Raw genomic sequence first — 57,671 nt, 5'->3', positions numbered from 1 at the left:
TGGCGGCGGCGAGACCGGCCGGGCCCCCGCCGACCACGACGAGGTCGACGATCTCGTCGGCCTGCGCCTGGTAGCTCAGTCCGAGATGCTCCGCGACGAGGCCAGGGGTCGCCCGCAGCAGCGGCTCGCCCTGGATGTAGGCGACCGGCAGATCGTCGGCCGTGATCTCGTGGGTGTCGAGTGAGCCGAGGTCGCCGGGTGGCAACGCCACCGCCTTGTGCACGAGGTCGAGGCGCTCGGCGAAGCGGCGCAGCGCGAGGAAATCGTTCGACGAGCCCGTGCCGACGAACTTCAGCGTCATGGCCGCGGGGCCGGTGCGCAGCGACTCGCGTCGCGCCCACAGCGCGTGCAGGATCAGGTCGCACAGCTCGTCGTCCTCGTTCATGAGCGTGCGGAGCTGCGCGCGGTTCACCCGATGCACCCGGCCCGCCTTCGTCACCCGGGCGGACAGGAATGCGCCCTGTCCGTTGAGCAGACCGAGCTCTCCGGCGAAGGTCCGCGGGCCCATGGTCGTGATGACGACCTCTCCGACCCAGCGGAGCGCGTCGCGGACGACCTCGACCTCTCCTGACTCGATGACGATCAGGTCGTACCCCGCCTCACCGGTGCGGAAGACGTAGTCGCCGACCGCGACGTCCTCGGCTGTGCCGGCGGCGACCAGCCGCTCCCACTGCTCATCGCTCAGGGTCGGCGACATCACGGCATCCATCTCCACGGGGTCGACCTGCTCCTCCGCTGCTCCCACCTGGGCTCCTTCCGGGAGTATCGGATGCCAGTCTCGTCCGCGGCGGCGCTCCTGTCCATGCTCGATCCGCCGGTCGCGGGCGGGCCGCCCTCACGAGCGTTCGCACCGGCGAACCGGTGCCCCGACGGGCGGTAGTCTGGACGGGTGGCTGCCTCCCCCACCAACCCCTATTCCGAAGCCGGCGTCGACACCGCTGCCGGTGATCTCGCGGTCGAACTCATGAAGTCGTCGGTTCGTGCGACGCACGGTCCCGAAGTGCTCGGTGGAGTCGGCGGATTCGCCGGCCTCTTCGACGCCAGCGCTCTGCGCGACTTCCGTCGTCCGCTGCTCGCGACAAGCACCGACGGCGTCGGCACGAAGGTCGCGATCGCGCAGGCGATCGACAAGCACGACACGATCGGCCAGGACCTCGTGGGCATGGTCGTCGACGACATCGTCGTCATGGGAGCCAAGCCGCTCTTCATGACCGACTACATCGCCTGCGGCAAGGTCTTCCCCGAGCGCATCGCCGACATCGTCCGCGGCATCGCCGAGGCGTGCTCCGCGACCGGCACCGCTCTGGTCGGCGGCGAGACGGCCGAGCACCCTGGGCTCCTGGGTCCGCGCGACTACGACGTCGCCGGGGCCGCGACCGGTGTCGTCGAGGCGGATGAGATCCTCGGCGCCGAGCGCGTGCAGGACGGCGACGCCGTGCTCGCGATCGCCTCCAGCGGGCTGCACTCCAACGGCTACTCGCTCGTGCGTCACATCGTCACGAACGCCGGCATCGGCTACGGCGACAACGCCGCCGACTTCGGTATGACGTGGGGCGAGGCCCTGCTCGAGCCGACCCGCCTGTACACCCTCCCTCTCCTGCGTCTCATCGCGGCGCTCGACGGCGGAGTGCACTCCCTCAGCCACGTCACCGGCGGCGGAATCGCCGCCAATCTTGCCCGTGTGCTCCCTCAGGGCAGCTGGGCGGAGGTCGACCGCGGCACCTGGTCGCCGAGTCCCGTGTTCCGTGTGCTCAGCGACATCGCGGGCTCGACGCTGGAGTCCGCAGAGGGCACCTGGAACCTCGGGATCGGATTCCTCGCGGTCGTCGCCGCGGACAAGAAGGATGCCGCGATCGCGGCGCTCGATGCAGAGGGCATGCCCGCCTGGCAGGTCGGCACGGTCGGCTTCGGCGCCCGACCGGCGGGGGAGTTCGAGCAGGGCGCCAAGGGCGTCGACGGCGGAGCAGTGCGCCTCGTGGGCGCCTACGCGGACGGAGCGAAGTAACCACCCATGTGCGGCATCGTCGGAATGGTCGGGACGGCCCCGGTCAATCAGGACATCTACGACGCTCTCCTCCTGCTGCAGCACCGCGGTCAGGACGCGACGGGCATCGCCACGGCAGAGGCCAACGGCGTCATGCACAACGCGAAGGCGCAGGGCATGGTGCGCGAGGCGTTCCGCACCCGCGACATGCGAGGACTGCTCGGCAACGTCGGCCTCGGACACGTGCGCTACGCGACCAAGGGCACCGCGTCGAGCGAAGAGGAGATGCAGCCGTTCTACGTGAACGCGCCCTACGGCATCATCCTCATCCACAACGGCAACCTCACCAACACGCGTGAGCTCACCGCCGACATGGCGCAGCGCGATCGCCGTCACCTCAACTCCTCCAGCGACACCGAGCTGCTGCTCAACGTGCTCGCGGGAGAGCTGCAGAACACCACGTCGACCGTCGACCTCGACCCGGAGCGCGTCTTCGAGGCGGTCGCCCGCACGCACGAGCGCATCGAAGGCGCGTACGCGGTGATCGCGGTGATCGCCGGATACGGTCTGCTCGCGTTCCGCGACCCCTTCGGCATCCGTCCGCTCATCCTCGGCCGTCGTCCGTCGACCGTGGAGGGCGCTGAGGGCAAGGACGAGTGGGTCGTGGCGAGCGAGTCGCTGGTGCTCGAGAACGGCGACTACGAGGTCGTCCGCGAGGTCGAGCCCGGCGAGGCCGTGTTCATCACCAACGACGGCGAGCTGCACACCAAGCAGTGCGCGACCGACGCGACTCTCGCGCCGTGCGCGTTCGAGTACGTCTACCTCGCGCGGCCCGACTCGGTGATGAACGGCATCTCCGTCTACGAGTCGCGCCTGCGTATGGGCGAGCGTCTCGCCGACACGATCGCCAAGCACGTGCCCATGGACAAGATCGACGTCGTGATGCCGATCCCCGACTCCGCGCGGCCCGCCGCCATGGAGGTCGCCCGCAAGCTCGGGATCGAGTACCGCGAGGGCTTCTACAAGAACCGCTACGTCGGCCGCACCTTCATAATGCCGGGCCAGGCGGTGCGCAAGAAGAGCGTGCGACAGAAGCTGAACGCCATGTCGACGGAGTTCCAGGGTAAGAACGTGCTGCTCATCGACGATTCGATCGTGCGCGGCACGACGTCGAAGCAGATCATCCAGATGGCGCGGGATGCCGGGGCGACGTCGGTGACCTTCGCCTCCGCGGCGCCGCCGGTGCGGCATCCGCACGTCTACGGCATCAACATGCCGTCGCGCCACGAGCTCATCGCGCACGGCCGCACGATCCCGGAGATCGCCGAGGAGCTGGGCTGCGATCACCTGGTCTACCAGGAGGTCGACGACCTCAAGGCCGCGATCACGGAGGGGTCGGTGCTCTCCGACCTCGACATGAGCTGCTTCGACGGCCGGTACGTGACCGGCACCGTCTCCGACGAGTACCTCGCGTGGGTGGAGGGGTCGCAGACCTCGTGACGACGGCCGCTCAGCCGCTGTGGCGGGGGCGTGCTCTCGCGCTGATCGGCATCGTGCTGGTCGCGTTCTCGCTGCGCTCCGCCGTGGCATCCTTGTCGCCGGTCATCGACCACGTCGCCGAGGACTTCCCGGTGTCGTCGGTGGTCGCCGGTCTCATCGGCGCTGCACCACCCGTGTGCTTCGCGCTGTTCGGTCTGCTCACACCACTGGTCGAGCGACGTTTCGGGCTCGAACGCGTCGCCGTCGTGGCCATCGCGCTCATCGCAGCGGGCCTTCTGCTGCGCGGACTCTCCGTCGATTCGACGACGTTGCTCGGGGCCACCGTCGTGGTGTTCGCCGGCGTCGGGTCGGGTAACGTCCTGCTGCCCCCGCTCGTGAAGAAGTACTTCCCCGACCGCCTCGGCATCATGATGACCGTCTACTCGACGACGATGGCGGTGTCGACGTTCGTCCCGCCGCTGGTCGCCGTGCCGGTCGCCGACTCGGCCGGCTGGCGCGTCTCGCTCGGCATGTGGGGCGTGTTCGCAGGCATCGCGCTCGTGCCGTGGATCGTGATGATCGTGACGAGCCGCACCGAGGGGCCGGCGCTGGCGCCGCCGATCGTGAAGCCGTCGATCGAGGCGCTCGAGAACCCCGATCCGGCATCGGTGTCGACCGGCCCGATCGTCACGCGTCCGCCCAACCCGCGTGTGTTCGGGCGGCTGTGGCGGCTGCCCATGGCGTGGGCCGTCGCGCTCGTCTTCGGCACCTCGTCGACGCTCGCGTACGTCTCCTTCGCGTGGCTGCCCGCGATCCTCATCGAGGTCGGCGGGGTCAGCGCGGCGGATGCCGGCCTGCTGCTCTCGCTCTTCGGCCTCATGGGACTGCCCTGCTCGCTGATCGTGCCGCTGCTCATCGTGCGCTTCCACGCGACGCGACCCGTGTTCTTCGTCGGGATCGCAGCAGGCCTGGCGGGTCTCGCCGGTCTGTTGTTCGCGCCGACGGTCGCGCTTCCGCTGTGGGTGGTGCTCTTCGGCCTCGGACCGATCCTGTTCCCGCTGAGCCTGGTGCTGCTCAGCATCCGCGCTCGCACGCCCGAGAGCGCCGTCGCGCTCAGCGGCTTCGCGCAGAGCATCGGCTACGCCGTCGCGGCGGCCTTCCCGCTGCTGATCGGCCTGCTTCACGAGACGACCGGCGGATGGCAGGTGCCGCTCTGGCTGCTCGTCGGAGTGCTCGTCGCGGCGATCCCGGCCGGGCTCGTGGCCGGACGCCGGCGCACGATCGAAGAGGACTGGGAACGCCGCTACGGCCGCTGGTGACCGGGGATGCTGCGGCATCCCATTCGGGGGCGCTTGCTGCGGCACCCCTACCCGGACACGACGAAACCCCCGTGCGGTGCACGGGGGGTACGACGAGACGAGAGGGCGGTCAGGCCTTCTCTAGTTCGTCCTCGTCTTCATCGGCGTACTCGTCTGCCCACTTGTCGACGTACTCGTCTTCCGAGTCGCTCGGGTGACCGAGCTCTCGTTCGAGTGCCGAGTAGTTGACGGACGGACTGAATGACTTCAGTTCGCGGGCGATTTTGGTGTGCTTCGCCTTCTGACGGCCACGGCCCATGCCAGAGACCCCCTCACGAGTTGAGCTGCGGGCTAGCTGGGGCCCGATGCATTCACGACACCGGCTCGAGGCCGGTAAGAGTAGCATTCAGAATAGCACGCGGGTAGACCGCACTGCCTGATAGCAAGGCTGGCGAAGGGAGCGATCTCGATGACCGACAATACCTCTTCTCCCTCGGACGAGGCCGTCCAGAACGCGACACTGCAGAAGGCGGTGATCGTCGGCATCCAGCCGGGGCAGAGTCCTCGCGTGATCCAGGAGGCATCGCGTTTCGCGCGACTGCTGCGGGTGCCGCTCGTCGTCGTGCACGTCGACGTCACGCGCTTCGTGACATACGAGGATCCGGACGGCTACGTGCACTCCGCTCCGATCGACATCAACTTCGACGCGGGCACGGCGGAGTTCGAGGCCGTGCAAGCCGAAGCGGCGAAGGCGCTCGAAGGGACGGGGCTGACCTGGACGGCCCGGCAGCTCGTGGGCGATCCGGCGCTCGCGATCAAGGCGCTCGCGAACAAGCTCGACGCGCAGCTGATCGTTGTGGGCACCCGCAAGCGCGGCATCGGAGAGTCGATCAGGGAGTTCTTCACCGGATCCGTCGCGGCGCGCCTGGCTCACCGGCAGCACCGGTCGGTGCTCGTGGTGCCGCTGGAAGAGCCGGTGCCGGACTCGCAGCCGGAGATCTGGACGGAATAGCGCAAGCGTCGACCCCCGCGGAAGGATTCCGCGGGGGTCGACGTCGAGTTCGTCAGCGAGTCAGCGCGGCGAGGGCCGTCGTTATGCCGCGGGCTGCGGCATCCAATCCGTCCTCGAGCTCTGAGACGACGGATGCCGGAAGCGTGCCGCCCCTCGCCACATGGGTGCGCAGGTCGGTGCGGACTCGGGCGCGGAACGCGTTGATCACGGCGTCCGCCCGGTGGAGCTCCTCGCGGCTGACGATGCGCTCGTCGTCACCCGCGGTGCGTGGGCGGGACTTGGATGCCGCGCGGTCGTCCTTCTCGGCGGTGGCGAAGTCGGCTCGCAGGCTCTTCATCGCCTCCTTGACGCTCTGACGCACCTCGTTGGCGATCAGCCGCACCGAGTCGGTGAGTCCCGCCTCGATCCCTGCGAGGTCGCCCTTACGCGATGAGAGCTCGGCGCGTCCGGCATCCGTGATCGCGTAGATCGTGGTCCGGCCGTCGACGGTCTTCGAGACGAGTCCCTCTTCCTCGAGCTTCGCGAGTCGAGGGTAGATCGTGCCGGCGCTCGGCGTATAGGTGCCGCCGGTGCGGTCGGTCAGGGCCTGGATGATGCCGTACCCGTGCTGCGGGGATTCGGCCAGCAGCGACAGCAGGTACAGGCGCAGGTCTCCGTGAGAGAAGACGGCGGGACTCATGCTTCCTCCCATTCGGCGTCGTTCTCGATCGATGCGGGGGTGCGGCGCAGCACCGTCACGCCGCCTGAGACGGAGTTCGCGCGCAGGTCGACGAATCGTCCGGCGAGCTCGCCCGTGGAGCCGGTGTAGTTGTTGATGCCGGAGGAGCCGCGATCGACGCCGTCGATGAGGAGTCGTCCGCTGAGCGAGCGGATGACGTAGTTGGCGGCGAGGGACTCGTCGAGCCGCACGGTGGTGCCGCCCGAGACCGAGTTGATGTTGATGGTGTTGACGTCGCCGGCAGCGTCGACGAGCGTGGAGCCCGACACGGTGTCGACGGTCGCCTTGCGCACGGTGCCGGTGACGGCGACGTCGCCCGAGACGCTGTTCGCCGTGATCGAGCCGGTCAGCCCGCGCACCTGCACATCGCCCGACACCGAGTTCACGGTGAGGTCGCCGATCAGCGTGTCGACGATGAGGTCGCCCGACACGGTGTTCAGGCGGGCGTCGTTGCGGATGCCGGAGACGAGCGCACCGGCGCTGACGACGCCGAGGGTGAGGGCGATCGAGCGCGGCACGGCGATGCTGACCTCGGCCTTGGGGCCGCCCGAGCCGAAGTTGCGGAACACCTCGAGGAAGTTGTCCCAGCCCAGCTGAGGGTGATCGATCTCGACCTCGCCGTCGTGGGACTCGATGCGGAGGTCCTTGGTAGTGACACCGTGCACCTCGATGCGGATGCCGGGTTCGTCGTGGGCGATCACGTCGACCTGCCCGCCGACCAGGCCCACCTTCAGCCGGCTGACGTTCTCGATGTCGATGACGCGTTCCTCGCCCGGGGCGATGAGCCACTTCTCGGTCATGTCTGCTTCTCCTGTGTTGAGACGGATCACGATATATCGTGTTCGACAGAGTAACACGATATATCTCGATCGTGTCAAGCCTTTTCTGGAACGCGCGCCCACATGCAGGTCGGTCGGTCGTGCTGCAGGCCCCGATCGCCCCACCGGGCCTGCATCCGTGTTCTCGGCATGCATGTCGGTCGGAACCACACGGAGCGCACCCGTCGCGCCCCAGGATTCGAAACTTGACCTTGACGTTGCGTCAACTTCTATCGTGACATCGCACGACGACCAGACGAGAGGAGCGTGAGATGGCAGGCAGGGATTGGTCCATCCAGGAGATAGCCCGGCTCGCGGGCACGACCAGCAGGACCCTGCGTCACTACGACGACATCGGTCTGCTGGCACCAACCCGCATCGCGCAGAACGGCTATCGCCACTACGACGAGGTCGCGCTCGTGCGGCTGCAGCGGATCCTGCTGCTGCGGGAGCTGGGGCTGGGGCTGCCGCAGATCGCCGAGGTGCTCGACGCCGGTTCGCGCACCACGACGGAGGCCTCGGCCCTCGAGACCCACCTCGCGCTGCTGCGCGAGGAGCAGAACAGGCTGGCGCGGCAGATCGCGTCGGTCGAGAGCACCATCACGGCATTGAGAGGAGGTGAAGAACTCATGGCAGAGAACATGTTCGACGGCTTCGACCACACGCAGTACAAGCAGGAGGTCGAGCAGCGCTGGGGCCGCCAGGCCTACGCCGACGGCGACCGCTGGTGGCGCGGGATGACGGATGCCGAGCGAGCCGACTGGCAGCAGCGCGTCTCCGATCTCGGGCGCGACTGGATCGCCGCCGCCGAGAGCGGCGTCGACCCGGCGTCCGATGAGGCGCAGGACATCGCCAGCCGCCACGTCGAGTGGCTCGCGGGCATTCCGGGCACGCCGGCGTCGGCACCCGGCGGAGACGTCAAGGCGTACGTGATCGGTCTGGGCGAGATGTACGTCGCCGACCCGCGATTCGGCGCGAACTACGCGACGTCGTCCGGCGGCACGCACGGCGCGGAGTTCGTCCGCGACGCGCTCCGCGTGTACGCCGAGGCGAACCTGTAAGACCCGCCGACACACCCCTTTGTGCACGAGCCACCCCTGTGAGGCGCGTATCCAAAGGGGTGTTTCGCGCGCAAGGGGGTGGCTCGGCGGAGGGTGACCGGGCGTAGTGTCGAGCTATGGGCCACCGTCGCGAGCGCACGAACGCGGCCCCGCTGTTCGTGGCCGCCACGATCGCGTACGCCGCGAACGCCGCGTTGGGCACTGCCGTCGCGGCGAGGGTCATCGACACCCGGGGATTCCGCTGGCTCCACCACGCGCTCTACATCGCGACGTGCATCACGACGGGCGCCGCCGTCAGCGCCGCGTTCTGGGCCAGCCCGAAGACAGCGAGCCGCCGTGCCGCGGCATCCCTCGCTCCCGCGATCGCGCCGCTCGCGGCGATCCCGTATCTCGGCACGCACACGCGCCGGCATCCCCTGGTCGCGCTCGCCGCGGCCCCCTTCGTCGTCGCGGGCCTGGTGTGCTCGCGCATCCCCTCCCACCGGAAGTGAACGCATGGAACTGCTCGATGTCATCCGCCGCCGCAAGACCACGAACGGGCCCTTCCTGCCCGACCCGGTGTCGGAGGAGCATCAGCGCATCCTGCTCGAGGCGGCGGGCCGCGCCCCCTCGCAGTTGAACAGCCAGCCGTGGCGCTTCGTCGTGATCGAGAACCGCGACACGATCGACAAGATCGCGCGCATCTCAGGGGAGAGCATGACGGAGGCGATGTCGAACGGCACGTTCTTCGAGCGCTACAAGCCGTACTTCCGCTTCAGCCAGGCCGAGATGGATGAGAAGCGCAGCGGGATGCTGTTCGACAAGCTCCCCGCGGCCCTTCGCCCGTTCACGAGCCAGGTGTTCACGAAGCGCGGGCAGAAGCTCATGAACACGTTCGGCGTGCCGAAGACCCTCGGCGAGGAGAACCACAAGCTCGTCGCCGGCTCGCCGCTGCTGCTGGGCGTCATGCTCGATCGCAGCGAGTACCGGCCGGGGCAGCTGTCGTCGTTCTACTCCGTGTTCAGCATGGGTGCTGCGATGGAGAACGTGTGGCTCACGACGGTCGAGCTCGGGATGGGAATCCAGTTCATCTCGTTCCCGATGGAGGTCCCGGGCAAGTGGGAGGAGATCATCGACCTGCTGCACGTGCCCGACGACCTCGAGCTCATGGCCGTCTACCGCCTCGGCTACCTGCCGCACGATCAGCGCCGCCCGGCGATCGACTGGTCGAGCCACCAGCGCAAGCTCGCGTCGCAGTATGTGTTCCGCGAGACCTGCGACGAGCCCCAGCAGGGCTGGGACACGCCGCCCGCGGAGGCCGCCGCCCGCGACTGACGGGTCACTCCGACGCGGTGCGGGGCAGCTTCTTCAGATCGCTCAGGGCAGGACCCTCGATGCGGGTGCCGTCAGCCGCGAAGCGCGAGGCGTGCAACGGGCAGTCCCACGTGCACTCGGCGTCGTTCCAGTCGAGCACGCCGCCGAGGTGCGGGCACACCGCGTCGACCGCTCTGGTGACGCCGTCGACCGTCGAGATGCCGACGGGAAGACCGCCGCGGTTCGCCACGACGCCCTCGCCCTCGGCGGGCTGCGGCACGGGAACGGGGGTCTTCTCGGCATCCACCCAGCCCTTGGTGGCGGCAGCCGCGACCTTGACACCCTCGACGGCGCCGCGGGCGAGGTCGGCCGGCACCGTCAGGCGGGTGCCGATCTTGGCCATCCAGCCGGGACGATCGTGCCAGCTCGCTCCGAGGATCTCCGTGGTGAGTCGCAGCGCGGCCGCCGGGGCGTTCGAGAGTCCCCACTTCGCGTAGCCGGTCGCGAAGCGGATGTGACCGAGCCCCCGCGGCATCGCCCCCACGAACGGGATCTGGTTGTGCGACTCGTAGTCCTGCGCCGACCAGCGGTGGGTCTCCTCCGCGCCGGGGAAGAACTTCTGCGTCCACTCGACGAGCTCGTCGACCGCGGCGCGCTCGCCGTCGGAGCGCCCGACCGGGTGGCCGTTGCCGCCGACGACCAACTGCGCCGTGGCTCCCGGCCCGTCGGACGCGGACACGGGTCGGATGGATCGCGTCGGCTGGTCGGTCGAGATGAAGGTGGAGTCGGGGATGCCGCCGGGCACCCGGAACGACACGCAGTACGACCGGAAAGCCCGCATCTTCGCGAAGTACAGACCGCGGTCGAGGATCGGATATCCGGTCGCGATGACGATGTGCTGCGCGAACATCGGCCCGACGGTCGTCTCGACGCGGGGCTCAGGGAGGGCGTGGGTCGCCGTGACGCGCACTCCGGTATGGAGCGTTCCGCCCGCGGACAGGAGCTCCGTCGCGAGCGCCTCTGCCACCTGCATCGGGTCGATGGTCACCTGGTCGTCGAGCGCCACAGCGCCCGCAGCGGGAAAGTCGACGTTCAGCTCGCCGCGCGTGAGCATGCGCGTCGGGAGTCCGGCCTCCTGCGCTGCGGCGTGCTGCGCGCGCACCGATTCCATTCCGTCCGGTGTCTGCGCATAGGTGTGGTCGATGCGTCGCTCGTACGGCACTCCGGCATGGTCGGCGAAGCCGGTGAGCCAGTCCATGCCCGCGCGATTGCCGTCGACGTAGGCCTGCAGCAACTCCGCGGAGTGGTGGCGGCGGATCTCGGCGAGTCGCTGCGCCTGCAGCAGCGACAGCTTGCCGGTGTTGCCGCCGGAGGCGAGTTCTCCCACCGATCCGGACTCCAGCACCGCGACGTCGAGCCCCGCGCGCGTCAGCATCACGGCGGTCGAGAGGCCGGTGAGGCCCGCGCCGACGATGATGACGTCGTGTCGAGCCCCGGGGTCGAAGGGGGTGCCTGTGGGCGGGGTGCGGTCGAGCTTCCACAGCGGCTTCATGTCATCAGTGTTCGCCCCGAGCCCGCGGGCTGCCCAGCGGGTTGACATTCGCCTGTCGCCCTGCGACGGTCCGCCCGGGGGCCGGATCGGCGCCGGGGCTAGAGTTGCCGGGTGACTCCCCGCCGCCTGCTTCTCGTGTTCGTCGGGGGCACCGTGGGCACCGCCGGCCGGCTCGCGCTCGGCCTCTGGATGCCGGATGCCGGCGGCCTCCCGCTCGCGACATTCGCCGTCAACGTCGTCGGCGCGTTCCTCATCGGCCTCCTCGCTGCCCGGATGCCGCAGACCACCGACCTGCGGGTGCTGCTCGGCACCGGGGTGCTGGGCGGCTTCACGACCTACAGCGCCTTCACGACCGGCACGGTCGAGCTCTGGTCCGCCGAGCCCGTGCTCGGCGCGGTGTACGCGGCGGGCAGCCTCGTGCTGGGACTCGCCGCCGCCGCGCTGGGGCTGCGCGTCGGGCGGCCGCTCGACTCTTCGTCTGGGCCGGAGCCGGCGCGATGACCCCCCTCTTGTTCGTGGGTGCGGCGCTCGCCGGGGGAGCGGGCGCGGTGCTGCGGTACCTTCTCGACGTGGCCGTCGGATCGATCGCGGGCCGACGGTTCCCGTGGGGGATCCTCGTGGTGAACGTGACCGGCTCGTTCGCCCTCGGCGTCGTGACGACGGCGGTGCCCGATGCGGCCTTCCTCGTCGGTGCCGGCCTCCTCGGCGGGTACACGACGTTCAGCACCGCGATGCTCGACGCCGTCGCTCTCTGGCGCGACCGCGAGCGCGCGGCATCCGTCTTCGACGCTCTCGGGATGCTGGTGCTCGGCCTCGCGGCCGCTGCGGCCGGTCTGCTGCTCGGCGCGCAGCTCTGAGACCTCTTGCGCGGCGGATCCCTCTCGGGCTACTCTCGTGCTAATCGTTTAACTGCTAAACGTTTAACAAGGACCTGCACCTGTCGAAGGAGACACCGATGCCCCGCACTTCCCGCCGCGCCCTGGGCGCCCTCGCCGCCGCCACGGCGGCCGTCGTCTCGCTCACCGCCTGCTCCTCGGGAACAGGAGGAGGCGAGTCGTCCGGAGGTGACATCACCCTCAGCTACGCGATCTGGGACGAGAATCAGAAGCCCGCGATGGAGGAGATCGCCGCGGCGTTCGAGAAGGAGAACCCGAACGTAACGATCGACATCCAGGTCACGCCGTACAAGGAGTACTTCACGAAGCTGCAGACCGCGGCGACCGGCGGCTCGGCGGCGGACGTGTTCTGGATGAACGGCCCGAACTTCCAGCTGTACGCGTCGAACGGCCAGCTCGCGCCGCTCGACGACGCCGGGGTGGACGCCGCGGACTACCCCGAGGGGCTCATCGACCTCTACACGTTCGACGGCACGCTCTACGGCGCTCCGAAGGACTTCGACACCGTCGCGCTCTGGTACAACAAGGCGCTGTTCGACGCGGCCGGCGTCGCCTACCCCGCCGCGGGCTGGACGTGGGACGACTTCACCGCTGCGGCGGCCGCCCTCACCGATCCCGCGACCGGACAGTACGGCGTCGCGGCGAGCCAGTACGGCCAGGAGAACTACTACAACTCGATCGCGCAGGCCGGCGGCGAGGTCATCTCCGCCGACGGCACGGAGTCGGGATACGGCACCCCCGAAGCGCTCGAGGGCATCGAGCTGTGGACCGACCTCATCGAGGCGGGGTCGTCGCCGACCGCCCAGCAGATGACCGACACCAACCCCGAGGACCTCTTCCTCTCGGGCAAGGTCGCGATGTTCCAGAACGGCTCCTGGGCTGCGATCGCCTACGGCGAGAACGCTGACATCTCCGACCAGGTCGATGTCGCGCCGCTGCCCGAGGGCCCGACGGGCAATCAGAGCGTGATCCACGGCGTCGGCAACGTCGCGAACGCCAAGAGCCCGCACCTCGCCGAGGCGAAGGCGTTCGCCGCATTCGCGAGCGGCGAGCAGGCCGCGACCATCCAGGCCGAGACCGGCACCGTGATCCCCGCGTTCCACGACACGCAGCAGGCCTGGGTCGACGCGCAGCCGCAGTTCGACCTGCAGGTCTACATCGACGCGCTCGACACCGCCGTGCCCTACCCCGTCTCGAAGAACACGTCTGCGTGGACGAGCATCGAGAGCGAGGTGCTGTCGCAGGTCTGGTCGGGGGCCGTCGCGCCCGAGGCCGGGCTGAAGGACCTCGCCGAGCAGATGCAGGCGGCTCTGGACGCCGAGCAGGAGTGACCCCGTGACCGTCGTCGCCTCTCGCGAGGCCGTGCCGGCCGAGCGGATGCCGGAGCCGCAGCGCCCCGGCATCCGCCGCCGTCGGCGCACCCCCGGCGCCTCGCCCTGGTGGGCGCTCGTGTTCCTCGGCCCCACCGCGCTCGGCATCGCCGTGTTCTACCTCTGGCCGACCGTGCGGACGCTCATCATCTCGTTCACGAAGTCCGGGCCGTTCGGCGGCTCGGAGTGGGTGGGCTTCGAGAACTACGCGCGCCTGTTCCAGGACCCCGAGCTGATCGGCGCGTTGCGCAACACCGCGATCTACACGGTGATCGCCCTCATCGGCATCCCGCTCGCGGTCGCGATCGCGGCGCTGCTGAACACCACCGGGCTCACGGGGCGCAGCGCCTATCGCACGCTCTACTTCATCCCCGTGGTGACGATGCCCGCGGCCATCGCGCTCGTCTGGCGCATGATCTACAACGGCGACTACGGCGTGCTCAACGCCGCGCTCGGCACCGTCGGCATCGATGGGCGCAGCTGGCTGACCGACCCGAACACCGCGCTCGTGGCGATCGCGGTCGTCGGCATCTGGGCGGGGCTCGGCACGAACATCGTGATCTTCCTCGCCGGTCTCCAGGGCATCCCCGACACGATCATGGAGGCGGCCGATCTCGACGGCGCCGGCCCGGTGCGCAAGTTCTTCTCGATCACGATCCCGCTGCTGTCGCCGTCGATCTTCTTCGTCAGCGTGATCAGCGTGATCGGCGCACTGCAGGTGTTCGACCTCGTCTACATGATGCTCGGTCGCAGCAACCCCGCCATGCCGAACACCCGCACGGTCGTCTATCTGTTCTACGAAGCGGGGTTCCTCGACAACGATCGCGGCTACGCGGCCGCCGTCGCCTTCCTGCTGCTGCTCATCATCCTCGCGCTGACGATCGTGCAGTTCCGTCTGCAGAAGAAGTGGGTGCACTATGAGTGACCTCTCCCTCGACACCCGCGCGATCGTGGGCGCCGATGCCTCCCGTCGCCGCCGTGCGGCCGGGACGCCGAAGAACCGCGGTCTGTGGATCGTGCACCTCGTGCTGATCGTGGGCGCCGTGCTGATGGTGTTCCCGTTCGTCTGGCAGCTGCTGACGTCGTTCAAGACGCTGTCCGACTCGGTGCAGGTGCCGCCGAGCCTGCTGCCGCGGGAGTGGGTGCTCACGAACTTCGCCGAGGTGTTCGACTCGATGCCGTTCGCGCAGATGTTCGCGAACTCGGTGCTGCTCACGGTCGGCCGCACGGTCGGTCAGGTCGTGCTCTGCACCATGGCCGGCTACGCGTTCGCCCGCATCCCGTTCCCCGGCCGCAACGCGCTGTTCGTCGTGTTCCTCTCGGTGCTCATGGTGCCGTCGCAGCTCTACCTGCTGCCCCAGTACGAGATCATCCAGTCGCTCGGGTGGCTCAACACGCTGCAGGCCCTGATCGTCCCCGGCATCTTCAGCGCCTTCGGCACGTTCCTCATGCGGCAGTTCTTCCTGTCGATGCCCGCAGAGCTCGAGGAGGCGGCCCGCATCGACGGCGCGAATCCGTGGCAGACCTTCTGGCGGATCATGGTTCCGCTCGCGAAGCCTGGCATCATCGCACTTGTGGTGTTCACCGTGCTGTGGTCCTGGAACGATCTGCTCTGGCCGCTGATCGTGACGACCGACCCTGCCCGGATGCCGCTGTCGGTCGGGTTGTCGCAGCTCGTCGGCATCCACGGCACCGACTACCCGGTGCTCATGGCGGGTGCGCTGCTCGCGACGCTGCCCATGCTGGTGACCTTCATGATCCTGCAGAGGCAGTTCATCCAGGGCATCGCGTTCAGCGGATCGAAGGGCTGACCCGTGGCCGAGCGCAGAACGCACGCACCGAGACGACCCACGTTGCGGATGGTGGCCGAGCGGGCCGGCGTGTCGACCGCGACCGTGTCGTACGTGTTCTCGGGCCGAGCGGGCGCCGCGTCGGGCGCCGGTGTCGCCGAGGCGACGGCCGCGAAAGTCCTGGCCGCTGCCGACGAGCTGAACTACCGTCCGAACAGCGCCGCCCGTGCGATCAGGACCGGCCGCTCCGGCATGGTGCAGCTCTCGCTGCACATGCTCAGCGACCCGTGGTCGCTCGCGGTCGCCGACGCCGTCAACGTCGAGGCGAACAAGCACGGGCTGACGACGCTGATCCTCGCCGACGGCGACTGGCACGCGGCGCTCGACCGGGTCGAGAGCGACGTGGCCTACCTCGACGGCATCGGGCTCGACGAGGATGCCGTGGGCAAGCTCGGCGACCTCGTGCGCCGGGGGCAGCGCCTCGTGGTGTTCACCGAACGACCGCTCGACCCGGACGGCTTCGACGTCGTGCGCTCCGATGCGATCCCGGGCTGCGAGATCGCCATGGACCATCTGCTGGAGCGACACACGAGGATCGGCGCCCTCACGGCGGAGAGCGCGGTGCGGCTGGCGCCGACGCAGATCACTCGGTACACGCCCTACCTCGAGCGCATGGCCGCGGCAGACCTCGACGTCGACCCCGCCTGGACGGCGACGTACGGCGACTCGCAGTCGAGCGCGTTCGAGGCCGCCGTCGGGCTGCTGTCTCGCGAGGACCGCCCGGAGGCGATCTACGCCACGACCGACTTCGCCGCGATCGCGGCGATCAACGCGGCGCACATGCTGGGTCTGCGGGTGCCTCACGACGTGGCGGTGATCGGCATCGGCAACACCCCCGACGCGCAGCGCGTCGCCCCGACGCTCACCACCGTCGGTCCGACCGACTTCTTCGCGAGTCAGGCGCGCATCATCATCGACCGCGCACTCGCTCCCGACGACGTTCCGACCCTCGCCCACGAGTTCCCGTGGTCACTCTTCCCCGGGGCGTCGACGGATCTCGACGCTCCGGCATCCCGTACGCGCTGACGCAGACGTCTCGCACACTCTCTCGACCCCAGAAGGACCATCGTGGATCTCTCCATCGGAATCATCGGCTTCGGCGCGCGCGCCACCCTCCGCGAGGAGGTGCACCGCCCCGGCGCCGGCTCGCGCATCACCGCGGTCTGCGACCCCTCGGAACGGGCGCGCGACGACGCCCGCCGCCTGCTGCCCGACGCGCTCGTCACCGACTCGCTCGACGAACTGCTCGCCTCGGGGGTGGAGGCGGTGATGGTGCTGACACCGGACGACACGCATGCCGCTCTCAGCATCCGCGCGCTCGAAGCGGGCGTCGCGGTGTTCTGCGAGAAGCCGCTCGCGATCGACCTCGCCGACGCCGACGCCATGCTGCAGACCGCGCGCCGCACCGGCAGCCGCCTCTACATCGGCCACAACATGCGGCACATGCCCGTGATCACCCTGATGCGCGGCCTGATCCAGGACGGCCGAATCGGCGACGTCAAAGCCGTCTGGGTGCGTCACTTCGTCGGACACGGCGGTGACTACTACTTCAAGGACTGGCACGCCGACCGCCGCCGCACCACCGGGCTGCTGCTGCAGAAGGGCGCACACGACATCGACATCATCCACTGGCTCGCCGGCGCTTACACCGAGCAGGTCGCCGCGATGGGCGAGCTCAGCGTCTACGGCGCGATCACCGACCGCCGGGAGCGGCCAGGCGAGCGGATGCCGGACTGGTTCAGCGTCGACAACTGGCCGCCCGCATCCCTCACCGGACTCAACCCCGTGGTCGACGTCGAGGACATCTCGATGGTGAACATGCGGCTCGCCGGCGGCATCCTCGCCTCCTACCAGCAGTGCCATTTCACGCCCGACTACTGGCGCAACTACACGGTGATCGGCACCGAGGGGCGCATCGAGAACGTCGGTGACACCGCCGGCAGCGAGGTCCGGCTGTGGAACCGTCGGCACCGCGGGGCCGCCGATGCGGATGAGACCTTCATCGTTCCGGAGGTCGTCGACGCCGGACACGAGGGTGCCGACGCCCTGCTCGTCGCGGAGTTCCTGCGGTTCGTGCGCGACGGCGGGCTGACCGAGACGTCGCCGGTCGCCGCCCGCGAGGCGGTCGCCGCCGGCATCCTCGCGACCGAGTCGCTGCGCGGTGACGGCTCGGCGATCGAGGTCCCGGAGCTGGATGCCGACCTCGTCGCGTACTTCGAGCGCGGTCAGGTGGAGGTCTCCGCCGCCTGACCGGCCGCGCCACTTTCGCCGACGCCCCTGCTCGTCGCCGACGCCCTGTCTGGTTGACGCGAATCAGAGGGGGCGTCGGTGCCCGGCAGGGGCGTCGGCACTGGAGAGGGCGGATGCCAGGGGCTCGAGCCGGGCGAACGCTCAGCTTCGACGGGCACAATGTACAGACGTACATGTACGCCCGTACAGGAGGTCTGATGAGCGAGGTCACCCGGCGCCGTCGCGACCCCGAGGCCCGCCGCCGCGAGATCGTGACCGCTGCCGCGGAGCTCATCGTCGAGATCGGCGTCGACGCGCTCACGCATCGCAAGGTCGCTGCGCGGGCGGGCGTGCCCCTCGGGGCCACCACGCAGTACTTCGCGACCCTCGACGACCTGCGCGAAGCCGCCCTCGAGGCGCTCGCCGCCGAGATCCAGGGGCGCATCGAGGAGACCAGGCAGGCCGTCGTCGCCGAAGGCGTGACCCCCGCCGGCATCGCCCGCCTGGTCCGTCAGGCGCTCGACGACGCCCACGCCGTGCACACCGATCGCGCGGTCGTCACCGCCGCCGTGCACGACCCCCGGGTGCGGGCGTTCGCGCGTCAGTGGTCCGACGAGATCGTCGGCTTCATGGAACCCGTCCACGGCCGCGACCGCGCGAGGGCGGCAGCCGTCTTCATCGACGGCGTACTCTGGCATTCGCAGATCCACGACGAGCCGCTCGACGAAGAGCTGATCCGAGACGCCCTCGCCGGGATCCTCTGTCCCGCACCGGCGTCCGCACCCGCATCCACCGCCGCAGCATCCGCCTGACCGACAGAGAGAGAATCCGTGTCGAAACTCGCCGTCCTGAGCCTGAAGAACCGCGCGCTGATCGCCCTCATCACGATCGTCGCCGCGGTGTTCGGCGGACTCGCTCTCACCAACCTCAAGCAGGAGCTCATCCCCTCGATCGAGCTGCCGAACCTCGTCGTCATGACGACCTACCCAGGCGCTTCGCCCGAGGTGGTCGAGAACGACGTGTCGACGCCGATCGAGGCGGCGATCCAGGGTGTGCCCGGGCTCGACGGGACGACCGCGACGAGCACCACCAACGCGTCGATCGTGCAGGCCACCTTCGCCTACGGCACCGATCTCGCGACGGCCGAGCAGAAGATGCAGCAGGCGATCAACCGCATCTCCTCGCAGCTGCCCGAGGACGTCACTCCGCAGGTGCTGGCGGTGTCGATCGACGACTTCCCGGTGATCCAGGTCGCGGTGACGGGCTTCGAGAACGCCGATGACGCGCAGACCCAGCTCGAGAACGTCGCGATCCCCGATCTGGAGGACGTCGACGGCGTCAACGCGGCGCAGATCATCGGCGGCGTCGGCCAGCGCATCACCATCACGCCCGACGTGGCGGCGCTCGCCGCTCGGGGCGAGAGCACGCAGGCGATCAGTGACGCACTGCAGCAGAACGGCACGCTGTTCCCCGGTGGAGACATCACCGAGAACGGTCAGACGCTCACCGTGCAGACGGGCGCGAAGATCACCTCGGTCGAGGAGATCGCGGCACTGCCCATCGTCGGCACCGACGTGACGATCGGCGACGTCGCGACCGTGGTGCAGGAGAGCGACCCGGTGTCGTCGATCTCGCGGGTCGACGGTGAGGACGCCCTGTCGATCTCGATCACGAAGCTCCCCGCGGCGAACACGGTCGAGGTGTCGCAGGGCATCATCGCCGCCCTCGACGAGATCGGCGAGGCGCTGCCGGATGCCGAGTTCACGATCATCTTCGATCAGGCGCCGTTCATCGTGCAGTCGATCGAGACGCTCGCCACCGAGGGGCTTCTCGGACTCGCGTTCGCGGTGATCGTCATCCTCGTGTTCCTGCTGTCGATCCGCTCGACGCTCGTCACGGCCATCTCGATCCCGACCAGCGTGCTGATCACCTTCATCGGTCTGCAGGCGTTCGGCTACTCGCTCAACATCCTCACCCTCGGCGCTCTGACGATCGCGATCGGACGCGTGGTCGACGACTCCATCGTCGTGATCGAGAACATCAAGCGGCACTACGTCGGCGATGCCGACAAGGGCGACGCCATCCGGCTCGCGGTGCGCGAGGTCGCGATGGCGGTCACGTCGTCGACCATCACGACCGTCGCCGTGTTCCTGCCGATCGTCTTCGTCGGCGACATGGTGGGCGAGCTGTTCCGGCCGTTCGCGATGACGGTCACGATCGCAATGGTCGCGTCGCTGCTCGTGTCGCTCACGATCGTGCCCGTGCTCGCGTACTGGTTCCTGCGCCCGGGCAAGCCGCTGCTCGACGAGAACGGCGTGCAGATCGACCCCGAGCACCCGGATGCTCCGCCGACGCCGCTGCAGCGCGCCTACCGTCCGATCCTGGGCTGGACGCTCAAGCACTCCGGCATCACCGTGATCCTCGCGGTCGTCGTGCTCGGCGCGACGCTGGCCGCCGCCCCGCTGATGAAGGTCAACTTCCTCAGCGACTCCGGCCAGAACACGATGACGGTGACGCAGGACCTCGGTCCGACCGCGAGCTTGGAGACGAAGTCCGAAGCGGCGATCGCCGTCGAGGACGCCCTGCTCGACATCGACGGCGTCGAGCACGTGCAGGCGTCGATCGGATCCAGCGGCTCGGCGCTGCGCGATGCCTTCTCGGGCGGCGCCGGCGTCACCTATTCGGTGCTCACCGACAGCGACGCCGACCAGGAGACGCTCCGCGCCGACGTGCAGGATGCGATCGAGAAGCTCACCGACGTCGGAGAGGTATCGGTCGCGGCGTCGGCCGGCCTCGGATCGAGCGACATCGAGATCACCGTCACCGCGTCGAGCAGCGACGACCTCGACGCCGCGACCTCGGCCGTGGTCGACGAGCTCGATGGTCGCGACGGGATCGGCCAGGTCACCGACAACCTCGCCGCCGCGCTGCCCTACCTCGCCGTGGTCGTCGACCGCGAGGCCGCCGCGGCCCGCGGACTATCGGAGGTCGCCGTCGGCGCGATCGTGTCGAACACGATGCGCCCGCAGCAGCTCGGCTCCGTCGAGATCGACGACGCCTCGCTCACCGTGTACCTCGCGAACGCGACCCCGCCCACGACCGCCCAGGCCCTGCGCGAGCTCACGATCCCCACCCCGACGGGCATCGTGCAGCTGCAGGACATGGCGACCGTGGAGGAGCGCAACGGCCCCACCTCGATCACCACCGAGCAGGGGCGCCGCACGTCGACGATCACCGTGCCCCCGGCATCCGACAACCTCGCGGTGGCGACCCAGTCGGTGACCGCCGCGCTCGCCGCGGTCGATCTGCCCGACGGCGCCTCCGCCGAGGTCGGCGGCGTCGCCTCGCAGCAGGCCGACTCGTTCTCGCAGCTCGGACTCGCCATGCTCGCGGCGATCCTCATCGTGTACGTCGTGATGGTCGCGACCTTCAAGTCGCTGCGCCAGCCGCTGCTGCTGCTGGTCTCGGTGCCGTTCGCGGCGACCGGTGCGATCCTGCTGCAGATCGTCACCGGCGTGCCGCTCGGGGTCGCCTCGCTCATCGGCGTGCTGATGCTCATCGGCATCGTGGTGACGAACGCGATCGTGCTCATCGATCTGGTGAACCAGTATCGCGAGAAGGGGCTGTCGACCGCCGAGGCGGTGATGGCGGGTGGCGAGAAGCGTCTGCGCCCGATCCTCATGACCGCGCTCGCGACGATCCTCGCGCTCACCCCCATGGCGCTCGGCATCACCGGTCACGGCGGCTTCATCTCGCAGCCTCTCGCGATCGTGGTGATCGGCGGCCTGCTGTCGTCGACCGTGCTCACGCTGATCGTGCTCCCGACGCTGTACAACCTCGTCGAGGGTGCGAAGGAACGGCGCCACGCTCGCAAGGGCGGCGGTACCGCCGCGACGGATGCCGCAGACGGCGCCCCGGACGGGACCGACGGCCCCGCGCTCGCCGGAGCCGCGGCATCCGGAGCGCCGTCGGCGTCGGCATCCGGCCTCCCGCATGCGCCGCAGCTCACGCGTCGCGAGCTGCGAGAGCGCGGCGAGTAGCCGGATCACCGCTGAGACCCCGTTCTGTCGACCGCAGGGCGGGGTCTCGGCGCGAACCGCGTGTCTCGGGCGTGCGTCTCAGTCGAGCGTGATGCCCCAGCGCAGGGTCCAGGTCTCGCCCGGCGCGAGGCGCCGCAGCCCCGTGCCGCTGTTGAATGCGTCGGCCGGCGCCGTCATCGGCTCCATCGCGACGGCGAGCGGGCGCCCGGGGTACTTGTCGGTCGTGAAGACCTGCACGACCTCGTAGCCATCCCCCTGCCACAGCGTGAGGCGGCGCCCGTCGGGCGCGGTGAGCGAGTGGCGCGCGAGGCCGTCGGCATCCCGGTCGAGGTCGATGAATCCCGTGTCGAGCGACACGTCGCCGAGTCGCACACCGTCCCGCACGGCGGGGTCGATCGCACGCGCGCCGACGGGCAGCATCCGGTCGTCCGTCTCGATGGCCGTGGCAGCTGAGACGCGCAGCACGAGATCCTCTTCGGCGACGTCGCCGATCGTGAGGAACGGATGCGATCCGACCGCGACCGGAGCCGCCGCCGCGGAGTGGTTGGTGATCACGTGCTCGACGTCGATGCAGTCGGCGCGCAGCGTGTAGGTGACGCTCGTCTCCAGGAGGTACGGATAGCCGGTCTGCGGCACGACCCAGGCTCGCAGGGTGGCGGCCGACGCGCCCTCGGTGATCTCATACGCGGTGAAGCGCAGCAGGCCGTGGCTGGCGTTGCCGAACTTCGGCTCGGTGATCGCGAGCTGTCGTGCGGTGCCGTCATCGTTCCACCGGCCGTCGCGCACCCGGTTGGGCCACGGCACGAGCACCACGCCCGAGCACGACGGCGTGGGAGCGCCCTCGGGATACGGCGCGATCAGATCGACCGACCCGATGCGCAGCGAGCGAAGTGAGGCGCCCACCTGCGCGATCTGCGCCGACACCTCGCCGAGCTGGAGATGGACCTGGGTGCCGGTGGGGGATGCGGTGCTCATGCCGCCATCGTAGAGCGAGGGGCGTCCTCCCAGGTGCGACCGGTACACTGGCGTGGTCGGCTTCGGGCACCCGCGTATGGACGCGGACGTTTTTGTGCAAGAAGTGTGAGCCCAGGGGCCGATGGTGAGCGTCGATCGACGTAAATCAACCATCACATGAATGGCCCCGGCCGCTGACAGTCCGGACCCGCAGTTCGATTCCTCGATCGGATGCCGGGTGCTCGCGCGTGTGCGCGGCAGCGCTGTTCTCGTGCGAGAACTCAGAAGGACACCCCATGCCCAAGAACAAGAAGCCCCGCGGCGGACGTCCCGCCGCCAACTTCGAGCCGCGCTACGGCGCGAAGAAGACCTCGTTCCACGACCGCCACGCCGGCGGCCGAGACGGCGGTCGCGACGCTCGCGACGCCCGTGGCGGACGAGCGGATGCCGGAGAGCGGCGTCCTGCAGCGGCCGGCTTCGACCGTCGCCCCGGCAGCCGCAGCCCCGGCCACCGCGGATACCGCCCCGCCGAGGAGGGCGGCGCCCCCAAGCAGCGCTGGTCGGCGCAGGAGCGCGCCGGGCGTGATGAGGCGCGCGGCCTCCGCAATCGCGCCGAGTCCGGGCGCCGCGAGGCTCCGCACCGTCGCGACGACCGCGAGCGACCCCGTTTCGACGAGCGTCCGCGCTTCGACGACCGCGCCGGCGGGCGTCGTTTCGATGACCGTCCGCGCCGGGACGACCGCGGTTCGGACCGCCCCCGGTACAGCGACCGCGACGACCGTCGCGCTCCGCGTTTCGACCGCGATGCGCGTCCGCAGCGCGACGACCGCACAGGATCCGATCGTCCTGCACGTTCGTACGACGCCGACCGGGCGCGTCGCGCCTTCGACCGCGACCGCACGCAGCGTGCGATCGAGGGTGGCCGCGACGAGCGCTCCCGTCCGTCGACCGGTGGCGCGTACCGCACCGAGCGCCCTCGCCGCGACGACCGTGCGAGCCGCGATGCGCGCCCGAGCCGCAGCGACTGGAACGCCGCGCCCAAGCCCGCATTCGAGCCGACCGAGGACGTCGTGCACGAGCGCCTCGAGGCGAAGGCCGTCCAGGCGGTCGAGGTGAACGACGTGACGTTCGCCGACCTCGGCCTCGGATCGAACATCGTCGAGACGCTCGCGAACATGGGGGCGGCCAGCCCGTTCCCGATTCAGGCAGCCAGCATCCCGGCAGTGCTCGAAGGACGCGACGTACTCGCTCGTGGCCGCACCGGCTCGGGCAAGACCATCGCGTTCGGCGCACCGCTCGTCGAGAAGGTGCTGCAGTCGCAGGCCGGCAAGCGCCGTGAGTTCGGGCGGTCACCGCGCGCGATCATCCTCGCTCCGACGCGTGAGCTCGCGCTGCAGATCGACCGCACGATCCAGCCCATCGCCCGAAGCGTCGGTCTCTTCACGACGCAGATCTACGGCGGTGTGCCGCAGGGTCGCCAGGTGGGTGCGCTGAAGAAGGGCGTCGACATCGTCATCGGCACGCCCGGCCGCGTCGAGGACCTCATCAACCAGGGCAAGCTCGATCTCTCCGACTGCCGCATCGCGGTGCTCGACGAGGCCGACCACATGTGCGAGCTCGGGTTCGTCGAGCCCGTCCAGCGCATCCTGCGCCACACGGCCGAGGGCAGCCAGAAGCTCCTGTTCTCGGCGACGCTCGACCGCGAGGTCGCCGCCCTGGTCGACGAGTTCCTGGTCGACCCGGCGGTGTACGAGGTCGCCGGGGAAGACCAGGAGTCCAGCACGATCGAGCACCGCGTGCTCGTGATCGAGCATCGTGACAAGGCCGACATCCTCACGTCGCTCGTCGACCGCGAGGGCAAGACCCTCGTGTTCGCCCGCACGCGCGCATACGCCGAGATGCTCGCCGAGCAGTTCGACGACGCCGGCATCCCGGCCGTGTCGCTGCACGGCGACCTGAACCAGGGCAAGCGCACGCGCAACCTCGAGCGCCTCACCTCGGGCCGCGTGAACGTGCTCGTCGCGACCGACGTCGCCGCCCGCGGCATCCACGTCGACGACATCGACCTGGTCGTGCAGGCCGACGCGCCGGACGAGTACAAGACGTACCTGCACCGCTCGGGCCGCACCGGCCGCGCCGGTCGCTCGGGCCGCGTCGTCACGCTCATCACGCGTCAGCGTCAGCGCCGCATGAGCGAGCTGCTGAGCCGCGCCGAGATCGAGGCGCCGTTCGAGAATGCGCGCATCGACGACGACCTGATCGAGGAGATCGCCGGACGGATGCCGTCGGCGGCCGACCTCACCAGCTGACCGTTCCGTCACGAAGGCCCCGTCTCGCGTTCGTGCGGGCGGGGCCTTTCCGTGCCCCTCGCAGGTCGTTGAGCGAGCAGCGGGCAGCGACGAGACGAAAAACGCGGTGAGGCCCTAGACCGTCAGCCGATCGAGTGTTCGTGCACGGCGGTCGTCAGGCTCGTGCCGTTGAGCGTCAGGTACAGCGTCTGCTCGGTGACGGTCATGGTCACCGCGTTGCGGCGTTCGAGCAGCGGCGCGGCCGACTCGATGAATCCCGGGTCGAAGCTGTGCACGCGCACGTCGTCGGCGCGGTGAATGCGCTTGTCGGCCCACGGCGCCATGACCTTGGCCGGATCGCGGTGAGTGTAGACGACGACGCGGTCTGCGAGACGCGTGGCGTGGTGCAGGCGTTCGGCGTCCGGCGCTCCCACCTCGATCCACGCGGTGATGCGCCCGGTGAGGTCGCGCACGACGACGGCGGGTTCCTCGGTGTCGGAGACGCTGCCGCCGAAGGCCACACCCTCGGCGTACTCGAGTCCGTGTGCGAGCAGACGGGTGAGCAGGTAGGCGTCGGTCTCGGACGGGTGCCGTGCCGCGCGGAGGGAGTGCTCCTCGTAGACTCCGCGATCCGTGTCTGCCAGTTGCACGTCGAACGTGAGGATTGTCGAGCCGATCGCCATAGTCCTCGAGCCTACGGGCTGTGACGCGGCGGGCCCGACGGACGGATGCCGATGACGACCGTCAGAACAGCATCGGCTGTGCTGGCGCCTCCGCGCTCGATCCGGTCGTCCGGAAGCCGACGGTCGTCGTCGCCCGCGCCCCACCCTGTGGCTCGTTCTGTCGCCAGATCGAGCCGACGTGGCCCTCGCCCGACCGTGAGCCCCGCTGCGGGTAGTCGTTCTCGTCGCGGCCGTCGAGCCCGTGCATCCGGATCAGCGGTCGAGCGCGCTTGGCGAGCCACTGCCGGTACCCCTTCGGCGCCTCGGCGGCGACGCCGGGGTAGAACCCCAGGTACGACGACACGAGGTCGGGCCGTGCCTCGCCGAGCCACTGCATGAACCAGGGCTTCACGCCGGGCCGCAGATGCAGTGCGCCGTAGATCACGCGCCGCGCTCCGGCATCCTTGATCCTCTTCAGGGCGGTGTCGATCGCTTCGACCGAATCGGTCATGTGCGGCATGATCGGCATCAGGAACACGGTCACCGGGAACCCCGCGTCCGACAGGGCCTTCACGGTGTCGAGTCGCGCCTGCGTCGTCGGCGCTCCGGGTTCGATCGCCTTCTGCAACTCGTCGTCGTACATCGCGATCGACATCTGCACGTCGACGGGAACGCGCTGCGCGGCCTTCACGAGCAGTGGGATGTCGCGGCGGATCAGCGTGCCCTTGGTGAGGATCGAGATCGGCGTTCCCGATTCCGCCAACGCCTCGATGATCCCCGGCATGAGCTTGTACCGGCCCTCCGCGCGCTGGTACGGGTCGGTGTTCGTGCCGAGTGCGACGGTCTCGTGCTGCCAGCTCCCCTTGCGGAGCTCGCGCCGCAGCACCTCCACGACGTTGGTCTTCACGACGATCTGCGAGTCGAAGTCCGCACCGCCATCGAGGTCGAGGTACTCGTGCGTGCCGCGGGCGAAACAGTAAACACAGGCATGACTGCATCCGCGGTACGGGTTGATCGTCCACGCGAACGGCATGCGCGATGCGCCGGGCACGTGGTTGAGCGCCGATTTCGAGAGCACCTCGTGGAACGTCATGCCGGCGAACTCGGGCGTCGTCACCGATCGCAGCATGCTCGATCGATCCTCGAGGCCAGGGAGCGCAGCGGCATCCGTCTCGCCGACCTTCTGTCCCTGCCACCGCATATCCTCATTCGAACATGATGACGAAGGAAAGGCAAGTGAGATTCGAAGAAAAAGACGAAGATCAGGCGGACGGTTCGGTCGCTCGGATCACCCCGCACTCCACGCACGACCACACCACGAAGAATCGCTCGTCGTCGAGGATCTCGAAGGCGAGCGCTCCGCCGCAGGTCGGGCAGACTCGGGGATCGACCGCGCGCGCATGCATGTGATCACCCTACGGAATCACGACGTCCACGGGCTGAGACCGATCGGATCCCGGCATGCGGCGGCCCGTCGCGCGCGGCACAATGGAGGGATGACCTCCACGTCGCAGCCTCGGCATGCGGCGCCGCGCTCCCCGATTCGCGGACCAGCACTTCCCCTCGGCCTCGCGGTGACCGCCGTCGGCATCCTGCTGTCGATCGCCGGCGCGCCCGTCGCCGACTCCGCCGAGCAGCAGGCGGTGATGCCCGAGCCGGTGGTCGTCGCCGAGGTCCCTGCCGTGCAGGTCGGCGCGACCACGGCGGCCGACCCGTGCTCGGAGCCGTCGGTGCTCGAGGCGATCGCGGTCGCCGACGACGCCGCCATCATCGCCGGGTTCGGGGGCGGGGCGAGCTTCCGCAACGCGGTCGTGGCGGGCAATGCGCCGTGCGTCGCTCTCGACGATCCGGCGCACGTGTGGGTCGTGGTGAACAAAGCGCGACCGCTGAATCCGGTCACCTTCGCGCCGACACCGCTCGCCGACATGCCCCTCGAGATGACGACACCGTCGGGTCAGGCCCGCACCGATGTGTCCGCTGCCGTGGGTGAGATGGCCGCCGCGGCGGTCGCCGAGGGCGCGGGGCAGATCGGCGCGAACAACGGGTACCGCTCGTACGACCTGCAGGTGTCGACGCATGCCTCGCACGTGCGCAACAGCGGGCAGGCGGGGGCGGATGCCGCGTCGGCGCGCGCCGGGCACAGCGAGCATCAGACCGGACTCGCGCTCGACGTCGTCGCCTGCAGCCCGCAATGCGGCGAGATCGAGGCGTTCGGTGCGACACCGCAGGGCGCCTGGGTGGCGGAGAACGCCTGGGAGTACGGCTTCATCGTGCGCTACGAGCAGGTCGGCTCCGGGGTCACCGGCTACAAGCCCGAGCCGTGGCATCTGCGCTACCTGGGGCGGGAGCTCGCGGCGGCCTACCATCACGGCGGCTACCACACGCTCGAGGAGTTCTTCGGCCTTCCGGCGGCGCCCGAGTACCCGCACTGAGCCCATTCGGGGCCGCCTGGGGGCATCCGACAATCGCGGTACCCAGTCTCACCGGAAGTGGGATGCATTCTCACAACGCCCTGTCTTCTCCCCGTCGTACCGGCATATGCTCGCCGGAGCAACGATGCACGAGACGTTCGGGAGGACGGCATGGAACGCGACATCTACGAAGAGGATCACGAGGCATTCCGCGACCTCGTCAAGGATTTCGTCAAGCGCCACGTCACGCACGAGGCGATCGAGAAGTGGGATGCTGACGGCGAGGTCGACCGCGCGACCATGCTCGCCGCCGGTGAAGCCGGCATCATCGGACTCTCGGTGCCCGAGGAGTTCGGCGGAGCGGGCATGCTGCAGGACTACCGCTTCCGCGCGATCGTCAACGAAGAGGTCATCGCCGCGGGGGCCGGGTCGCTCGCCGGCGCCTTCGGCATCCAGGACGATCTGGCCGTCCCGTACCTCGTGCACATGGGCACGCAGGCGCAGAAGGAGAAGTGGCTGCCGCGCATGGCCACCGGTGAGGTCATCGGCGCTCTCGCGATGACCGAGCCGGGTGCGGGTTCCGACCTCCGCGGCATCAAGACGACCGCGAAGAAGACCGACGGCGGCTACATCGTCAACGGCGCGAAGACCTTCATCTCCTCGGGCGCGACGGCCGACCTCGTCGTGACGTTCGTGAAGACCGGCGAGGGCAACCGGCCCGACGCGTTCAGCCTGGCGCTGATCGAGAACGGCATGGAGGGCTTCGACCACGGCAAGAAGCTGCACAAGATGGGCTTCCAGGGTCACGACACCGCCGAGTTGTCGTTCAGCGACGTGTTCGTGCCCGACGAGAACCTCATCGGCGGCGAAGAGGGCAAGGGCTTCATCCAGCTGATGATGAACCTGCCGCTCGAGCGCCTGTCGATCGGCGTCGCCGGTGCGGCGGCCGCGCAGGCGGCGCTGGACTGGACCGTCGCCTACACGAAGGACCGCGAGGCGTTCGGCGAGCGGATCATCGACTTCCAGAACAGCCGCTTCCAGATCGCCGACATGGCGACCACCGTCGACGCCCTCTGGGCCTACATCGACCGCGCGCTGCTCGCCTACTCGAAGGGCAAGCTCTCGGCGGAAGAGGCCGCGAAGGTCAAGTTCTGGGCGACGGAGCGCGAGTGGGAGGTGCTCGACGCCGGAGTGCAGCTGCACGGCGGCTACGGCTACATCACCGAGTACCCCATCGCCCGCGCGTTCCTCGATGCCCGCGTGCACCGCATCTACGGCGGCACGAACGAGATCATGCGCGAGATCGTCGGGCGTCAGATCGCCGGCAAGCGCTGACTCACGCAGAAGGGCCCCGGGTTCGCCCGGGGCCCTTCTGCGTGTACCGCTGCATACCGGTGACAGGACCCTCAGTGGGGAGATCGGTAGCAAAAGCACTGCTACCGGAGTAGTATCGTCGGCATGAGCAGCACCAAGATCAGCCTCAGTCTCAGCACAGCGGACGTGGCGTTCCTCGACTTGGAGGCGCTGAGTGGACGGTACTCCTCGCGCTCAGCGGCGGTGCAGGATGCCGTGCGATTGCTGCGGGAGAGCCGACTGGCTGACGCTTACGCCGAGGCATATGCCGAGGACTACGACGACGCCTGGGATGTGGCCGACGAGGACGGACTCGCCAGCGCATGACCGCAGAGGCGCTGCCGCTTCTGCGCCGAGGACAGATTCTGCTCGTCTCCCTCGATCCCGCGGTGGGTTCGGAGGCGAGTAAGACGCGACCGGCGGTCCTCGTGAGCAACAACACCGCCAACGGTGCGGCTGCGCGGTCGGCCCGGGCGACGGTGACCATAGTGCCGCTGACGTCGAACGTCGCTCGGGTGCGCCCATTTCAGGTGCTGCTCCCCGCGGAGGCCACCGGTCTCGAACGCGATTCGAAGGCGCAAGCGGAGCAGATCAGAACGATCTCCGTTGACCGGATCGTCCGACCCGTGGGTTGGGTGCCGGCTGAACTTGTCGCCGAGATCGACGAGGCCATGCGTCTGCACCTGGCGCTCTGAATCCCACGAGCGAGGCGGCCTGTGCGGCATCCTCCGTCCGCTACCCGAGCGGCAATCGCATCCGCTGCGTCGCGCGGAATCAGCGCGACGCGCGCGCTCCGACGCCGGCCCTACGCAGACGATCGGCGATGAGGACGCCGAGCGCCGTCGCGCCGACGCAGCTCGCGAGAGTGAGAGCGAAGAAGGCGATCTGCAGTCCGACGGTCACGCTGCCGAGATCGAACGACTGCCACGCGAGGATCGGATAGACGACGCTCACGACGACCGCACCGACGTAGTGCAGCCACGTGCCCCAGTGTCGCCAGAGCACGAAGAGGAACGGCAGTTCGGTGAACGCCGCCCACCACAGGTTCGTCGCGACGCTGCTGAAGCCGTACCCCGAGAAGGGGACGACGACGAGGCCGGCCAGCAGGCCCACGAGCAGCCCGATGAAAGGACGCCGCAGCAGCCGCAGGGCGATCACCGAGGGCAGCAGCCAGAGGCCGGCGAGGGCGACGCTCACGAAGGGCAGTCCGGCGAACAGGAGCGTCGAGACCCAGTTCGCGGGGGCGAGCAGGATGCCGCCGGCGACGCCGAGCGCCGCGCACGTGAGCAGCACAGCAGTGGGGACCCGGCGCTTGCCGAATCGCCTGCCGCGCGTCGTGTCGACGCCGGTCACGCGAGGGGCTCCGCCGCGGCATCCCGAGCCGCCTTGGACGCAGGCGACGCGGCGCCGACCTTCCAATACCCGCAGAAGCTCACGGCACTCTTCTCGACGCCGCGCTCGCCGACGAGGTGCTTGCGGACGCCCGAGGCGAGGGACTGCTCTCCTGCGGCGTACACGTGGAACGGGGCCTCCGGCAGTGCGAGGTCGTGCAGCTGTGACAGCGCGCGCGATCCCGGCGGGAATTCGTGCGGGCGTGTGAGCCAGTCGACGTCGACGCCCGCGGGGTGCGGGAAGTCGAGGGCGTCCTCATCGGAGGGGACCTCGATGATCGCCGTGCCGGTCGCGTCGGCCGGAAGCGACGCGCAGATCGACGCGATCGCCGGAAGCGCCGTCTCGTCGCCGATGAGCACGACCCGCTCCGTCCCGCGCTGCGGGTTGAAGGTCAGGCCCTCGTCGATGATGAGGACGTTCTCGCCCGCCGTGCAGGTCTCCGCCCAGCGTGACGCCGGGCCGGCCGTCCCGTCTGCCGCGGAACCGTGCAGCACGAAGTCCACGTCGATCTCCGCGCCGCCGTCGGCGGTCGCGGGTCGGTACGCACGCACCGTGTAGTTGCGCATCACGGGTCGCTCGCCGTCGGGTATGCGCAGGAACTTGAGGTACCCGAACATCTTGTTCGCCTTGGCGGGGACGCGGTCGAGTCCGGCATCCCCTCCGATCGGCAGGAACAGACGGAACCACTGGTCGAAGCCCATCGGGCGGAACTTCGCGATCTCGCCGCCGCCGAGCGTGACGCGGATCCAGTGCGGGGCGAGGCGCTCGGTGCGGAGCACGGTGAGGTGCAGGAGCTCGGACGACTCGGGCTTCACGAGCTTGCTGTATGCCATGGGTACGCCTTTCAGGGCAGCTGCCAGGGGAAGAACGCCGCGAACACCGCGGCGGAGATGACGAAGCACAGGACGACGAACACGGTGTCGCGTGCGCGGAACGGCACCAGGTGTCGTTCGGTGCGGGTCGGGTGGGCGCCGAAGGCGCGGGAATCCATCGCGAGGGCGACGCGTTCGGCGTGGCGGATGGCGCCGGCCAGCAGTGGCACGATGTACCCCCAGCCGCGGGCGATCCGGGCGAACGGGCCGCTGCCGCCGTGGTGACCGCGCACCCGATGGGCAGCGCGGATGACCGACAGCTCGTACCCGAAGCGGGGCACGAACCGGAACGCCGCGAGCGCCGTGTATCCGATGCGATAGGGAACCCGCAGCTGCTGCACGCTCGCGCGCACGAGGTCGGGGCCGGTCGTGGTGAGACCGCCGACCAGCGCGAGGGCGATGATCGCACCCAGCCGCAGTCCCGTGGCAAGGCCGATCGCGAGAGCACCCTGGCGCAGAGTCCAGGCGCCGATCTGCACGACCGCGGGCGTGTCGTCCACGAGTGAGGCATCCACCCACAGTGAGAAGCCGACGCCGATCGCGAGGATGCCGAGCGGCAGCGCTCCGAAGAGCAGCGCCGCCGAGCGGGCTGTGAGTCGTGCACCGACCGCGATCATCGCCAGCGCGAGCACCAGGAACGCGGCGGGCGTCGCGAGGTCCCGCACGAAGATCAGCAGCACCATCGCCGGGACGACGCCCGCGATCTTCGCGAGCGGATTGATCGCGTACAGGAACTGACGACGCGAGGTCTGCGCCAGGGCTGCATACGGGTCGACGATCAGGGTCATGCGATCGCCCATCCGGATGCCGCGAGCACGCGCTGCAGCGAAGGCAGCCGCAGCCCGGCGGATTCGAAGGTCTGCTCGCTGCGGAACAGGTCGGCGGTGGGGCCGGCCGCGTGGACGCGCCCGTCCTGCAGGACCAGGGTGTGCGTCGAGTGCTCGGCGACGAGGTGCAGGTCGTGCGTCACGATCAGGATCGTCGTGCCGTCGTCGCGGAGCTCGTGCAGGAGGGTGAGCAGTTCCGCGGCCCTTGCGCGGTCCTGCCCGAACGTCGGCTCGTCGAGAGCCAGCACCCCGGGTCGGGTGATGAGCGCCGTCCCGACCGAGAGACGGCGCTTCTCACCGCCGGAGAGCAGGAAGGGGTGCACGTCGGCCTTCTCCTCGAGGCCGAATCGCGCGAGCATCGACTGCACGCGCTCGGCGATCTCGGCATCCGGAACGTGCCGCAGCCGCAGCCCGTGCGCGAGCTCGTCGAACACGGTGTGGGCGATGAACTGGTGCTCGGGGTTCTGGAAGACGAAGCCGATCCGGCTCGCGAGGTCGCGGGGAGAGGCCGCGCCGGGGTCGACGCCGTCGACGATCACCTGACGCTTCGGCGGCGGCACCACACCCGCGAGCGCCTGCAGCAGGGTCGTCTTGCCCGCGCCATTGGTGCCGACGATCGCCGTGAAGGTGCCGCGTGCGATGTCGAGGTCGATCCCGTGCAGGATCTCGCTCCTGCCGCGCCGGACGGTCAGCCCGCGTGCCCGGATGATCGGCTGTTCCTCGGTCGTTGAGCGGGCGGAGTCCCTCTCGGTCGTTGAGCGAGCGGAGTCCCTCTCGGTCGTTGAGCGAGCGGAGCGAGACGAAACGCGGTGACCGTGTCCCGTCTCGTCGCCGTCCACGGCAAGGGCGACGGCGAGTTCGTCCGGCGTCAGCGGCAGCGGATCCAGCGTGGCACCGGCATCGCGCATCCTGAGCGCAGCGATCGTGGCGGCCGGAAGCCACACGCCCATCGCGACCAGCTCGTCGACATGACCGCGGATCACCTCGGCGGGCTCTCCGTCGAACGCCACGCGACCCGAGCGGTCGAGCACGATGGTCCGGGTGACGAACGACATGGCCGCGTCGAGATTGTGCTCCACGAGCAGGATCGCCCTGTCGCCGGCGGCGACGACGTCGGCGAGCGCGGCGTACACGTCGTCGATGCCCTGCGGATCGAGGTTCGCGGTGGGTTCGTCGAGCACGATGAGCGGCGATCCCATCGCCAGGGCGCAGCCGATCGCGAGGCGCTGGCGTCCGCCGCCCGACAGCCGGTCGGGGTTCTCGTCACGCCGCTCCCACAGTCCGACCCGTCGCAGCGCCGCCTCCGTCCGTGCGCGCACCTCGTCGAGCGGCAGCCGCAGGTTCTCCGGTCCGAAGGCGACCTCGTCGTACACGGTGCCGGTCACGATCTGCGCGTCGGGGTCCTGAAAAACCATCGCGACGTGAGTGCTGAGCGTCGCCGTCAGCGCCTCGGTCGTGTCGAGGCCGCCCGCGACGACCTGGCCGGTCATGGTCGCCGGCACCGCGTGGGGTATCAGACCGTTGAGGGCGAGGGTGAGCGTCGACTTGCCCGATCCCGAGGGCCCGAGCAGCAGCACGACCTCGCCGGGACGGATGTCGAAGGTCACGTCTGCGGGGGAGGGGCGCGCCGCATCGGCGTGCGTGATGGAGAGGTCGCGCACGCGGAGCAGAGGTGCGGAAGAGCGCACGGCATCCCTCGGATCGCGGATCGGTACCCCTCCAACTTAGCCGAGCCTTACCTGACTCGCGATGCCCGCTCGGTCCGGCCCCCTGACGCCGAAACCCACCACGCCCGTCGAAACCCACCGCCGCCCACGGCGCGGGTGGTGGGCCTGGGCGCGGGTGGTGGGTCTCGGCGCAGAGATGGGGATGCCGCGCGAGGTCAGCGCCGCGCGACGCCCGCCCGACTCAGCGCCGTGCCGATCGCGAGCCCGACCGCGGTCCACGCCACCGGACCGAGCACCGACACCACGAGGTACGCGATCTGCGCCCACAGCGGCAGGGCTCCGAGGTGCGCGGCGAAGAACACGACCACGGCGACGAGGATGCCGATCACACCCGCCGAGAGGAAGAACCGCCACGCGCCCCAGGCCCGGTAGCGCGTCAATGCGGCGATACCCTCCTGGATCGCGCCGAACAGCAGCGCCGTGCCGATGAAGCGCAGCGCCCACGCGGGGTTGAACGCACTCGAGATGAGCGCGGCGATCACGTGCGTCACGAGCGCGACGAGCGGCCGGCGCAGCACCTCCTGAGCGATGATGCCCGGCAGCACATGAGACCCGAGCACGAGGCCGTAGAGGTAGGGCGTGAGGATCAGAACGCCCGGTGTGATGAGGCCGGCGATGCCGCCGAGGATGCCGGTGGCGACGCCGATCGCGGCGCAGACGAGCAGCACGCGCGTCGACAGGAGAGGGGTGCGGGCCACCTCTCCAGACTACTTGCGGAGGGATGCCGCGAAGGCCGCGAGCGACCGTGGAAAACCGCGCTTCGCCGCCCCTCGGCATCCGTTCGTCGCACGGTCGGCGCCGCTGGTCGCACCGGACAGGCACCGGCACATCGCGCGTTCGCGCGGTGCCCTACCGTGGATGAACGCAATGACGCGCATCCCGAGGAGAACCCCCATGACCGCATCCTCGCCGCACAGCCGCGGCACCGCGACCACCGACGACGATCCCGTGATCGTCACCGACCCGAAGCTGCCGCCGGTCGCCCTGACCGACGAGCACCACGAGCGATCGAGCCGCTGGACCCTGCCGAAGATCCTGCTGTGGACCGCCATCGCCCTGCTCGGCGGTGTCGCCTGGGTGATGCTCGCCATCGTCCGCGGCGAGACCGTGAACGCGATCTGGTTCGTGTTCGCGGCCGTGTGCACGTACCTGATCGGTTACCGCTTCTACTCGAAGGTCATCGAGCGCTACATCACACGCCCCGACGACCGTCGGGCCACGCCCGCCGAGGTGAAGCAGGACGGCAAGGACTACGTCCCCACCGACCGCCGCGTGCTCTACGGTCACCACTTCGCGGCCATCGCCGGTGCCGGTCCGCTCGTCGGTCCGGTGCTCGCCGCGCAGATGGGCTATCTGCCCGGAACGATCTGGATCATCGTCGGCGTCGTGCTCGCCGGAGCCGTCCAGGACTACACGGTGCTTTTCTTCTCGATGCGCCGCGGTGGCCGCACGATCGGTCAGATGGCGCGTCAGGAGCTGGGAAGGATCGGCGGCACGGCCGCGATCGTGGCATCCCTTCTCATCATGCTGATCATCGTCGCGATCCTCGCCCTCGTCGTCGTGAACGCGCTCGGCGAGAGCCCGTGGGGTGTGTTCTCGGTCGCGATGACCATCCCGATCGCCCTCTTCATGGGCGTGTACCTGCGCTACCTGCGCCCGGGCAAGGTCACCGAGGTCTCGATCATCGGCTTCGTGCTGCTCATGGCCGCGATCATCGCGGGTGGCTGGGTCGCCGGCACCGAGTGGGGTCAGGCGATCTTCCACCTCGACCGCACGACGATCGCGTGGGGCATCATCATCTACGGCTTCATCGCTGCCGTGCTCCCCGTCTGGCTGCTGCTCGCTCCGCGCGACTACCTGTCGACCTTCATGAAGATCGGCGTGATCGTCATGCTCGCCGGGGCGATCGTGCTCGTGCGCCCGGAGATCTCCGTCCCCGCCGTCAGCATCTTCGGCGAGAACGGCATGGGCCCGGTGTTCGCCGGTCCGCTCTTCCCCTTCCTGTTCGTGACGATCGCCTGCGGTGCCCTGTCGGGGTTCCATGCGCTGATCGCCTCGGGCACCACTCCGAAGCTCGTCGAGAAGGAGCGGCAGACTCGCTTCATCGGCTACGGCGGCATGCTCATGGAGTCGTTCGTCGCGATCATGGCCCTCGTCGCCGCGATCTCGATCGACCAGGGCATCTACTTCGCGATGAACGCGCCGTCTGCGGCGACCGGCGGCACCGTCGAGGGAGCCGTCGCCTTCGTCAATTCCCTGGGCCTGACGGGGGTGAACCTCACGCCCGACATGCTCACCGGTACCGCCGAGGCGGTCGGCGAGGAATCGATCGTGTCGCGCACCGGCGGCGCCCCGACCCTCGCGCTCGGTCTCGCGCACATCATGCAGCAGGCCCTCGGCGGTCAGGCGCTCATGGCGTTCTGGTACCACTTCGCGATCATGTTCGAGGCGCTGTTCATCCTCACGGCCGTGGATGCCGGAACGCGCGTCGCCCGCTTCATGCTGCAGGACTCGATCGGCGCCTGGTTCCCCAGGTTCCGCGACGTCTCGTGGCGTCCCGGCGTGTGGATCTGCACCGCGATCATGGTGGCCGGTTGGGGAGCGATCCTCATCCTCGGCGTCACCGATCCGCTCGGCGGCATCAACACGTTCTTCCCGCTGTTCGGCATCGCCAACCAGCTGCTGGCCGCGATCGCGCTCGCCGTGGTGCTCGCGATCGTCGCGAAGCGCGGACGCAGCTACGTCAAGTGGCTCTGGATCATCGGACTGCCGCTCGCGTTCACGGCCGTCGTCACGATCACGGCGTCGCTGTACAAGATCCTCTCCCCGGTCCCGGCGATCGGCTACTGGGCGAACCATTTCCGCTACCGCGAGGCGCTGAGCTCGGGCGACACGTCGCTCGGGGAGCCGAAGGTGCTGGAGGCCGTCATCCGCAACACCGCGGTGCAGGGCACGCTGTCGATCATCTTCGTCACGCTCGCGATCGTCGTCATCATCGCTGCGGTCATCGCCACCGTCAAGGCGATCCGCAACGGCGGCGGCGAGAACAGTGAAGACGCGCCGGTCGCCTCGCGCCGATATGCTCCCGCAGGATTCATTCCGACCGCCGAAGAGCGCGAGCTCGAGAAGCAGTGGGAGCCGATCCTCGCCGACGAGCGCCGGGCATCGAGGCACTGATCGAGGCACGGAGATGACCGACACGATGAATCGGACGGATGCCGCGGCCACCGCCCTGCGGACGCTTCTCAGCGCCGCGGGGCGGGTGGGCCGCGGCATCCACTGGTACATGACGACGCTGATGGGCGACACCGCGTATGCGACCTACGTCGCCCATCACCGTCGCCACCACCCCGACCAGGAGCCGCTGACCGAGCGGCAGTTCTGGCGGCAGCGGATGGACGACCAGGACCGCAACCCCGGTGCCCGCTGCTGCTGACCGGCCGACGAGTTCGAGGCGCATGTTCTGCGGCCTCGAGCAACTTCTGCGGCCAGAGTCGGTCCCGCGGGCCGCAGAACTTCACGATGGCCGCAGAAGTTGACGAGCGGGAAGCGTCTCAAAGACCGGATGCCGTATGCCTAGGCTGAGGGCATGAACGACGTCGTCCTCGCCGCGGTCCTGGGCGCGGTCGGCGGCGTCGTGCTCACGGTTCTCCTGCTGCTCGCGCGGCGGCTGGCGCGAGGATCGGCCGACCTCGGCAGCGATGCCGAGCGGGCCGCGCTGCAGGCCCTGCATCAGGCGAGCCTCGCAGCGCCGCACCTGCGCGCGGGGCTGACCGGTCCCGACGTGGTCAAGGCGGCCCGGCACCTTCGGGTGCTGCTCGGCAGTGCGGCGGTGGCGATCGTCGGCGACGACGATGCGCTGTCGTTCGACGGACCGTCCGACGGGCTGGAGTCGTCGGCCGTGCGCATCGCCCAGCACGTGCGGTCCTCGGCGCGTCGACAGGTCTTCCGGTCGCCCGACGGGCACACCGACGCCCTCGAAGCGGTGGGCGCACCGATCGTCGTCGACGGGCAGGTCATCGGCGCCGTCGTGGCGTTCGCAGCCCCGGTCGGTGCAGCGCTCGTGCGAGCGGCGGAAGAGGTCGCCGACTGGTGCGCCGCGCAGGTCGAGCTCGGCAGCCTCGATGCGTCGCGCACGCAGCTGGCCGAGGCCGAGCTGCGGTCGCTGCGGGCGCAGATCTCGCCGCACTTCATCTACAACTCCCTCACCGCGATCGCGTCGTTCATCCACACCGACCCGCTACGGGCGCGCGACCTCGTGCTCGAGTTCGCCGACTTCACGCGGTACTCGTTCCGCCGGCAGGGGGAGTTCACGACGCTCGCGGAGGAGCTCGGCAGCATCCGCTCCTTCCTCGAACTGGAGCGCGCACGGTTCGGAGAGCGCTTGCGCGTGACCCTGCGGATCGCGCCGGAGACGCTGTCGACCGTCATCCCTTTCCTCTCCGTGCAGCCACTGGTCGAGAACGCCGTGCGCCACGGCGTCGAACCCGGTGAGGGCGGGGGCGAGATCCGCATCGTCTCGCGTGACGACGGCACGCACACCGAGGTCACCGTCGAGGACGATGGCGTCGGGATGGACCCGCACGCGCTCCGCGCCACACTCACGGCCGCCGACGACGGGTCGCACGTGGGCCTGCGCAACGTCGACACCCGCCTGCGTCAGCTGTACGGACCCGAGGGCGGCCTCGTCGTCGAGACGAACACCGGCGCGGGTACCCTGGTGCGCATGCGGGTGCCCAAGTCGCAGCCGCAGCACGATCCCGAAGGCGATTGACTCGATGACCGACGCAGGCACGATCGACGCCCTCGTCGCCGACGACGAGAAGCCGGCGCTCGACGAGCTGGTGCACCTGCTGCGCCTCGACCCGCGGGTCGGCGACGTGCTCACGGCGACGTCAGGTGCCGAGGCGCTGCGGATCCTGTCGCAGCACCCCGTGCGCATCGCGTTCCTCGACATCCACATGCCCGGCCTGCTCGGCACCGACCTCGCCCGATCCCTGCTCGCCCTCGCCGCGCCGCCGGCCGTCGTGTTCGTCACCGCCGACGAGGCCCGCGCGGTCGAGGCGTTCGAGCTGCGCGCGGCGGACTACCTGCTGAAGCCGGTGCGGGTCGAGCGGCTGCGGCAGGCCGTCGATCGCGTGATCGAGCTCGGCGAGGTCGCCGTGCCGGGCGACGACGAGACGCTGCCGGTGACGCTCGGCTCGACCGTGCGGTTCGTGCGGCGCAGCGAGGTGCGCTGGGTGCAGGCCCAGGGTGACTACTCGCGCCTGCACACCGCGGACGGCGGGCACCTCGTCCGCATCCCGATCTCCGAGCTCGAGACCCGGTGGGCGGATGCCGGCTTCCTCCGCATCCATCGCTCCACCCTCGTCCGCGCGGCCGCGGTGACGGAGGCGCGGCTGTGGGGGTCGGAACCGGCGGTCGTCGTGGATGCCGCGGTGCTGCCCGTAAGCAGGCGCCTTGTTGCCGGGGTGCGCGATGCCCTCCTGCGCGTCGAGGGGGCGCCGTGACCGAGACGCCGAAGCGCGTGCGCGTCACCGCCGATGCGCCGACGCGACGCCCAGCGCCGCTGACGCGCGGCATCGCCCTGCCCGGCTCGCCGGTCGACGAGGCGGATGCCGTCTTCACGCGCGCACTGATGCGCAGCCAGCTGCGGCTCGCACTCGGCACCGTCGCGGGCTTCGTGCTCGTCGTGATCGCGCTGACGCTCGCGATCGCCCTGATTCCCGAGTTCGATGAGCTCGTCGTGTGGGGGCTGCCGCTGTCGTGGCTGCTGCAGGCGTACGCGTTCTACCCGATCATCCTCGTCTTCGCGGTGCTGTACGTGCGCACGGCCGCGCGCAACGAACGCCGGTTCCGTGTGCTGCGGGACCGCGAGTGAACGCCGTCCTCGACCTCGTCGGCATCGCGCTCGTCGTGGTCGCGACGCTGCTCATCGGCGTCTACGGGCTGCGTATCTCGCGCACCACGGGCGATTTCTTCGTGGCGTCGCGCACGGTGCGCCCGGTGTGGAACGCCTCGGCGATCAGCGGGGAGTATCTCTCGGCTGGCACGTTCCTCGGACTCTCCGGACTCGTCCTGCTCGACGGCGCGCGCGGGTTCTGGTTCCCGATCGGATACGCGGCCGGCTACCTTCTGGTGCTGGTGTTCGTCGCGGCGCCGCTCCGCCGCAGCGGCGCGTACACGATCCCCGATTTCCTGGAGGCGCGGCTGGAATCGACGACCGCCCGCCGTGTCACCAGCATCGCAGTGCTCGTGATCGGCTGGCTGTACATCGTGCCGCAGCTGCACGGCGCCGGCATCACGCTGCTCGTCGTCGCCGGGCTGCCCGAGTGGGTGGGGGCGGTGCTCGTCGCGGTGCTCGTCGCGGCGGCAGTGGCGGCGGGAGGGATGCGCGCGATCACCTACGTGCAGGCGTTCCAGTACTGGCTCAAGCTCACGGCGCTGCTCGTGCCGGTGGTGTGCATCGCGTTCGCGCTGAGCGGCGGGCCGCACGATTTCGACCCCGCGTTGGTGTTCCCCGCCGAGGCCGGCCCCTCGGGGTTCGACGCGTACGAGACGGCATCCCTGCTTCTCGCCCTCCTGCTCGGGACCATGGGTCTGCCGCATGTGCTCGTGCGGTTCTACACGAGTCCGACGGGGGTGTCGGCGCGCCGAACCACCGTGATCGTCATCGGCATGGTGAGCGCGTTCTACGCCGTGTCGAGCACGATGGGTCTGCTCGCGCGCGTCGCGGCTCCCGACCTGGCGGAGCCGGGGGTGGCCGACACGGTCGTCCTGCTGCTGCCCTCCCGGGTGTTCCCGGGTCTTGCGGGGGAGCTGCTCACGGCGCTCATCGTCGCCGGCGCGTTCGCCGCGTTCCTCGCGACCTCGGCCGGGCTGGTCGTGTCGCTCGCCGGGGTCGTGAGCCAGGACGTGTTCTCCGGATCCGTGCGCTCGTTCCGTCTGTCGGCCGTGCTGTGCGCACTCGTCCCGCTCGCGGTCGCGCTTCTCACCGCGCCGGCGGGACTCGGATCGAGCGTCGGAGTCGTGTTCGTGATCGCCGCGTCGACGCTCTCTCCGGTGATCCTCCTGGGTGTGTGGTGGCGCGGCCTCACGGCCCGCGGGGCGGTCGCGGGGATGCTGTCCGGTGGCCTCGCAGCGGGCCTCGCCCTGGTGGTGCACGCCGCGATCGGCGGAGTGGGCGTCGCCGCTCCGTATCTCGCTCAGCCCGCCGCCTGGACGATCCCGCTGGCGGCCGCGGTCACGGTCGTCGTGTCGGTGCTCGACCCGCGCGGACCGTCGCCGCGCACGGCGAGGTTCCTCGCGCGCGTGCACTCGCCGGAGCGAGGCTGACGGACGCACGATCCTCGACGGACGCACAGCGATGTATTGGCCATTCGTCTAGGTTTCCTCGTCGAGCCTGGTCACCCGACCGAAGCCCGGGTTACTTTGATCGGCGGTGCGGCAACGAGGCCGCACCGTGATCATCGGAGAGACACACATGGGTCGAACACCCCTCCGGATGGCGGCGGCCACAAGCCTGGCCGCGCTGTTCGTCGCGTCGACGGCAACCGCAGGATACGCAGGCGTCGAGGAGGTGAACGCACCCACCCCGATCGAGGGGACGCCCGGTCAGTACATCGTCGTGATGAAGGCCGATCCGCTCGCCAGCTATGAGGGCGGAGTTGACGGCATCCAGGCCACGAAGCCCGCCGAAGGCGAGCAGCTCGAGCCGGAATCGCAGGAGTCCCTCCGCTACGTCGAGCACCTCGAGACCGAACAGCAGACGCTCGCCCAGGAGGTCGGGGTCACCCCCGACACGACCTATCAGGTCGTGCTCAACGGGTTCAGCGCCCAGCTCTCGGGTGAGCAGGTAGACAAGCTCCGCGCGTCGAAGGACGTCTACGGCGTTTATCCGGACTTCATCCGCCACCCGGACGCGCAGTCCTCCACCAGCTTCCTCGGGCTCGGCGACGACAAGAAGGGCAAGGGCGGCGTCTGGCAGCAGACCGGCGGCGTCGACAAGGCCGGTGAAGGCGTCGTGGTCGGCGTGATCGACACCGGCATCGCGCCCGAGCATCCGTCGTTCGAGGGCAAGAAGCTCAAGCAGCAGAAGAAGGACAAGAACCGCCACAAGGGCAGTCAGCCCTACACCGACGGCACCACCGTCTACTTCGACAAGTCCGACGGCGGGCGCTTCCAGGCCACCATGGTCGAAGGTCAGGGGTGGGACAAGAGCGACTACAACAGCAAGCTGATCGGCGCGCAGTACTTCTCCTCGGGCGCTGCCGCCGCCGGATTCGACTTCCAGTACGACTACCTCTCGCCGCGCGACGGCGACGGACACGGCTCGCACACCGCGAGCACCGCGGCCGGCAACTTCAAGGTGAAGGCGACCGTCGAGGGCGTCGATCTCGGCACCATCTCGGGTGTCGCGCCCGGCGCGAAGGTCTCCGCCTACAAGGCCTGCTACGTCGGCCCCGATCCCGCGGTCACGACCGACGACATCTGCGCCGGCAGCGACCTGATCGCCGCGATCGACCAGGCCGTCGCCGACGGCGTCGACGTCATCAACTACTCGATCGGCGGCGGCGCGGCATCCACCGTCCTCGCCCCCGAAGACATCGCGTTCTTCAATGCGGCCGCCGCCGGCGTCTTCGTCGCGACGAGCGCGGGCAACGACGGACCCGACCCGGTGACCGCCGACCACGCCTCGCCCTGGTACACGACGGTCGCGGCATCCACCATCCCGACGTGGGAGGGCACGGTGCAGTTCGACGGCTTTGCGCAGGCGGGAGCGTCGGTGAGCGTGCCGTTCGGCCAGACCGTGACCGGCCCGTCGGTGTACGCGGGCGACATACCGGCATCCGGTGCCTCCGGTGCGGATGCCGCGCTCTGCCTCCCGGGCACGCTCGACGCCGCGAAGGCGGCCGGCCACATCGTGGTCTGCGATCGAGGCAACAACGCGCGCGCCGAGAAGTCGCAGGTCGTGAAGGATGCCGGGGGCATCGGCATGGTCCTCGTCAACGTTCCGGGCGGATCCGACTCGCTCGACAACGACTTCCACGCCGTGCCGACCGTGCACCTCGCCTCCGCCTACCGCGCGGCCGTGCTCGCGTACGTGCAGGGCGGCACCGATCGTCCGATCTCGCTCGTGGGCGAGAACACGACGGGCGTCACCACGCCGGTGCCGCAGATCGCCGGATTCTCGAGCCGCGGGCCGATGCTGGCCGACGGCAGCGACATCATGAAGCCCGACATCGCCGCCCCCGGTGTGGCGATCCTCGCCGCGACGAACAACGACCCCGACGAGGCGCCGACCTTCGGCATCCTCTCCGGAACCTCGATGGCGTCGCCGCACATCGCCGGCCTCGCGGCCCTGTATCTCGGCGAGCGGCCGAACGCCAAGCCCGCCGAGATCAAGTCCGCGATGATGACCACGGCGTACGACACCGTGAACGCCGACGGATCGCCCAACCGCGACCCGTTCCAGCAGGGCGCCGGACAGGTCGACCCGAAGCGGTACTTCAACCCGGGTCTGCTGTACCTGAACGACGTCGCCGACTGGACGGCCTACCTCGAGGGCAAGGGCCTCGCCGACTTCCCGGGCGACCCGATCGACGGCAGCGACCTGAACGTCGCGTCGATCTCGATCGGATCGCTCGCGAGCGCGCAGACCGTCACCCGCACGGTGACCTCCACCGAGAAGGGCACGTTCACGGCATCCGCCGACGTGCCCGGTGTGAACGTCACGGTGTCTCCCTCCACGCTGACATTCGACCGAGCGGGCCAGACCGCGAGCTACACGGTCACGTTCGACAACGCGAGCGCGCCGGTCGAGCAGTGGGCGACCGGGTCGTTGACCTGGACGAGCAAGAAGAACACGGTGCGGTCGCCGATCGCGGTGTTCCCGGTCACGGCGGATGCTCCGGCCGAGGTGTCGGGCACGGGTGTCGACGGGTCGACCACGGTGGAGATCACGCCGGGTGTCGACGGCGACCTCGCTCTCGGTCTCTCGGGTCTCACGCCGTTCACGCTGCTGGAAGACCCCGACGGGCGTGTCACCGGTCACTCCGGCGACGAGTCCTCGGGAGACGAGAACAAGGACGTGTCGTGGATCGTCGACGTGCCGGAGGGCACGACGCTCGCCCGGTTCGACCTCGACTCGTCGGACGACGCCGGTAGCGACCTCGACCTCACCGTGTACCGGGTGGTGAGCCCCGACGACCTGCGGTACTACGAGCGGTGGCAGTCGGCCACCGGATCGGCCGATGAGCAGGTGACGGTCGCGGCTCCGACCGCGGGCACGTACCTGGTCGTGGCGAATGTGTACGCGACCTCGGCGCCGATGACGTGGGACATGACCTACGCCGCCGTGCAGCCCGAGGGTGAGGGCGCGTTCACCGCGAACCCGAACCCGGTTCCCGCCGTCCGCGGCGAGAAGACGAGCTACGACCTCAGCTGGAGCGGCCTCGAGGCCGGCACCCGCTACCTCGGGCTCGTGCAGTACGGCGACTCGGCTGTGCGGACGATCGTAACGGTCGAGTAGCGCGCGACGAGACGAAACGCGGCGAGGAGTCGTACGGACCTCACCGCGTTTCGTCTCGCTTCGCTCGCTCAACGACCGGTCGCTCAACGACCGCTCGCTCGAGGACCGGTTAGCGCGGGCGTCAGATCTTGCGACCGCGGGGCATGAGCCGCACGTCGGGCAGCGGCGGCGCGGGGATGCGCACGTCGTGGCCCTCGACGGTTCCGAAGCGGTCGGATGCGGCTTCCCAGTCGTCTCTCGCTTCGACGATCTCCTCGTGCGTGCGACCGGCGAAGTTCCACCACATGACGATGTCGCTCTCGAACGGCTCACCGCCGAGGAGGAACAACAGCGCGCCGTTCGCGCTCGACACCTCGACGGCATCCCGTTCGTCGCCGAGGTAGAGCATGTCGTTCAGCTCCATCGGATGCTGCGACACGACGGCATCCCCCTCGACGAGCATGACTCCGTGCTCCCAGCCGGTGTGCAGGGGCAACCGCACGGTGCTTCCGGCGGCGACGACGACCTCGGCACCGACGATGGGCGTGTGCACGGTGGCCGGAGAGGTGATGCCGGCGAACTCGCCCAGCACGACCGTGGCCGCGGCATCCGCTCCGTCGAGGGCGGGCAGCCGGACACCGGGAAGCTCCGTGTGCTGCTCGAACCCACCGGCGCCGTGCCGCGCGGTCTCCGGCAGCACGACCCAGAACTGCAGGGCGTCGAGTGGCACCGGATCATCGCCGACCGAGTACTCCGAGTGCGAGATGCCGTTGCCGGCGGTCATGAGATTGAGCTGGCCGCGTCGCAGGTTGACGTCGCTGCCGAGGGCGTCGCGGTGGCGGATCTCGCCGACAAGCGGCCAGGTCACGGTCTGCAGACCGATGTGCGGGTGGGGTTCGACGCGCATGCGCGTCTCGGCCGGGCCGAACCGGTCGAGGAAGCACCACGCGCCGATGGTCGGCAGGTTGCGGTGCGGCAGCAGGCGCAGCACGTTCATGCCGCGCACCCCGCCGAGCGGGACGTCGCGCGGTTCCAGGACGATGCGGCGCTCGCCGATCATCACGCCTCCGCGGCGTCGGTGCCCGCGACCGGGGCCGGCCGCTGCGGCCAGCGGATCTCGGCGCCCTCGATCTCGTGCGTGGTCAGGTACTTCGCGATGTACGGGCACAGCGGCACGATGGCGTCTCCGGTGGCCGCGGCATCCGTCAGTGCGTCCTTCGCGAGGATGCTCGCGAGACCCTGCCCCTGGAAAGCCGGGTCGATCTCGGTGTGGATGAAGCGGATCGCACCGGGGCGCAGCTGAAACTCGGCGAACCCGGCCAGGGTGTCGCCGGAGTGGATCTCGTAGCGCGAGGCGTCGTCGTTGCGGGTCACGGTGAAGTCGGTCATCGGAGGCTCCTTCGGGCGTCTGCGTCCAACCTACGCCCGCGCGGCGACACCGAGGTCGAAAGACGCGTCCCGTGGGCACCTGCTGCGGGAATCTGAGCAGAATTACGACGAGAGGTGCCACCTGAACAAGGGGTGCGCGGGATGCTGTGGACGCGGCGGCCCGGCTTGTCGGCGGGGGTCGTTACGCTGGAGGGATGCCGCAGACTCCCCGTGACCCGTACGAGGATCTGCCGTTCGCAGACGAGCCGCCCCGCGACGACTGGGAGGGTGGCTGGGAGCCGAGCGAGCCGCCGGAGCCCCTGGACTGGGAGCCCCAGGGAGCCGGGTTCGAGCCGCCGCTCGACTGGGGCCCTGGGCCCTCGACGCCCGTGGCGACGGCATCCGCCCCTCCGGTCCATCGTGCGACGCCGAGTCGTTTCGCGACCGCGCGCGAGGCGCTGCACACGGTGTTCGGCTACGAGGAGTTCCGCGGCGACCAGGCCGCGATCGTCGACCAGGTCATCGGTGGCGGGGATGCCGTCGTGCTCATGCCGACCGGCGGCGGCAAGAGCATCACGTATCAGGTGCCTGCGCTCGTGCGCGAGGGGACGGGACTCGTGATCAGCCCCCTCATCGCGCTCATGCACGACCAGGTCGACGCGCTCCGCGCGAACGGCGTGAAGGCCGCCTACCTCAACTCGACGCAGTCGATCGACGAGCGCCGCGAGGTCGAGAGGGCGTACGTGTCGGGCGAGCTCGACCTCATCTACGTGGCGCCGGAGCGCCTGTCGAGCCCTGCGACGACGGCGCTGCTGCAGCGCGGCACGCTCAGCGTCATCGCGATCGACGAGGCGCACTGCGTGTCGCAGTGGGGCCACGACTTCCGCCCCGACTACCTCGCCCTCGGTGACCTCGGCGAGCGGTTCCCCGGCGTCCCGCGCATGGCGCTCACAGCCACCGCGACCCGCGCGACCCATAAGGAGCTGACCGAGCGGCTGCACCTCGACGACGCGAAGCACTTCGTCGCGAGCTTCGACCGGCCCAACATCCAGTACCGCATCGTGCCGAAGGTCGACCCCCGCAAGCAGCTCGTCTCCTTCATCCGCGAGCAGCCCGAGGGAGCGGTCGGCATCGTCTATGCGCTCAGCCGCAAGTCCGTCGAGCAGACCGCGACGTACCTCTCGGCGCAGGGCTTCGACGCCCTGCCGTACCACGCGGGGCTGCCGCCAGAGGTCCGCGCGGCGAACCAGTCGCGCTTCCTCCGAGAGGACGGCGTCGTCATGGTCGCGACGATCGCGTTCGGCATGGGCATCGACAAGCCCGACGTGCGCTTCGTCGCGCACATCGACCTGCCGAAGTCGGTCGAGGGGTACTACCAGGAGACCGGTCGAGCAGGGCGCGACGGTCTGCCCTCGATCGCGTGGATGGCCTACGGCCTGGGCGATGTCGTGCAGCAGCGACGCCTGATCGATCAGAGCCCGGGCGACCGCACCTTCAAGATGCGCATGGGGCAGCACCTCGACGCCATGCTCGCGCTCTGCGAGACCGTGCAGTGCCGGAGGCAGAACCTGCTCGGCTACTTCGGGCAGGACTCCGAGCCGTGCGGCAACTGCGATACGTGCCTCGAGAAGGCCGACACGTTCGACGGGCTGATCCCGGCGCAGAAGATGCTCTCGACGATCGTGCGCCTCAAGCGCGAGCGCAACCAGGCGTTCGGTGCGGGCCACCTCATCGACATCCTGCGCGGAGCGTCGACCGAGCGCATCCGCCAGCAGGGCCACGAGAAGATCGCGACCTACGGCATCGGTTCCGATCTCAGCGAGCAGGACTGGCGCAGCGTGATCCGCCAGCTCCTCGCCCGCGGCATCCTCGCTGCTCAGGGGGAGTACGGCACGCTCGCCCCCGGTGCCGAGGCGCCCGGCGTGCTCAAGGGTGCGACGCCCGTGCCGCTCCGAAAGGACACGATCGGACGGCTGTCGTCGCCGACGCGCGCCCGCAAGGCGAGCGCGGCGGATGCTCTGGATGCCGGAGACCGCGGCCTCTTCGAGGCGCTCCGCGCCTGGCGTGCCGGCGTCGCTCGCGAGCAGGGCAAGCCGGCGTACGTCGTCTTCGGCGACGCCACGCTGCGGGCGCTCGCCGAGCACCGCCCGGCTTCGCTCTCCGACCTCGAGGGCATCACCGGCATCGGCGAGAAGAAGCGCGAGGCGTATGGCGAAGGTGTGCTCGCCGTGATCGCGAACGCCTGAGTCCGCCGTCCGCCGTTCTCAGTCGCGAAGCGGCAGCACGTCGTCGAGGTGCGCCCGCAGCTGAGCGGCGATGTTCACGGCATCCCGGTCGTACAGCCATTGGTACTGCAGGCCGTCCCAGAGGGCGACGAGCCAGACGGCCTCGTGCTCGGGATCGCGGTGCGCGGGCAGATCGCCGTCGAGCTGAGCAAGCCGGAAGAGTTCGGCGAAATAGTCGATCGCACGGGCGAATCGCCGGGTGAAGTACTCGTGAGCCGGATGACCCACCGGCACGGCTTCGCACGACAGCACGGCGTACACCTCGATCAGCCCCGGCTCGTCGTGAGCGTTGCCGAAAGCGCCCAGCGGTAGGTCGCGCAGCGCATCGGCAGCGCGGTCGAGGGGAATCGTGTCGGCGCGGTCCTGGATCGAGCGGTCACGCTCGGCGAGCACCGCGCTCAACAGAAGCTCCTTGGACGGGTAGTGGTGCAGAAGCGTCGACTTCGAGGCTCCGACGGCCTCGGCGATGTCGCGCAGGCTCGTGTCACCGTAGCCGTCGCGCGCGAAGAGCCGCATGGCGTCGGCGACGATCCTCGCCCGCCGCTTGCGTCCGACGGCGTAGCCGGGGTCGGCGTCCGTCGGTTCGTCGATGAGGGCACCCGTGATGCCGGGGAAAGGCGCACCGGTCGCGGCCGCCGGTGCGTCGTCGGGGTCGCGCCAGCCGGGCGGCAGCGCCCACAGCGATTCCCGCTCCTCCAGCATCGCGACGACGTCGACACGGTCGGGCAGATACTGCGACATGAGCTGCAGGCCGTCCCACCCGGCCATGTGGCGGATCGTCTCCGCGGTCGGGTCGCGATCGGCATCCATGGTCCCGTGCTGTCGGGCGTCGACGAGCACATCCCGCGTCATCGCGCGGAGCCTCTCGTATCGTCCTCGCATGCGCTCGTGCGCGGGATGCCGGGGAGTGGACGCCTCGCCCGTGAGAGCCGCGAAGAGCTCCAGATAGCCGGGCGTGCGTGCGTTGCGCGCCGCGATCTCCGCAGAGACCAGGGCGCCGGGCTCGGCATTCGCGACGATCGCGTCGAATGCCCTCTCGTTGTCGTCCTCGAACCCGGCAACCACTTCGGCGAGCACAGCGTCTTTCGAGGCGAAGTGGCCGAGGAGTCCGGGATGGCTGACGGATGCCGCGGCCGCGATGTCCCGCAGTGAAGTGGCGCGGTAGCCGTTCGCGACGAACAGCTCGCGGGCCGCGTCGACGATGCGCTGCCTGGTGGCAGCGGCGCGCGCCTGCCGGGCGCCCGTCGAAGTCGCTGTCGTCATCGCGGCCTCCTCACCCACCCATCCTCTCTCATTACCAATCGGTCGATATTCACTTACCAATCGGTCGACTTTCATGTATGGTCATCTCGACGCCGCCTCGAAGACGATCGGCGCTCCCTTGCCCGAAAGGAATCCCATGACAGAGTTGTCACCGGCCGCGAATGCGGCGGCCGTCGGAACGACCGGCTTCAAGGCTGTCGGCACGACCCCGCCGAAGACCCCGCGCGGTTACACACCCGGACTCGCCGCCGTGAACTTCGGCGTCTTCCTCGCGCTGCTGACGCCGGTCATGGTGTCGATGGCGTTCAAGATCCAGCGTCTCGACCCCACGAACACCGAGGGCAGTCTCGGCCTCGTCATGGGCGTCGGTGCCGCCTTCGCGCTGGTCGCGAATCCCCTGGTCGGCCGCCTCTCCGACCGCACGACATCGCGCTGGGGCATGCGCCGCCCATGGATCCTCGGCGGAGCGATCGTCGGCCTCGGCGGCTTCGCGATCATCGGCGTCGCGACCTCGGTGTGGGTCGTCCTGCTCGCCTGGTGCCTGGTGCAGACCGCGATGAACGCCGTGCTCGCCGCCGCCAACGCAACCCTCCCCGACCAGGTGCCGGTGTCGAGCCGAGGCAAGGTCTCGGGCGTGGTCGGCATCACGACTCCGATCGGCATCCTCGCCGGCAGCTTCCTCGTGAACTTCCTCCCCGGCGACTTCGAGCGCTTCGTCGTGCCCGGCGTGATCGCGCTCGTGCTCGTGGTGATCTTCGTCCTCACGCTCAAGGACCGCCGTCTCGCCCAGAAGCCCGCCGAGCGCTTCACGCTCGCGATGTTCTTCGGCTCGTTCGTGTTCAACCCCCGCACGCACCCGGACTTCGGCTGGACGTGGCTGACGAAGTTCTTCGTCATGTTCGGCTACGCCGGCATCGCGACCTTCCTCCCGCTGTACCTCGTGACGCGTTTCGGCCTCGACGAGCAGGCCGCGGTCAGCACGATCCTCATCGCGAACCTCGCCTCGATGGCGGCGATGGCGATCTCCTCGCCGCTGGGCGGCTTCCTCTCTGACCGCATCGGCAAGCGTCGCCCGTTCGTCGCGATCGCCGGTCTGGTGATGGTCGTCGGTCTGGTCATCCTGGCGGTCGCGCCCTCGATCGAGGTCGTGATCCTCGCCCAGGCGATCATCGGTCTCGGTGCAGGGTCGTTCCTGTCGGTCGACCTCGCGCTCGCGACCGAGGTGCTGCCGAACCCCGACGACGTCGCGAAGGACCTCGGGGTGCTCAACATCGCGAACGCACTGCCGCAATCGATCGCGCCCGCGATCGCCCCGGGGATCATCGCTCTGGGCGCCGCAACGCCGCTGGGCGGCTACCCCACCTGGTATCTGTTCGGCGCCCTCGTCGCCCTGGCGGGTGCCGTGCTCGTCTACCGCATCAAGGGAGTCAAGTGAGATGACGGACACCACGACCACCACCACGAACACAGCGATCGCGCCCACGGCGAGGCCCTGGCTCGATCGCAGCCTCACGACCGACGAGCGCGTGCAGCTGCTGCTCGATGAGATGACGATCGAGGAGAAGGCGGGACTCTTCTTCCACACGATGATCGCGATCGGCGACCTCGACGAGGAGAATCCCGTGTTCGGGATGCCGAGCGCTCGCGAGCTCGTGGCGGGCAAGCACATCACGCACTTCAACCTCTTGGGCGCTGCGCCGACCGGACGCGAGATCGCGGCCTGGCACAACGAACTGCAGCGGCTCGCGGCATCCACTCGGCTGGGCATCCCCGTGACGCTGTCGACCGATCCGCGACACTCCTTCAGCGAGAACCCGGGGGCGTCGATCCTCGCCGGTCCGTTCTCGCAGTGGCCCGAAACCCTGGGTCTCGCAGCGACTCGCGACCCTGCGCTGGTCGAGCGATTCGCCGATATCGCCCGCAGGGAATACACCGCCGTCGGGCTCCGCGTGGCACTGCACCCGCAGGTGGATCTCGCCACCGAGCCTCGCTGGGCGCGACAGACCGCGACCTTCGGAGAGGACGCGGATCTCGCCGGCATTCTCGGGGCGGCATATATCCGCGGCTTCCAGGGCCCGACGTTCGGGCGCGGCTCGGTCTCCACCATGACGAAGCACTTCCCCGGCGGCGGTCCGCAGAAAGACGGCGAGGATCCGCACTTCCCCTACGGACGCGAGCAGGTGTACCCCGGCGGGCAGTTCGAACTGCATCTGAAGCCCTTCGAGGATGCGCTCGCCGCGGGGACCAGGCAGATGATGCCGTACTACGGGATGCCCGTGGGAACCGACTACGAAGAGGTCGGCTTCGGCTTCAACAGGTCGGTGATCACCGGCCTGCTCCGGGAGCGTTTCGGATTCGATGGCCTGGTGTGCACGGACTGGGGACTCATCAGCGACGCGGAGATCTTCGGTCAGCCCTTCCCCGCTCGCGCGTGGGGTGTGGAGCACCTGTCGCCACGGGAGCGGATGCGCAAAGTGCTCGACGCCGGAGCCGACCAGTTCGGCGGTGAGGACTGCGCAGAGCTGCTGCTCGCACTGGTCGCCGAAGGGTCCGTCTCCGAGGAGCGGCTGGACGCCTCGGCTCGTCGGATTCTGCGCGAGAAGTTCGAGCTCGGACTCTTCGACGATCCGTTCGTCGACGAGGACGCTGCGGATGCCGTGGTCGGCGCCCCCGAGTTTCGCGCCGCAGGCGAGGAGGCTCAGCGCGCATCGATCACGGTGCTCACGAACGACGGCATCCTGCCGTTCCGTCGCGGTCTGAGACTCTATGTGGAGGGCATCGATGCCGCCGTGGCGGCCGCCTACGGCGAGGTGGTCGACTCGCCGGGTGACGCCGATCTCGCGATCGTGCGTCTGCAGGCGCCGTTCGAGCAGCGCGAGACGATGTTCGAGAACTTCTTCCACGCCGGCTCGCTCGAGTTCCCGGTCGAGGTGATCGACCACGTCGAGCGGATCTCCGCCGTCGTCCCGACGGTCGTCGACGTGCTTGCCGACCGACCGGCGATCCTCGAGCCGGTGACAGTTCGCGCAACGGCCGTCACCGTCAACTGGGGCGCGTCCGGAGACGCGCTGCTCGATGTGCTGAGCGGCGCGTCGCCGTCGAGGGGGCGTCTACCCTTCGACCTGCCGCGCTCGATGGCAGCGATCGAGGCGTCTCGCCCGGATGTGCCGTTCGACACCGCCGACCCGCTCTTCCGATTCGGGCACGGCCTCGTGCTCTAGCCGCTCGCGCGCACAACGAAACGCCCCGCAGGCCCGTCGCCTGCGGGGCGTTCGCCGTGCCGGCAGACGCGCCGCGCAGAACGATCGTTCCGCGTGTTGTGCAGTTTGTTGACTGAACCTTCGTTCAATTGAGCGTTCAGATCATCCGGTATATCGGCGTGAGTACAGAATGTCTTGTCGTGCGTTAATCCGGGCCTCAAAGCTGGACAAAACCTGGACATGAATCCGCTCTCACGGGAATACTGTCTCCAAAACATGCGCTCGGCCGTTGATGTCTTCGGCACCTGGGGAGGGCCCATGACGCGGAGAATCTGCATCACGGGAGAGGCGAATGGACATTTCGGAGGGGAGGGCTCTGCGGCGACGCAGGGTCATCGGCGGAGGAATCGCAGGCGGAACAGCCGCCGCGGTCATCCTCGCGAGTGCACTGGTACCGACGGCGGCGAACGCCCTCGACGGAGCGGATCCGACCGATCCGTCGGCTGCGCAGGGGCAGATCATCCAGCTGCCGGCGGACCTGCTCGGGGGGCTGGACATCGCGACGCTCGGGCACACCCTGACGAGCAATCCGTCTGCTCCGGGACCTGAGCTCGGGGGTCTCGATCTCACGGCGCTGGACGCCCTCAGCATCGACGTGGGGTCTCTCAACGTTCCGCTGCTGACTGACGGCACGACGCCCGGTCTACTGCAACTGGGCGACCTCGGCAGCGCGCAGAGCTTCAGCTCCTCGCCGACGCAGACCCAGTCGATCGCGTCGTCCGGCACGATCACGTCGGGCGGTGCCATCGACGCGGGCGCGATCGACGGCAGCGTCACCCCCGGAACCCTCGACCTCACGGGGCTCTTCGACCAGCTCGACGTCGCGGGTCTCACCGACGCGGTCCTCGACCAGGCCTCGGTCGGCATCGGCGCCCTCGCGTCCAGGGCCGAGTCGAACACCGATGCCGCGACCTCCGAGTACCGGATCGCCGACCTCGGACTCGACCTGCACAGCGACCTCGTCGGCGGTCTCTCGGCCACTCTGGGCGGAGCCATCCAGGGCACGCTCACGCCGGTCAGCAACCTGGTCGGCCCGGGCGGCGCGCTGACCGCCCTCGCCACGACCCTCGTCGGCACCGTCAATGCCATTCCCGACGTGCCGCTGGTCGCGAACTTCACGGCGACCGGAGGCACCGCGTCGATCGCCGGACTCGACACCGTCGGACAGACGGTGGTCACCGAAGTGCTCGAGGAACCGCTCGAGAACACCACCGGGTCGGTGCTCGTCGACCTGGCCGACGGCACGATCTCGGTGAACCTCGCGCAGCTGCTCGTCGAGACCGGAGCCGGCGCGGATCTCAACACGCTTCCGGCGAACACCCCCGTGCTCTCCGCGACGATGATCTCGGCCATCCAGCAGGGGATCACCTCAGCGCTCACGGGGACGCACCCCGAGAGCCTCAACGGCAAGGTCACGTCGGTGCTCTCTGCGACGTTGAACGAGCTGCAGGCGACGGTGAACGTGGGCGTCACTCTCACCAACCCGCTCACCGGCATCACGCTCACGTCCGGCACCATCACCGTCGCCGGGACGCTCGCGCAGTTCGCGGGCACCGCGACTCCGGCGCCGACGACGACCACCGACATCACTCTCGCGGGGCTCGACCTCAGTCTTCTGCTGAACCCGGTGATCGCGGCCGTGACCTCCGCGGTCGCGACGACCACCGGCCCGCTCGTGAACACGGCGCTCACCAGTGTCATCCCGTTGGTGCAGCCGGCCCTCGCCGGGCTGACCACGCCACTGCTCGCGACTCTCGACCCGGTTCTGCAGGGTGTGCTTTCGCAGATCGCGACCGTCACGATCAACGAGCAGCCGGCTACGGGTGACCTCGGCGCCGACAGCTTCACGGTCCGCGCGCTGGCGGTCGATCTGCTCCCCGGAGTCGGGGGAGGAGTGTCGCTCGACCTGGGTTCGTCGACCGTGAAGTCGGCAGTGGCCGCCGTCGCCGCGATCGACGCGGCCGACACCGTGCAAGCGGGTACCGACCTGGCTGTGACGGGCTCCGGTTATCCCGCGAGCACCGAGGTCACGGTGCAGCTCACCGCGCCCGGTGGCGCGAACGTCGGCGGACCGGAGACCGTGACCACCGATCCGACGGGCGCGTTCACGCTGGCGTACCCGGTCCCCGCGTCCGCGGAACCGGCCGCCGGCTACACGGTGACGGCGACCGCCGGAGCGGTCAGCGCCACCGACACCACGGAGGTGACAGCGGCAGCCGCCGTGGATGCGGCACCTGCGGTGCAGGCCGGCACCGACCTGGCCGTCACCGGCACCGGCTGGCCCGCGAGCTCGCAGGTGTCCGTGCAGCTGACCGCCCCTGACGAGACTCCCATCGGCGGGCCGGTGCTCGCGAACACCGACCCCACCGGGTTCTTCTCGATCGCCTATCCCGTGCCCGCCGGCACCCCCGCTGCGACCGGATACACCGTCACGGCGACGGCAGGAGCCCAGACCGCGACCGACACGACCGAGGTCACCGACGCGCCGGTGCCGACGGTGGATGCCGCGGCGACCGTACAGGCGGGTACCGACCTCGGCGTCACCGGCGCGACGTGGCCGGCGAACACGCTGGTCACCGTGCAGCTGACCGCACCCGGCGGGGCGAACGTGGGCGGCCCGGAGACCGTGACGACCGATCCGTCCGGCGGCTTCACGCTCGCATACCCGGTTCCCGCCTCCGCGGCACCGGGGACCGGGTACACGGTGACGGCGACCGCCGGTGCGGCAACCGCGACCGACACCACCGAGGTCACGGCGGCCGCGTCCGTCGATGCGGCCGATACCGCGCAGGCAGGTACCGATCTTGCCGTCACCGGCGCCGACTGGCCCGCAAGCACTCAGGTGTCCGTCCAGCTGACGGCGCCGGGCGGTGAAGCCGTCGGCGGACCGGTGCTCGTGACGACCGACCCCAGCGGTGGGTTCACGCTCGCCTACCCCGTCCCCGCGACGGCGACGCCGGGTGCCGGCTACACCGTGACGGCGACGGCCGGAGCGCAGTCCGCCACCGACACGACCGAGATCACGGCAGCGGCAGCGGTCGACGCGGGCGACACCGCGCAGGCCGGAACCGATCTTCCGGTGACGGGTACCGGCTGGCCCGCGAACTCGCAGGTCACGATTCAGCTCACCGATCCCGACGGCGTGCCCGTCGGCGGACCGGTGCTCGTGACGACCGACCCCAGCGGCGGGTTCACCGTCGGCTACCCCGTTCCCGTGACGGCCGCCCCCGGAACCGGCTACACCGTGACCGCCACGGCCGGAGCGCAGTCCGCGACCGACACGACGGAGATCACGGCGGCGGCGACGGTGGATGCCGACGCGACCGTCGAGGCGGGATCCGACCTCGGGGTGACGGGCACGAACTGGCCCGCGAACACGGAGATCTCGGTGCAGCTCACTGCCCCGGGCGGAGCAGCGATCGGAACTCCGGTGACCACGACGACGGGACCGCTCGGCGGCTTCAGCCTGTCGTACCCGGTCCCGGCCGGCACTCCGGCGGGCACGGGCTACACCGTCACCGCGACGGCGGGCGCCCAGACCGCGACCGACACCACCGAGGTCACGGCGGCTCCGGTCGTCGTCGACGCGGCCCCCACGGTCCCGGCAGGAACCAATCTGGCGGTGACCGGCAGCGGCTGGCCCGTGAACTCCGCCGTGTCGCTGCAGCTGACCGCGCCGGGCGGCGGGGCGAACGTGGGCGGTCCGGTGACCGCGACGACCGATGCGTTCGGAGCCTTCACCGCGAACTACCCCGTCCCGGCCGGCACGACCGCCGGCGCCGGATACACGCTGACCGCCACGGCCGGCGCGATCACGGCGACCGACACCACCGAGGTCACCGCGGGCGATCCGGGCGACGTGAACACGAACGCCGCGGCATCCGCATCCGCATCGGCTGACGCGACCGCAGACGGCGACCCGTCGGCACAGGCGGCGGCCGAGGCGGCCGCTCTCGCCGACGCGACATCCGCGGCATCGGCCGCGGCGACGGCTGACGCTACGGCAGCGGCCGTGGCGGCGGCGACCACCGACGCCTCCACGACGGCCTCGGCCGATTCGACCACGACCGCGAACGCGGCCGCGGCGGTCGCGGCGCAGGCGGCTGCCCAGGCCGACGCGTCCGACGACGTGAACGCGGCGGCCTCGACAGCGGCTGATGCGAACTCGGCGGCCTCGTCGGAGTCGGCGGCCACGAGCGACTCGTCCACCGATGCCTCGTCGGAGGCGTCGACGAACGCGAACGCGGCGGCCTCGGCATCCGCATCCGCGAACGCCGACGCGTCGAGCGCCGCAGTGGCGGAGACGGCGGCCCAGGCCGCGGCCTACGCCGATGCGACGGCCGAGGGTTCCGCTGCGGCCGACCCCGCGGCGGAGGCGGCATCGGAGGCGGCGGCGACAGCCACCGCATCGACCGCGGCCACCGCCGACGCGACCTCGTCGGCCAACGCCGGAGCCGCGATCGCGGCACAGGCGGCGGCACTCGCGGATGCGACGTCGAACACGGCGGCCGACACCTCGGCCACGTCGGACGCGAGCACGAGCGCGGCGGCCAACGCCAGCGCGGCGGCGATCGCGACCGCGTCGACGGACGCCTCGTCGGATGCCGTGGCCTCGGCCGACGCCTCGGCCGAGATCAACACCAACGCCTCGGCGTCGGCGGCGGCCTCGGCTCAGGCCGACGACGACAGCAATGCGGCGGCGGAGGCGGCAGCGGTGGCGGCGGCTCTGGCAGACGCCACGAGCAGCGCCTCGGCAGCGGCAGACGCCACGGCGGCGGCAGCGGCCCAGGCCGCGGCGACGACCGACGCCTCGTCGAGGCCCTCGACGACCGCGACCTCCACCGCCAACGCCTCGGCGGCTGCGGCGGCCCAGGCGGCGGCGCAGAACGACGCGACCTC

At 69.8% G+C, this 57,671-nt stretch carries 49 protein-coding genes (1 of these 49 running past the window's edge); 32 read left to right on the top strand and 17 right to left on the bottom strand.

Annotated elements, in window-relative coordinates; all coding sequences use genetic code 11:
* Positions 1-745: the 5' end (the start) of an FAD-dependent oxidoreductase gene (locus tag AUC47_RS16115; protein ID WP_256999642.1), read on the bottom strand. The gene continues 911 nt to the left of window position 1, outside the view; 745 of the gene's 1,656 nt are visible here — the first part of the coding sequence; its start codon is at positions 743-745; its stop codon lies off the left edge, out of view.
* Between the two features lie 144 nt (positions 746-889).
* Between AUC47_RS16115 and purM the strand changes: the two genes are divergently transcribed.
* Genes purM through AUC47_RS16100 form a run of 3 tightly spaced genes read left to right on the top strand, consistent with a single transcriptional unit; the run spans position 890 to position 4,782 of the window.
* Positions 890-2,005 carry a phosphoribosylformylglycinamidine cyclo-ligase gene (gene purM, locus AUC47_RS16110; RefSeq protein ID WP_096716206.1) on the top strand — a complete coding sequence of 372 codons (1,116 nt, stop codon included), beginning with the start codon at positions 890-892 and terminating at the stop codon, positions 2,003-2,005.
* 6 nt (positions 2,006-2,011) lie between these two features.
* Complete coding sequence (gene purF / locus AUC47_RS16105; RefSeq protein ID WP_096716205.1) at positions 2,012-3,484, top strand: amidophosphoribosyltransferase; 1,473 nt, start codon at positions 2,012-2,014, stop codon at positions 3,482-3,484.
* Positions 3,481-4,782 carry an MFS transporter gene (locus tag AUC47_RS16100; protein ID WP_096716230.1) on the top strand — a complete coding sequence of 434 codons (1,302 nt, stop codon included), beginning with the start codon at positions 3,481-3,483 and terminating at the stop codon, positions 4,780-4,782. The genes purF and AUC47_RS16100 overlap by 4 nt, the downstream gene beginning before the upstream one ends.
* Before the next feature lie 109 nt (positions 4,783-4,891).
* Here the strand turns inward: AUC47_RS16100 and AUC47_RS16095 are convergent, their stop codons facing one another.
* Complete coding sequence (locus AUC47_RS16095; RefSeq protein ID WP_096716204.1) at positions 4,892-5,080, bottom strand: DUF3073 domain-containing protein; 189 nt, start codon at positions 5,078-5,080, stop codon at positions 4,892-4,894.
* A gap of 150 nt (positions 5,081-5,230) precedes the next feature.
* Between AUC47_RS16095 and AUC47_RS16090 the strand changes: the two genes are divergently transcribed.
* Positions 5,231-5,773 (top strand): universal stress protein, encoded by a 543-nt coding sequence (locus AUC47_RS16090; RefSeq protein ID WP_096716203.1) that lies wholly within the window; start codon positions 5,231-5,233, stop codon positions 5,771-5,773.
* 52 nt (positions 5,774-5,825) lie between these two features.
* On the opposite strand, the gene AUC47_RS16085 is transcribed toward AUC47_RS16090, so the two are convergent.
* Both AUC47_RS16085 and AUC47_RS16080 read right to left on the bottom strand, forming a co-directional pair.
* Complete coding sequence (locus AUC47_RS16085; RefSeq protein ID WP_096716202.1) at positions 5,826-6,452, bottom strand: PadR family transcriptional regulator; 627 nt, start codon at positions 6,450-6,452, stop codon at positions 5,826-5,828.
* Entirely contained in the window at positions 6,449-7,291 is an 843-nt protein-coding gene (locus tag AUC47_RS16080; RefSeq protein ID WP_096716201.1) for a DUF4097 family beta strand repeat-containing protein, read from the bottom strand. The genes AUC47_RS16085 and AUC47_RS16080 overlap by 4 nt, the downstream gene beginning before the upstream one ends.
* Positions 7,292-7,581: 290 nt before the next feature.
* On the opposite strand from AUC47_RS16080, the gene AUC47_RS16075 reads away from it, so the two are divergent.
* The 3 genes from AUC47_RS16075 (at position 7,582) to AUC47_RS16065 (ending at position 9,684) form a co-directional block, all read left to right on the top strand.
* Complete coding sequence (locus tag AUC47_RS16075) at positions 7,582-8,370, top strand: MerR family transcriptional regulator (protein ID WP_096716200.1); 789 nt, start codon at positions 7,582-7,584, stop codon at positions 8,368-8,370.
* Positions 8,371-8,486: 116 nt separating this feature from the next.
* The gene (locus AUC47_RS16070) at positions 8,487-8,861 is read left to right on the top strand and encodes a hypothetical protein (protein ID WP_096716199.1); all 375 of its coding nucleotides are present in this window, start codon (positions 8,487-8,489) and stop codon (positions 8,859-8,861) included.
* Positions 8,862-8,865: 4 nt separating this feature from the next.
* A complete protein-coding gene (locus tag AUC47_RS16065; protein WP_096716198.1) occupies positions 8,866-9,684 on the top strand; it encodes a nitroreductase family protein in 819 nt (272 codons plus the stop codon).
* A gap of 4 nt (positions 9,685-9,688) precedes the next feature.
* Here the strand turns inward: AUC47_RS16065 and AUC47_RS16060 are convergent, their stop codons facing one another.
* A complete protein-coding gene (locus tag AUC47_RS16060) occupies positions 9,689-11,215 on the bottom strand; it encodes an FAD-dependent oxidoreductase (RefSeq protein WP_096716197.1) in 1,527 nt (508 codons plus the stop codon).
* A 111-nt stretch (positions 11,216-11,326) separates the two neighbouring features.
* On the opposite strand from AUC47_RS16060, the gene AUC47_RS16055 reads away from it, so the two are divergent.
* From AUC47_RS16055 to AUC47_RS16015, 9 genes are all read left to right on the top strand, one after another.
* Positions 11,327-11,716: a fluoride efflux transporter FluC gene (locus AUC47_RS16055; protein WP_096716196.1), complete on the top strand. Its 390-nt coding sequence runs from the start codon at positions 11,327-11,329 to the stop codon at positions 11,714-11,716.
* A complete protein-coding gene (locus AUC47_RS16050; RefSeq protein WP_096716195.1) occupies positions 11,713-12,072 on the top strand; it encodes a fluoride efflux transporter FluC in 360 nt (119 codons plus the stop codon). The genes AUC47_RS16055 and AUC47_RS16050 overlap by 4 nt, the downstream gene beginning before the upstream one ends.
* A 98-nt stretch (positions 12,073-12,170) precedes the next feature.
* A complete protein-coding gene (locus tag AUC47_RS16045) occupies positions 12,171-13,442 on the top strand; it encodes an ABC transporter substrate-binding protein (RefSeq protein ID WP_096716194.1) in 1,272 nt (423 codons plus the stop codon).
* A gap of 4 nt (positions 13,443-13,446) precedes the next feature.
* Positions 13,447-14,406, top strand: a complete 960-nt coding sequence (locus AUC47_RS16040; protein WP_096716193.1) for a carbohydrate ABC transporter permease — start codon at positions 13,447-13,449, stop codon at positions 14,404-14,406.
* Positions 14,399-15,292 carry a carbohydrate ABC transporter permease gene (locus AUC47_RS16035; protein ID WP_218838232.1) on the top strand — a complete coding sequence of 298 codons (894 nt, stop codon included), beginning with the start codon at positions 14,399-14,401 and terminating at the stop codon, positions 15,290-15,292. The genes AUC47_RS16040 and AUC47_RS16035 overlap by 8 nt, the downstream gene beginning before the upstream one ends.
* Before the next feature lie 48 nt (positions 15,293-15,340).
* Positions 15,341-16,357, top strand: coding sequence for a LacI family DNA-binding transcriptional regulator (locus AUC47_RS16030; RefSeq protein WP_096716192.1), 1,017 nt, complete (start codon positions 15,341-15,343; stop codon positions 16,355-16,357).
* A gap of 42 nt (positions 16,358-16,399) precedes the next feature.
* The gene (locus AUC47_RS16025; protein ID WP_179297658.1) at positions 16,400-17,581 is read left to right on the top strand and encodes a Gfo/Idh/MocA family protein; all 1,182 of its coding nucleotides are present in this window, start codon (positions 16,400-16,402) and stop codon (positions 17,579-17,581) included.
* 197 nt (positions 17,582-17,778) lie between these two features.
* Positions 17,779-18,372, top strand: coding sequence for a TetR/AcrR family transcriptional regulator (locus tag AUC47_RS16020; protein WP_096716190.1), 594 nt, complete (start codon positions 17,779-17,781; stop codon positions 18,370-18,372).
* A gap of 18 nt (positions 18,373-18,390) precedes the next feature.
* Positions 18,391-21,600 carry an efflux RND transporter permease subunit gene (locus AUC47_RS16015; protein ID WP_096716189.1) on the top strand — a complete coding sequence of 1,070 codons (3,210 nt, stop codon included), beginning with the start codon at positions 18,391-18,393 and terminating at the stop codon, positions 21,598-21,600.
* 78 nt (positions 21,601-21,678) lie between these two features.
* Here AUC47_RS16015 and AUC47_RS16010 read toward each other — a convergent pair whose 3' ends face one another.
* Entirely contained in the window at positions 21,679-22,575 is an 897-nt protein-coding gene (locus AUC47_RS16010) for an aldose 1-epimerase family protein (protein WP_096716188.1), read from the bottom strand.
* Positions 22,576-22,850: 275 nt separating this feature from the next.
* Between AUC47_RS16010 and AUC47_RS16005 the strand changes: the two genes are divergently transcribed.
* A complete protein-coding gene (locus AUC47_RS16005; RefSeq protein WP_096716187.1) occupies positions 22,851-24,863 on the top strand; it encodes a DEAD/DEAH box helicase in 2,013 nt (670 codons plus the stop codon).
* A 122-nt stretch (positions 24,864-24,985) separates the two neighbouring features.
* Here the strand turns inward: AUC47_RS16005 and AUC47_RS16000 are convergent, their stop codons facing one another.
* The 3 genes from AUC47_RS16000 to AUC47_RS16830 form a co-directional block, all read right to left on the bottom strand.
* Positions 24,986-25,525: a YaeQ family protein gene (locus AUC47_RS16000; RefSeq protein ID WP_096716186.1), complete on the bottom strand. Its 540-nt coding sequence runs from the start codon at positions 25,523-25,525 to the stop codon at positions 24,986-24,988.
* A gap of 61 nt (positions 25,526-25,586) precedes the next feature.
* Positions 25,587-26,705 (bottom strand): Rv2578c family radical SAM protein, encoded by a 1,119-nt coding sequence (locus AUC47_RS15995; protein WP_256999641.1) that lies wholly within the window; start codon positions 26,703-26,705, stop codon positions 25,587-25,589.
* Between the two features lie 61 nt (positions 26,706-26,766).
* Positions 26,767-26,910, bottom strand: coding sequence for a hypothetical protein (locus AUC47_RS16830; RefSeq protein WP_179297657.1), 144 nt, complete (start codon positions 26,908-26,910; stop codon positions 26,767-26,769).
* Between the two features lie 90 nt (positions 26,911-27,000).
* Here AUC47_RS16830 and AUC47_RS15990 point away from each other — a divergent pair, with 90 nt between their 5' ends.
* The 4 genes from AUC47_RS15990 to AUC47_RS15975 all read left to right on the top strand — a co-directional run bounded on the left by AUC47_RS15990 (position 27,001) and on the right by AUC47_RS15975 (position 29,963).
* On the top strand, positions 27,001-27,936 hold the full coding sequence (locus AUC47_RS15990; protein ID WP_096716185.1) for a M15 family metallopeptidase: 936 nt from the start codon (positions 27,001-27,003) through the stop codon (positions 27,934-27,936).
* A gap of 150 nt (positions 27,937-28,086) precedes the next feature.
* Positions 28,087-29,250 (top strand): acyl-CoA dehydrogenase family protein, encoded by a 1,164-nt coding sequence (locus AUC47_RS15985; protein WP_096716184.1) that lies wholly within the window; start codon positions 28,087-28,089, stop codon positions 29,248-29,250.
* A 123-nt stretch (positions 29,251-29,373) separates the two neighbouring features.
* A complete protein-coding gene (locus tag AUC47_RS15980; protein ID WP_096716183.1) occupies positions 29,374-29,595 on the top strand; it encodes a ribbon-helix-helix domain-containing protein in 222 nt (73 codons plus the stop codon).
* On the top strand, positions 29,592-29,963 hold the full coding sequence (locus tag AUC47_RS15975) for a type II toxin-antitoxin system PemK/MazF family toxin (RefSeq protein WP_096716182.1): 372 nt from the start codon (positions 29,592-29,594) through the stop codon (positions 29,961-29,963). The genes AUC47_RS15980 and AUC47_RS15975 overlap by 4 nt, the downstream gene beginning before the upstream one ends.
* Positions 29,964-30,042: 79 nt before the next feature.
* On the opposite strand, the gene AUC47_RS15970 is transcribed toward AUC47_RS15975, so the two are convergent.
* From AUC47_RS15970 to AUC47_RS15950, 5 genes are all read right to left on the bottom strand, one after another.
* On the bottom strand, positions 30,043-30,621 hold the full coding sequence (locus AUC47_RS15970) for an ECF transporter S component (RefSeq protein ID WP_096716181.1): 579 nt from the start codon (positions 30,619-30,621) through the stop codon (positions 30,043-30,045).
* On the bottom strand, positions 30,618-31,493 hold the full coding sequence (locus tag AUC47_RS15965) for a siderophore-interacting protein (protein ID WP_096716180.1): 876 nt from the start codon (positions 31,491-31,493) through the stop codon (positions 30,618-30,620). The genes AUC47_RS15970 and AUC47_RS15965 overlap by 4 nt, the downstream gene beginning before the upstream one ends.
* Positions 31,494-31,504: 11 nt before the next feature.
* Positions 31,505-32,320 (bottom strand): energy-coupling factor transporter transmembrane component T, encoded by an 816-nt coding sequence (locus AUC47_RS15960; RefSeq protein WP_096716179.1) that lies wholly within the window; start codon positions 32,318-32,320, stop codon positions 31,505-31,507.
* The gene (locus AUC47_RS15955) at positions 32,317-34,047 is read right to left on the bottom strand and encodes an ABC transporter ATP-binding protein (RefSeq protein WP_096716178.1); all 1,731 of its coding nucleotides are present in this window, start codon (positions 34,045-34,047) and stop codon (positions 32,317-32,319) included. The genes AUC47_RS15960 and AUC47_RS15955 overlap by 4 nt, the downstream gene beginning before the upstream one ends.
* A 194-nt stretch (positions 34,048-34,241) precedes the next feature.
* Positions 34,242-34,784 (bottom strand): ECF transporter S component, encoded by a 543-nt coding sequence (locus AUC47_RS15950; RefSeq protein WP_096716177.1) that lies wholly within the window; start codon positions 34,782-34,784, stop codon positions 34,242-34,244.
* Between the two features lie 196 nt (positions 34,785-34,980).
* Between AUC47_RS15950 and AUC47_RS15945 the strand changes: the two genes are divergently transcribed.
* From AUC47_RS15945 to AUC47_RS15915, 7 genes are all read left to right on the top strand, one after another.
* Positions 34,981-37,263, top strand: coding sequence for a carbon starvation CstA family protein (locus tag AUC47_RS15945; protein WP_256999640.1), 2,283 nt, complete (start codon positions 34,981-34,983; stop codon positions 37,261-37,263).
* Between the two features lie 13 nt (positions 37,264-37,276).
* The gene (locus AUC47_RS15940) at positions 37,277-37,522 is read left to right on the top strand and encodes a YbdD/YjiX family protein (RefSeq protein ID WP_096716176.1); all 246 of its coding nucleotides are present in this window, start codon (positions 37,277-37,279) and stop codon (positions 37,520-37,522) included.
* Positions 37,523-37,675: 153 nt separating this feature from the next.
* The gene (locus tag AUC47_RS15935) at positions 37,676-38,860 is read left to right on the top strand and encodes a sensor histidine kinase (protein WP_096716175.1); all 1,185 of its coding nucleotides are present in this window, start codon (positions 37,676-37,678) and stop codon (positions 38,858-38,860) included.
* 4 nt (positions 38,861-38,864) lie between these two features.
* Positions 38,865-39,596 (top strand): LytR/AlgR family response regulator transcription factor, encoded by a 732-nt coding sequence (locus tag AUC47_RS15930; protein ID WP_096716174.1) that lies wholly within the window; start codon positions 38,865-38,867, stop codon positions 39,594-39,596.
* Positions 39,593-39,967, top strand: coding sequence for a heavy metal transporter (locus tag AUC47_RS15925; protein WP_096716173.1), 375 nt, complete (start codon positions 39,593-39,595; stop codon positions 39,965-39,967). Before AUC47_RS15930 ends, AUC47_RS15925 begins: the two co-directional genes overlap by 4 nt.
* Positions 39,964-41,421, top strand: a complete 1,458-nt coding sequence (locus AUC47_RS15920) for a sodium/solute symporter (RefSeq protein WP_096716172.1) — start codon at positions 39,964-39,966, stop codon at positions 41,419-41,421. Before AUC47_RS15925 ends, AUC47_RS15920 begins: the two co-directional genes overlap by 4 nt.
* A gap of 169 nt (positions 41,422-41,590) precedes the next feature.
* A complete protein-coding gene (locus tag AUC47_RS15915; protein WP_179297656.1) occupies positions 41,591-44,617 on the top strand; it encodes a S8 family peptidase in 3,027 nt (1,008 codons plus the stop codon).
* A gap of 121 nt (positions 44,618-44,738) precedes the next feature.
* On the opposite strand, the gene AUC47_RS15910 is transcribed toward AUC47_RS15915, so the two are convergent.
* Both AUC47_RS15910 and AUC47_RS15905 read right to left on the bottom strand, forming a co-directional pair.
* The gene (locus tag AUC47_RS15910; protein ID WP_096716170.1) at positions 44,739-45,656 is read right to left on the bottom strand and encodes a pirin family protein; all 918 of its coding nucleotides are present in this window, start codon (positions 45,654-45,656) and stop codon (positions 44,739-44,741) included.
* The gene (locus AUC47_RS15905; protein WP_096716169.1) at positions 45,656-45,985 is read right to left on the bottom strand and encodes a GNAT family N-acetyltransferase; all 330 of its coding nucleotides are present in this window, start codon (positions 45,983-45,985) and stop codon (positions 45,656-45,658) included. Before AUC47_RS15905 ends, AUC47_RS15910 begins: the two co-directional genes overlap by 1 nt.
* A gap of 194 nt (positions 45,986-46,179) precedes the next feature.
* Here AUC47_RS15905 and recQ point away from each other — a divergent pair, with 194 nt between their 5' ends.
* Positions 46,180-48,210 carry a DNA helicase RecQ gene (gene recQ / locus AUC47_RS15900; RefSeq protein ID WP_096716168.1) on the top strand — a complete coding sequence of 677 codons (2,031 nt, stop codon included), beginning with the start codon at positions 46,180-46,182 and terminating at the stop codon, positions 48,208-48,210.
* Between the two features lie 18 nt (positions 48,211-48,228).
* Here recQ and AUC47_RS15895 read toward each other — a convergent pair whose 3' ends face one another.
* Entirely contained in the window at positions 48,229-49,512 is a 1,284-nt protein-coding gene (locus tag AUC47_RS15895) for a TetR/AcrR family transcriptional regulator (protein ID WP_096716167.1), read from the bottom strand.
* 136 nt (positions 49,513-49,648) lie between these two features.
* On the opposite strand from AUC47_RS15895, the gene AUC47_RS15890 reads away from it, so the two are divergent.
* The 3 genes from AUC47_RS15890 to AUC47_RS15880 form a co-directional block, all read left to right on the top strand.
* On the top strand, positions 49,649-50,947 hold the full coding sequence (locus AUC47_RS15890; protein ID WP_096716166.1) for an MFS transporter: 1,299 nt from the start codon (positions 49,649-49,651) through the stop codon (positions 50,945-50,947).
* A 1-nt stretch (position 50,948) separates the two neighbouring features.
* Complete coding sequence (locus AUC47_RS15885; RefSeq protein WP_096716165.1) at positions 50,949-52,733, top strand: glycoside hydrolase family 3 protein; 1,785 nt, start codon at positions 50,949-50,951, stop codon at positions 52,731-52,733.
* Positions 52,734-53,064: 331 nt separating this feature from the next.
* Positions 53,065-57,671, top strand: a 4,607-nt coding sequence (locus tag AUC47_RS15880; protein WP_143740757.1) for a choice-of-anchor G family protein, incomplete at its 3' end; no start/stop codon positions are given.

Source organism: Microbacterium sp. SZ1, assembly GCF_002362255.1.
Classification (GTDB): Bacteria; Actinomycetota; Actinomycetes; order Actinomycetales; family Microbacteriaceae; genus Microbacterium.
This window is presented reverse-complemented; position numbering and strand designations above follow the sequence as displayed.

What these genes read in the sequence shown, in the direction of transcription:
- AUC47_RS15905 (WP_096716169.1), bottom strand. Translation starts at nt 45,985, where the DNA reads ATGACCGACTTCACCGTGACCCGCAACGACGACGCCTCGCGCTACGAG.
- AUC47_RS16045 (WP_096716194.1), top strand. Translation starts at nt 12,171, where the DNA reads ATGCCCCGCACTTCCCGCCGCGCCCTGGGCGCCCTCGCCGCCGCCACG.
- AUC47_RS15985 (WP_096716184.1), top strand. Translation starts at nt 28,087, where the DNA reads ATGGAACGCGACATCTACGAAGAGGATCACGAGGCATTCCGCGACCTC.
- AUC47_RS16000 (WP_096716186.1), bottom strand. Translation starts at nt 25,525, where the DNA reads ATGGCGATCGGCTCGACAATCCTCACGTTCGACGTGCAACTGGCAGAC.
- AUC47_RS16005 (WP_096716187.1), top strand. Translation starts at nt 22,851, where the DNA reads ATGCCCAAGAACAAGAAGCCCCGCGGCGGACGTCCCGCCGCCAACTTC.
- AUC47_RS15915 (WP_179297656.1), top strand. Translation starts at nt 41,591, where the DNA reads ATGGCGGCGGCCACAAGCCTGGCCGCGCTGTTCGTCGCGTCGACGGCA.
- AUC47_RS15990 (WP_096716185.1), top strand. Translation starts at nt 27,001, where the DNA reads ATGACCTCCACGTCGCAGCCTCGGCATGCGGCGCCGCGCTCCCCGATT.
- AUC47_RS16030 (WP_096716192.1), top strand. Translation starts at nt 15,341, where the DNA reads ATGGTGGCCGAGCGGGCCGGCGTGTCGACCGCGACCGTGTCGTACGTG.
- AUC47_RS15930 (WP_096716174.1), top strand. Translation starts at nt 38,865, where the DNA reads ATGACCGACGCAGGCACGATCGACGCCCTCGTCGCCGACGACGAGAAG.
- AUC47_RS15935 (WP_096716175.1), top strand. Translation starts at nt 37,676, where the DNA reads ATGAACGACGTCGTCCTCGCCGCGGTCCTGGGCGCGGTCGGCGGCGTC.
- AUC47_RS16070 (WP_096716199.1), top strand. Translation starts at nt 8,487, where the DNA reads ATGGGCCACCGTCGCGAGCGCACGAACGCGGCCCCGCTGTTCGTGGCC.
- AUC47_RS16050 (WP_096716195.1), top strand. Translation starts at nt 11,713, where the DNA reads ATGACCCCCCTCTTGTTCGTGGGTGCGGCGCTCGCCGGGGGAGCGGGC.
- AUC47_RS16035 (WP_218838232.1), top strand. Translation starts at nt 14,399, where the DNA reads ATGAGTGACCTCTCCCTCGACACCCGCGCGATCGTGGGCGCCGATGCC.
- AUC47_RS16085 (WP_096716202.1), bottom strand. Translation starts at nt 6,452, where the DNA reads ATGAGTCCCGCCGTCTTCTCTCACGGAGACCTGCGCCTGTACCTGCTG.
- AUC47_RS15945 (WP_256999640.1), top strand. Translation starts at nt 34,981, where the DNA reads ATGACCGCATCCTCGCCGCACAGCCGCGGCACCGCGACCACCGACGAC.
- recQ (WP_096716168.1), top strand. Translation starts at nt 46,180, where the DNA reads ATGCCGCAGACTCCCCGTGACCCGTACGAGGATCTGCCGTTCGCAGAC.
- AUC47_RS16065 (WP_096716198.1), top strand. Translation starts at nt 8,866, where the DNA reads ATGGAACTGCTCGATGTCATCCGCCGCCGCAAGACCACGAACGGGCCC.
- purF (WP_096716205.1), top strand. Translation starts at nt 2,012, where the DNA reads ATGTGCGGCATCGTCGGAATGGTCGGGACGGCCCCGGTCAATCAGGAC.
- AUC47_RS16090 (WP_096716203.1), top strand. Translation starts at nt 5,231, where the DNA reads ATGACCGACAATACCTCTTCTCCCTCGGACGAGGCCGTCCAGAACGCG.
- AUC47_RS16020 (WP_096716190.1), top strand. Translation starts at nt 17,779, where the DNA reads ATGAGCGAGGTCACCCGGCGCCGTCGCGACCCCGAGGCCCGCCGCCGC.
- AUC47_RS15995 (WP_256999641.1), bottom strand. Translation starts at nt 26,705, where the DNA reads ATGCGGTGGCAGGGACAGAAGGTCGGCGAGACGGATGCCGCTGCGCTC.
- AUC47_RS16060 (WP_096716197.1), bottom strand. Translation starts at nt 11,215, where the DNA reads ATGAAGCCGCTGTGGAAGCTCGACCGCACCCCGCCCACAGGCACCCCC.
- AUC47_RS16080 (WP_096716201.1), bottom strand. Translation starts at nt 7,291, where the DNA reads ATGACCGAGAAGTGGCTCATCGCCCCGGGCGAGGAACGCGTCATCGAC.
- AUC47_RS15940 (WP_096716176.1), top strand. Translation starts at nt 37,277, where the DNA reads ATGACCGACACGATGAATCGGACGGATGCCGCGGCCACCGCCCTGCGG.
- AUC47_RS16830 (WP_179297657.1), bottom strand. Translation starts at nt 26,910, where the DNA reads ATGCATGCGCGCGCGGTCGATCCCCGAGTCTGCCCGACCTGCGGCGGA.
- AUC47_RS16010 (WP_096716188.1), bottom strand. Translation starts at nt 22,575, where the DNA reads ATGAGCACCGCATCCCCCACCGGCACCCAGGTCCATCTCCAGCTCGGC.
- AUC47_RS15975 (WP_096716182.1), top strand. Translation starts at nt 29,592, where the DNA reads ATGACCGCAGAGGCGCTGCCGCTTCTGCGCCGAGGACAGATTCTGCTC.
- AUC47_RS15885 (WP_096716165.1), top strand. Translation starts at nt 50,949, where the DNA reads ATGACGGACACCACGACCACCACCACGAACACAGCGATCGCGCCCACG.
- AUC47_RS16075 (WP_096716200.1), top strand. Translation starts at nt 7,582, where the DNA reads ATGGCAGGCAGGGATTGGTCCATCCAGGAGATAGCCCGGCTCGCGGGC.
- AUC47_RS15890 (WP_096716166.1), top strand. Translation starts at nt 49,649, where the DNA reads ATGACAGAGTTGTCACCGGCCGCGAATGCGGCGGCCGTCGGAACGACC.
- AUC47_RS15910 (WP_096716170.1), bottom strand. Translation starts at nt 45,656, where the DNA reads ATGATCGGCGAGCGCCGCATCGTCCTGGAACCGCGCGACGTCCCGCTC.
- AUC47_RS15965 (WP_096716180.1), bottom strand. Translation starts at nt 31,493, where the DNA reads ATGGCATACAGCAAGCTCGTGAAGCCCGAGTCGTCCGAGCTCCTGCAC.
- AUC47_RS16095 (WP_096716204.1), bottom strand. Translation starts at nt 5,080, where the DNA reads ATGGGCCGTGGCCGTCAGAAGGCGAAGCACACCAAAATCGCCCGCGAA.
- AUC47_RS15960 (WP_096716179.1), bottom strand. Translation starts at nt 32,320, where the DNA reads ATGACCCTGATCGTCGACCCGTATGCAGCCCTGGCGCAGACCTCGCGT.
- AUC47_RS15895 (WP_096716167.1), bottom strand. Translation starts at nt 49,512, where the DNA reads ATGACGACAGCGACTTCGACGGGCGCCCGGCAGGCGCGCGCCGCTGCC.
- AUC47_RS15980 (WP_096716183.1), top strand. Translation starts at nt 29,374, where the DNA reads ATGAGCAGCACCAAGATCAGCCTCAGTCTCAGCACAGCGGACGTGGCG.